At 63.8% G+C, this 54,252-nt stretch carries 58 protein-coding genes, 1 tRNA gene and 1 pseudogene (2 of these 60 running past the window's edge); 26 read left to right on the top strand and 34 right to left on the bottom strand.

Annotated elements, in window-relative coordinates; all coding sequences use genetic code 11:
• The 5 genes from G559_RS0105110 to G559_RS0105130 form a co-directional block, all read left to right on the top strand.
• On the top strand, nt 1–462 hold the end of the coding sequence (locus G559_RS0105110; protein ID WP_028627213.1) for a flavin-containing monooxygenase. It extends 1,008 nt beyond the left edge of the window; the window shows 462 of its 1,470 coding nt (coding positions 1,009–1,470); its start codon lies off the left edge, out of view; its stop codon occupies nt 460–462.
• Nucleotides 446–1,384, top strand: coding sequence for an alpha/beta hydrolase (locus tag G559_RS0105115; RefSeq protein ID WP_028627214.1), 939 nt, complete (start codon nt 446–448; stop codon nt 1,382–1,384). The genes G559_RS0105110 and G559_RS0105115 overlap by 17 nt, the downstream gene beginning before the upstream one ends.
• A gap of 1 nt (nt 1,385) precedes the next feature.
• Entirely contained in the window at nt 1,386–2,147 is a 762-nt protein-coding gene (locus G559_RS0105120; RefSeq protein ID WP_028627215.1) for an SDR family oxidoreductase, read from the top strand.
• A gap of 327 nt (nt 2,148–2,474) precedes the next feature.
• Complete coding sequence (locus G559_RS0105125) at nt 2,475–2,816, top strand: ribonuclease E inhibitor RraB (protein ID WP_028627216.1); 342 nt, start codon at nt 2,475–2,477, stop codon at nt 2,814–2,816.
• A 171-nt stretch (nt 2,817–2,987) separates the two neighbouring features.
• A complete protein-coding gene (locus tag G559_RS0105130) occupies nt 2,988–3,695 on the top strand; it encodes a type 1 glutamine amidotransferase (protein ID WP_028627217.1) in 708 nt (235 codons plus the stop codon).
• 301 nt (nt 3,696–3,996) lie between these two features.
• On the opposite strand, the gene G559_RS0105135 is transcribed toward G559_RS0105130, so the two are convergent.
• The 6 genes from G559_RS0105135 to G559_RS0105160 all read right to left on the bottom strand — a co-directional run bounded on the left by G559_RS0105135 (nt 3,997) and on the right by G559_RS0105160 (nt 10,392).
• On the bottom strand, nt 3,997–5,421 hold the full coding sequence (locus G559_RS0105135; RefSeq protein WP_028627218.1) for a gamma-aminobutyraldehyde dehydrogenase: 1,425 nt from the start codon (nt 5,419–5,421) through the stop codon (nt 3,997–3,999).
• A 148-nt stretch (nt 5,422–5,569) separates the two neighbouring features.
• Complete coding sequence (locus tag G559_RS0105140) at nt 5,570–6,376, bottom strand: ABC transporter permease (protein ID WP_028627219.1); 807 nt, start codon at nt 6,374–6,376, stop codon at nt 5,570–5,572.
• The gene (locus tag G559_RS0105145) at nt 6,366–7,304 is read right to left on the bottom strand and encodes an ABC transporter permease (RefSeq protein ID WP_036996924.1); all 939 of its coding nucleotides are present in this window, start codon (nt 7,302–7,304) and stop codon (nt 6,366–6,368) included. The genes G559_RS0105140 and G559_RS0105145 overlap by 11 nt, the downstream gene beginning before the upstream one ends.
• A gap of 3 nt (nt 7,305–7,307) precedes the next feature.
• Nucleotides 7,308–8,318: an ABC transporter ATP-binding protein gene (locus G559_RS0105150; protein WP_028627221.1), complete on the bottom strand. Its 1,011-nt coding sequence runs from the start codon at nt 8,316–8,318 to the stop codon at nt 7,308–7,310.
• Between the two features lie 50 nt (nt 8,319–8,368).
• A complete protein-coding gene (ydcS, locus tag G559_RS0105155; RefSeq protein WP_028627222.1) occupies nt 8,369–9,520 on the bottom strand; it encodes a putative ABC transporter substrate-binding protein YdcS in 1,152 nt (383 codons plus the stop codon).
• A gap of 320 nt (nt 9,521–9,840) precedes the next feature.
• Complete coding sequence (locus G559_RS0105160) at nt 9,841–10,392, bottom strand: peroxiredoxin (protein ID WP_028627223.1); 552 nt, start codon at nt 10,390–10,392, stop codon at nt 9,841–9,843.
• Between the two features lie 443 nt (nt 10,393–10,835).
• Between G559_RS0105160 and G559_RS0105165 the strand changes: the two genes are divergently transcribed.
• From G559_RS0105165 to G559_RS0105180, 4 genes are all read left to right on the top strand, one after another.
• Nucleotides 10,836–12,245 (top strand): circularly permuted type 2 ATP-grasp protein, encoded by a 1,410-nt coding sequence (locus G559_RS0105165; protein ID WP_028627224.1) that lies wholly within the window; start codon nt 10,836–10,838, stop codon nt 12,243–12,245.
• A gap of 2 nt (nt 12,246–12,247) precedes the next feature.
• The gene (locus tag G559_RS0105170) at nt 12,248–13,198 is read left to right on the top strand and encodes an alpha-E domain-containing protein (protein WP_028627225.1); all 951 of its coding nucleotides are present in this window, start codon (nt 12,248–12,250) and stop codon (nt 13,196–13,198) included.
• Entirely contained in the window at nt 13,195–13,992 is a 798-nt protein-coding gene (locus G559_RS0105175) for a transglutaminase family protein (RefSeq protein WP_028627226.1), read from the top strand. Before G559_RS0105170 ends, G559_RS0105175 begins: the two co-directional genes overlap by 4 nt.
• A 108-nt stretch (nt 13,993–14,100) precedes the next feature.
• Nucleotides 14,101–14,832, top strand: a complete 732-nt coding sequence (locus G559_RS0105180; protein ID WP_028627227.1) for a proteasome-type protease — start codon at nt 14,101–14,103, stop codon at nt 14,830–14,832.
• Between the two features lie 66 nt (nt 14,833–14,898).
• Here G559_RS0105180 and G559_RS0105185 read toward each other — a convergent pair whose 3' ends face one another.
• Both G559_RS0105185 and G559_RS0105190 read right to left on the bottom strand, forming a co-directional pair.
• Nucleotides 14,899–15,696, bottom strand: a complete 798-nt coding sequence (locus G559_RS0105185) for a cytochrome c (protein ID WP_028627228.1) — start codon at nt 15,694–15,696, stop codon at nt 14,899–14,901.
• Between the two features lie 3 nt (nt 15,697–15,699).
• Complete coding sequence (locus tag G559_RS0105190) at nt 15,700–16,071, bottom strand: rhodanese-like domain-containing protein (RefSeq protein WP_028627229.1); 372 nt, start codon at nt 16,069–16,071, stop codon at nt 15,700–15,702.
• Between the two features lie 147 nt (nt 16,072–16,218).
• On the opposite strand from G559_RS0105190, the gene G559_RS0105195 reads away from it, so the two are divergent.
• From G559_RS0105195 to G559_RS0105210, 3 genes are all read left to right on the top strand, one after another.
• Complete coding sequence (locus G559_RS0105195) at nt 16,219–17,106, top strand: AEC family transporter (RefSeq protein WP_028627230.1); 888 nt, start codon at nt 16,219–16,221, stop codon at nt 17,104–17,106.
• Between the two features lie 592 nt (nt 17,107–17,698).
• The gene (locus G559_RS0105205) at nt 17,699–18,904 is read left to right on the top strand and encodes an acetyl-CoA C-acetyltransferase (protein WP_028627231.1); all 1,206 of its coding nucleotides are present in this window, start codon (nt 17,699–17,701) and stop codon (nt 18,902–18,904) included.
• A gap of 100 nt (nt 18,905–19,004) precedes the next feature.
• Nucleotides 19,005–21,149 carry a 3-hydroxyacyl-CoA dehydrogenase NAD-binding domain-containing protein gene (locus G559_RS0105210; RefSeq protein ID WP_028627232.1) on the top strand — a complete coding sequence of 715 codons (2,145 nt, stop codon included), beginning with the start codon at nt 19,005–19,007 and terminating at the stop codon, nt 21,147–21,149.
• A 65-nt stretch (nt 21,150–21,214) separates the two neighbouring features.
• Here the strand turns inward: G559_RS0105210 and G559_RS0105215 are convergent, their stop codons facing one another.
• The 9 genes from G559_RS0105215 to G559_RS0105255 all read right to left on the bottom strand — a co-directional run bounded on the left by G559_RS0105215 (nt 21,215) and on the right by G559_RS0105255 (nt 28,894).
• On the bottom strand, nt 21,215–21,586 hold the full coding sequence (locus G559_RS0105215) for a glutathione S-transferase N-terminal domain-containing protein (protein WP_028627233.1): 372 nt from the start codon (nt 21,584–21,586) through the stop codon (nt 21,215–21,217).
• A gap of 125 nt (nt 21,587–21,711) precedes the next feature.
• Nucleotides 21,712–22,644 (bottom strand): sugar kinase, encoded by a 933-nt coding sequence (locus G559_RS0105220; RefSeq protein ID WP_028627234.1) that lies wholly within the window; start codon nt 22,642–22,644, stop codon nt 21,712–21,714.
• 4 nt (nt 22,645–22,648) lie between these two features.
• The gene (locus G559_RS0105225; RefSeq protein ID WP_028627235.1) at nt 22,649–23,032 is read right to left on the bottom strand and encodes a RidA family protein; all 384 of its coding nucleotides are present in this window, start codon (nt 23,030–23,032) and stop codon (nt 22,649–22,651) included.
• Nucleotides 23,029–24,504, bottom strand: a complete 1,476-nt coding sequence (locus G559_RS0105230; RefSeq protein ID WP_028627236.1) for an N-acyl-D-amino-acid deacylase family protein — start codon at nt 24,502–24,504, stop codon at nt 23,029–23,031. The genes G559_RS0105225 and G559_RS0105230 overlap by 4 nt, the downstream gene beginning before the upstream one ends.
• A 3-nt stretch (nt 24,505–24,507) precedes the next feature.
• Nucleotides 24,508–25,365 (bottom strand): MurR/RpiR family transcriptional regulator, encoded by an 858-nt coding sequence (locus G559_RS0105235; protein WP_028627237.1) that lies wholly within the window; start codon nt 25,363–25,365, stop codon nt 24,508–24,510.
• Between the two features lies 1 nt (nt 25,366).
• Nucleotides 25,367–26,719, bottom strand: coding sequence for a GntT/GntP/DsdX family permease (locus G559_RS0105240; protein WP_028627238.1), 1,353 nt, complete (start codon nt 26,717–26,719; stop codon nt 25,367–25,369).
• 77 nt (nt 26,720–26,796) lie between these two features.
• The gene (locus G559_RS0105245) at nt 26,797–28,038 is read right to left on the bottom strand and encodes an amino acid deaminase (RefSeq protein WP_245586471.1); all 1,242 of its coding nucleotides are present in this window, start codon (nt 28,036–28,038) and stop codon (nt 26,797–26,799) included.
• A 355-nt stretch (nt 28,039–28,393) separates the two neighbouring features.
• Nucleotides 28,394–28,645: a hypothetical protein gene (locus G559_RS0105250; protein ID WP_028627240.1), complete on the bottom strand. Its 252-nt coding sequence runs from the start codon at nt 28,643–28,645 to the stop codon at nt 28,394–28,396.
• A 24-nt stretch (nt 28,646–28,669) separates the two neighbouring features.
• Entirely contained in the window at nt 28,670–28,894 is a 225-nt protein-coding gene (locus G559_RS0105255) for a hypothetical protein (protein WP_028627241.1), read from the bottom strand.
• A 340-nt stretch (nt 28,895–29,234) separates the two neighbouring features.
• Here G559_RS0105255 and G559_RS0105260 point away from each other — a divergent pair, with 340 nt between their 5' ends.
• The gene (locus G559_RS0105260) at nt 29,235–29,954 is read left to right on the top strand and encodes an amidotransferase (protein ID WP_028627242.1); all 720 of its coding nucleotides are present in this window, start codon (nt 29,235–29,237) and stop codon (nt 29,952–29,954) included.
• An 83-nt stretch (nt 29,955–30,037) separates the two neighbouring features.
• Here G559_RS0105260 and G559_RS0105265 read toward each other — a convergent pair whose 3' ends face one another.
• Nucleotides 30,038–31,009 carry a magnesium and cobalt transport protein CorA gene (locus G559_RS0105265; protein ID WP_028627243.1) on the bottom strand — a complete coding sequence of 324 codons (972 nt, stop codon included), beginning with the start codon at nt 31,007–31,009 and terminating at the stop codon, nt 30,038–30,040.
• Nucleotides 31,010–31,169: 160 nt separating this feature from the next.
• On the opposite strand from G559_RS0105265, the gene G559_RS28495 reads away from it, so the two are divergent.
• The gene (locus G559_RS28495; RefSeq protein ID WP_051246424.1) at nt 31,170–32,027 is read left to right on the top strand and encodes an alpha/beta fold hydrolase; all 858 of its coding nucleotides are present in this window, start codon (nt 31,170–31,172) and stop codon (nt 32,025–32,027) included.
• Nucleotides 32,028–32,106: 79 nt separating this feature from the next.
• Here the strand turns inward: G559_RS28495 and G559_RS31140 are convergent, their stop codons facing one another.
• Together G559_RS31140 and G559_RS0105280 are read right to left on the bottom strand one after the other, a co-directional pair.
• The gene (locus tag G559_RS31140) at nt 32,107–32,538 is read right to left on the bottom strand and encodes a hypothetical protein (RefSeq protein WP_211228780.1); all 432 of its coding nucleotides are present in this window, start codon (nt 32,536–32,538) and stop codon (nt 32,107–32,109) included.
• A gap of 96 nt (nt 32,539–32,634) precedes the next feature.
• Nucleotides 32,635–33,324 (bottom strand): crotonase/enoyl-CoA hydratase family protein, encoded by a 690-nt coding sequence (locus tag G559_RS0105280; protein WP_028627245.1) that lies wholly within the window; start codon nt 33,322–33,324, stop codon nt 32,635–32,637.
• A 281-nt stretch (nt 33,325–33,605) separates the two neighbouring features.
• On the opposite strand from G559_RS0105280, the gene G559_RS0105285 reads away from it, so the two are divergent.
• A tRNA-Ser gene (locus G559_RS0105285) sits at nt 33,606–33,695 on the top strand.
• A gap of 529 nt (nt 33,696–34,224) precedes the next feature.
• Nucleotides 34,225–34,530: pseudogene (locus G559_RS0105295) on the top strand (type II toxin-antitoxin system YafO family toxin); the annotation flags it as partial.
• Between the two features lie 430 nt (nt 34,531–34,960).
• Here G559_RS0105295 and G559_RS0105300 read toward each other — a convergent pair.
• The gene (locus G559_RS0105300; RefSeq protein ID WP_028627247.1) at nt 34,961–35,221 is read right to left on the bottom strand and encodes a hypothetical protein; all 261 of its coding nucleotides are present in this window, start codon (nt 35,219–35,221) and stop codon (nt 34,961–34,963) included.
• Nucleotides 35,222–35,331: 110 nt separating this feature from the next.
• On the opposite strand from G559_RS0105300, the gene G559_RS0105305 reads away from it, so the two are divergent.
• Nucleotides 35,332–35,535 (top strand): hypothetical protein, encoded by a 204-nt coding sequence (locus G559_RS0105305; protein WP_028627248.1) that lies wholly within the window; start codon nt 35,332–35,334, stop codon nt 35,533–35,535.
• A gap of 2 nt (nt 35,536–35,537) precedes the next feature.
• Here G559_RS0105305 and G559_RS0105310 read toward each other — a convergent pair whose 3' ends face one another.
• The 4 genes from G559_RS0105310 to G559_RS0105325 all read right to left on the bottom strand — a co-directional run bounded on the left by G559_RS0105310 (nt 35,538) and on the right by G559_RS0105325 (nt 39,244).
• A complete protein-coding gene (locus G559_RS0105310; protein WP_028627249.1) occupies nt 35,538–36,203 on the bottom strand; it encodes a YcbK family protein in 666 nt (221 codons plus the stop codon).
• 103 nt (nt 36,204–36,306) lie between these two features.
• Nucleotides 36,307–36,471: a hypothetical protein gene (locus G559_RS30675; RefSeq protein WP_169338767.1), complete on the bottom strand. Its 165-nt coding sequence runs from the start codon at nt 36,469–36,471 to the stop codon at nt 36,307–36,309.
• Between the two features lie 79 nt (nt 36,472–36,550).
• Nucleotides 36,551–36,925 carry a helix-turn-helix domain-containing protein gene (locus G559_RS0105320; RefSeq protein WP_028627250.1) on the bottom strand — a complete coding sequence of 125 codons (375 nt, stop codon included), beginning with the start codon at nt 36,923–36,925 and terminating at the stop codon, nt 36,551–36,553.
• A 354-nt stretch (nt 36,926–37,279) separates the two neighbouring features.
• The gene (locus G559_RS0105325; protein WP_028627251.1) at nt 37,280–39,244 is read right to left on the bottom strand and encodes a HAMP domain-containing methyl-accepting chemotaxis protein; all 1,965 of its coding nucleotides are present in this window, start codon (nt 39,242–39,244) and stop codon (nt 37,280–37,282) included.
• 276 nt (nt 39,245–39,520) lie between these two features.
• On the opposite strand from G559_RS0105325, the gene G559_RS0105330 reads away from it, so the two are divergent.
• From G559_RS0105330 to efp, 3 genes are all read left to right on the top strand, one after another.
• Nucleotides 39,521–39,730, top strand: a complete 210-nt coding sequence (locus G559_RS0105330) for a hypothetical protein (protein WP_028627252.1) — start codon at nt 39,521–39,523, stop codon at nt 39,728–39,730.
• A gap of 116 nt (nt 39,731–39,846) precedes the next feature.
• The gene (earP, locus tag G559_RS0105335; RefSeq protein ID WP_028627253.1) at nt 39,847–40,974 is read left to right on the top strand and encodes an elongation factor P maturation arginine rhamnosyltransferase EarP; all 1,128 of its coding nucleotides are present in this window, start codon (nt 39,847–39,849) and stop codon (nt 40,972–40,974) included.
• Nucleotides 40,975–41,017: 43 nt separating this feature from the next.
• Nucleotides 41,018–41,584, top strand: a complete 567-nt coding sequence (gene efp / locus G559_RS0105340) for an elongation factor P (RefSeq protein ID WP_028627254.1) — start codon at nt 41,018–41,020, stop codon at nt 41,582–41,584.
• Between the two features lie 62 nt (nt 41,585–41,646).
• Here efp and G559_RS0105345 read toward each other — a convergent pair whose 3' ends face one another.
• Entirely contained in the window at nt 41,647–42,666 is a 1,020-nt protein-coding gene (locus tag G559_RS0105345) for an alpha/beta hydrolase (RefSeq protein WP_028627255.1), read from the bottom strand.
• Nucleotides 42,667–42,819: 153 nt separating this feature from the next.
• A complete protein-coding gene (locus G559_RS0105350) occupies nt 42,820–43,266 on the bottom strand; it encodes a MarR family winged helix-turn-helix transcriptional regulator (RefSeq protein ID WP_028627256.1) in 447 nt (148 codons plus the stop codon).
• Between the two features lie 149 nt (nt 43,267–43,415).
• Here G559_RS0105350 and G559_RS0105355 point away from each other — a divergent pair, with 149 nt between their 5' ends.
• Nucleotides 43,416–43,925 carry an RDD family protein gene (locus G559_RS0105355; RefSeq protein ID WP_028627257.1) on the top strand — a complete coding sequence of 170 codons (510 nt, stop codon included), beginning with the start codon at nt 43,416–43,418 and terminating at the stop codon, nt 43,923–43,925.
• On the opposite strand, the gene G559_RS0105360 is transcribed toward G559_RS0105355, so the two are convergent.
• Nucleotides 43,926–44,879, bottom strand: a complete 954-nt coding sequence (locus G559_RS0105360; RefSeq protein WP_028627258.1) for a LysR family transcriptional regulator — start codon at nt 44,877–44,879, stop codon at nt 43,926–43,928. It abuts the gene before it with no gap.
• Nucleotides 44,880–44,982: 103 nt separating this feature from the next.
• Between G559_RS0105360 and G559_RS0105365 the strand changes: the two genes are divergently transcribed.
• On the top strand, nt 44,983–45,735 hold the full coding sequence (locus G559_RS0105365; protein WP_028627259.1) for a sulfite exporter TauE/SafE family protein: 753 nt from the start codon (nt 44,983–44,985) through the stop codon (nt 45,733–45,735).
• A 59-nt stretch (nt 45,736–45,794) separates the two neighbouring features.
• Here G559_RS0105365 and G559_RS0105370 read toward each other — a convergent pair whose 3' ends face one another.
• Nucleotides 45,795–46,646, bottom strand: a complete 852-nt coding sequence (locus tag G559_RS0105370; protein ID WP_028627260.1) for a LysR substrate-binding domain-containing protein — start codon at nt 46,644–46,646, stop codon at nt 45,795–45,797.
• A gap of 97 nt (nt 46,647–46,743) precedes the next feature.
• Between G559_RS0105370 and G559_RS0105375 the strand changes: the two genes are divergently transcribed.
• From G559_RS0105375 to G559_RS0105385, 3 genes are all read left to right on the top strand, one after another.
• Nucleotides 46,744–46,977: a DUF1127 domain-containing protein gene (locus tag G559_RS0105375; protein ID WP_028627261.1), complete on the top strand. Its 234-nt coding sequence runs from the start codon at nt 46,744–46,746 to the stop codon at nt 46,975–46,977.
• Nucleotides 46,978–47,054: 77 nt separating this feature from the next.
• A complete protein-coding gene (locus G559_RS0105380; RefSeq protein WP_028627262.1) occupies nt 47,055–47,555 on the top strand; it encodes a DUF3291 domain-containing protein in 501 nt (166 codons plus the stop codon).
• Nucleotides 47,556–47,596: 41 nt separating this feature from the next.
• Nucleotides 47,597–48,802 carry a winged helix-turn-helix domain-containing protein gene (locus G559_RS0105385; RefSeq protein ID WP_028627263.1) on the top strand — a complete coding sequence of 402 codons (1,206 nt, stop codon included), beginning with the start codon at nt 47,597–47,599 and terminating at the stop codon, nt 48,800–48,802.
• Nucleotides 48,803–48,855: 53 nt separating this feature from the next.
• On the opposite strand, the gene G559_RS0105390 is transcribed toward G559_RS0105385, so the two are convergent.
• The 4 genes from G559_RS0105390 to G559_RS0105405 form a co-directional block, all read right to left on the bottom strand.
• On the bottom strand, nt 48,856–50,205 hold the full coding sequence (locus G559_RS0105390; protein WP_028627264.1) for a class II 3-deoxy-7-phosphoheptulonate synthase: 1,350 nt from the start codon (nt 50,203–50,205) through the stop codon (nt 48,856–48,858).
• 64 nt (nt 50,206–50,269) lie between these two features.
• Complete coding sequence (locus G559_RS0105395) at nt 50,270–50,992, bottom strand: sulfite exporter TauE/SafE family protein (protein WP_028627265.1); 723 nt, start codon at nt 50,990–50,992, stop codon at nt 50,270–50,272.
• The gene (locus G559_RS0105400) at nt 50,992–51,774 is read right to left on the bottom strand and encodes an SDR family NAD(P)-dependent oxidoreductase (RefSeq protein ID WP_028627266.1); all 783 of its coding nucleotides are present in this window, start codon (nt 51,772–51,774) and stop codon (nt 50,992–50,994) included. Before G559_RS0105400 ends, G559_RS0105395 begins: the two co-directional genes overlap by 1 nt.
• A gap of 14 nt (nt 51,775–51,788) precedes the next feature.
• The gene (locus G559_RS0105405) at nt 51,789–53,123 is read right to left on the bottom strand and encodes a flavin-containing monooxygenase (RefSeq protein WP_028627267.1); all 1,335 of its coding nucleotides are present in this window, start codon (nt 53,121–53,123) and stop codon (nt 51,789–51,791) included.
• A 167-nt stretch (nt 53,124–53,290) separates the two neighbouring features.
• Here G559_RS0105405 and G559_RS0105410 point away from each other — a divergent pair, with 167 nt between their 5' ends.
• The gene (locus tag G559_RS0105410; RefSeq protein WP_028627268.1) at nt 53,291–54,037 is read left to right on the top strand and encodes a spermidine synthase; all 747 of its coding nucleotides are present in this window, start codon (nt 53,291–53,293) and stop codon (nt 54,035–54,037) included.
• 65 nt (nt 54,038–54,102) lie between these two features.
• On the opposite strand, the gene G559_RS0105415 is transcribed toward G559_RS0105410, so the two are convergent.
• Nucleotides 54,103–54,252, bottom strand: the final stretch of a protein-coding gene (locus tag G559_RS0105415) for a crotonase/enoyl-CoA hydratase family protein (RefSeq protein ID WP_028627269.1). It continues 642 nt past the right edge of the window; only the last 150 of its 792 coding nucleotides appear in the window; the start codon falls outside the window, past its right edge; it ends in the stop codon at nt 54,103–54,105.

The raw sequence follows: 54,252 nt of genomic DNA on the forward strand, positions 1-54,252 counted from the left end.
GCCATCATCCTCGGCACCGGCTTCACCGCCACGGATTTCCTCGCCCCCATGAGCATCCGCGGGCTGGGTGGGCGCGACCTGAACCAGGCCTGGCGTGAGGGCGCGGAGGCCTATCTGGGCGTCAGCGTCAGCGGCTTCCCGAATCTCTTCATCCTCTACGGACCCAATACCAACCTGGGGCACAACTCCATCATCTACATGCTGGAAAGCCAGTTCCGCTACGTACTCGACGGAATCCGTGCGCTGAGCGGTTTACGCTACCTCGACCTCAAGCCCGAGGTGCAACGCCATTTCAACCTGCGGCTGCAGCAGGATGTGCGCCACACCATCTGGGAGCAGGGCTGCAACAGTTGGTACAAGACCGCTGACGGCCGCAACACCAACAACTGGCCGGGATTCACCTTCAGCTACCGTCAACAGACTCGTCGCCTGGAACTGAATCACTATGAATGCACCCGTTGAATTCACTGCTCCCGAGCCCGGCCAGCCGCTGCTGCGGGCGACCCTGCGCGGTGCCCTGCGCCTGCTGTTCCGTGGCCTGATGCGGCCACCCATGCCGGTGGCATTGCAGCGCCTGGTGCTGCGCTTTCTCACCGCCAGCACCCTGGCGCCCCGGGGCGTGGTGCGCGAAGGCGGGCAATTGGGCGGTCGCCCCTGCGAGTGGCACCGGCCCCAGGGCGGCAGCCATGTGGTGCTGCTTTATCTGCATGGCGGGGCCTTCATCACCGGCTCGCCTGCCACTCACCGGGCGATCACCGCCAGCCTGGCCAAGCGGGCCGGTGTGGCGGTGTGTGCGCTGGATTACCGGCTGGCACCGGAGCATCCCTTTCCCGCGGGGCGGGAGGATGCCGTGGCGGCCTACCGCGAGCTGCTGGAGGCGGGCTATCCGGCTTCGCGCATTGTCATTGGCGGCGATTCGGCGGGGGGCAACCTGACGCTCCTCTGCGCATTGGAGATACAGCGTCAGAACCTGCCCCAGCCGGCAGGGCTGGTCTGCTTCTCGCCGGCCACGGACCTCAGCGGCACGGCGCAACACACTCCACCGGCCGGCGACCCGCTGATTCACCCGGCGTGGGTGGAGCAGGCGATGGACCTTTATTGCCCGCCCGGAATGGATCGCCGCGACCCGGCCCTGTCGCCAGTGTTCGCCGATCTCTCGGGGCTGCCGCCCACGCTGGTGCAGGTGGCCGAGGACGAAATCCTGCGCGATGACAGCCTGCGTCTGGCCAGACGGGTGCGTGAGGTCGGGGGCTGGGTGCGGTTGGAGCGTTATCCCGGCCTCTGGCATGTGTTCCAGGCTCACACCGGGGTGTTGCGCACGGCCGACCAGGCCCTGGCCAGTGCTGCGGACTTCATCTGCAAGCATGTGGAGGCGGAGGCCTGAGATGGACAACATCCTGATTACCGGCGCTGCGTCCGGCATTGGCGCGGCGACCGCGCGGCTGTTCCATGAACGGGGCTGGCAAGTGGGGCTGATCGACCGGGACGCCGCGGCGCTGGCCACCCAGGCGGCTGCCCTGGGCGGTGTCTGGCACCAGGCCCTGGATGTGACCGACCTGGCGGCCGTCGAAGCCGCGCTGGCGGACTTTTGTGGCCGCCACGCGGGGCAGTTGCGCCTGCTGTTCAATTGCGCAGGTGTGCTGCGCTTCGGCCATTTCGAGGAGATCGACATGGCCGAGCATGCGCGCATCCTCACGATCAACGTGCTGGGGCTCGTGCAGGTCACCCACGCGGCCTTTCCCTACCTCAAGGCCACCCGTGGCGCCCAGGTGATCAACATGGGGTCGGCTTCGGGCGTCTATGGCACGCCGCACATGGCCAGCTATTCGGCCTCCAAGTTCGCGGTGCGCGGCTTCACCGAGGCCCTGGAACTGGAGTGGCGCCGCCACGGCATCCGCGTCGGCGACCTGATGCCACCCTTCGTGCGCACGCCGATGGTCAGCAGCCAGGGTTTCGAGCCGCCGGTGCTGCGGCGCCTGGGGGTGAACCTGGACGCCGAGGACATCGCCCAGGCCGCCTGGCAGCAGGCCCAGGGTGCAGCGGTGCATCGGCCGGTGAGCTGGCTGTTCCGCCTGATGTACGGCGCGGGGCAGGTTTCGCCGGCCTGGGTGAACAGGGGGATCATGAAGCTGTTGAGCGGGGCGTGATGGATACAGGTGGCCGAGCGCAGGGCCAATTTGTTGACAGAGGAAGCCTGGACGCCGCCTGTCGCCACTTTTGTGACAATTTGTCCTGCTTTTCGGCAGACCGGCCGTGGTGGCGCTACCCTGCAAAATGAAAGCTGAAACAATCACTCGACGAGTGAGTCAGTGGCCAGGTCCGCGCGGGGCTTGGCCAGGGTCTGGCGCTGTGTCTGCAGAGTCGGCCCGGGGGCGGCACTGCGTGGTGCCGCGAGGCCGATTCCACCGGCTTCTCGGATTAGCGGAAAAGCGAAAAAGCGGAACTCTCATCCATCGCTAAGAGGAGGTCGTTTCATGAGCACAGCCTTCCACGATGATGTCAGCAGTAGTCTGTTGCGCCGCATGAAAGAAGGCGGTTTCGATTTTGCCCGTGTCCATCCGATCGAGTTTTACGCCATCTTCCCCGACGAGGACCGGGCGCGACTGGCGGCGAAGAATTTTCGTGGTGAGTCCTTGAATGCCCAGGTATCGGTACGCGCCGACGGGGTCTGGCACCTGCAGGTGAGCAAGGTGATGTACGCCACCCACACGGGAATCGGTGATTTCGAGCACGATCTGGAGGCCCTGGTGGTCCCGCTCGGCGGTGTGCTCGATGGCTGGGGCGTGACCCAGGAAGTGGGCGTCACGCGACCTTGAAGCCAGCCCGGTTCGTGGCGGTCAATTCGCTGCGAACCGGGCATTCCGGACAATTCTTCGGCTGGTTTTCCTTCCCCCCTCTGGCTCGCGTATTTCCTGCAAAAACATACACTTCCATTACTCGACCTCGGCATGGCCTTTGCCTCAGACTCCGCCAACGGAGGGGACCCCATGACCGACATCCTGATTCTTACCCACGCGGATTTCTGCCCACCCGGCCACCTGGCCACCGTCCTGGACCGAGAGCAGCGCGACTTCACCGTATTGCGCACGGACCTGGGCGAACTGGATGGCTACGACCTGGACCGGCCCAAGGCCGTGGCCATCATGGGCGGGCCCATGAGCGTCAACGACCCGCTGCCCTGGATCGGGGCGGAGGTCGACGCGTTGCGTCACTTCATCGCGCGCGATGTGCCGATGATCGGCCACTGCCTGGGCGGCCAGTTGCTGGCTCGTGCCCTGGGCGCCTCGGTGCACCGCATGCCCTACACCGAGATTGGCTGGCAGCCGCTGGAGAAGCGCGCGCTGGCGACGGACAACCCCTGGCTGGCGCACCTGCCACGGGAGTTCTCGATCTACCAATGGCACAGCGACACCTTCGACCTGCCTGAAGGCGCCCAGTGGCTGATGGACAGCCCCTGGTGCCCTAACCAGGGTTTTTCCTGGGGCAACAAGGTTCTGGGCCTGCAGGGCCATCCGGAAATGACCGAGGACCTCGTGCGGGGCTGGCTGACCGATTGGGCGCACCTGCTGGATGAGACCCAGCCCAGCCAGCAGGCCAGGGCACGCATGCTCGATGACCTGCCCACCAAGGTGGCGGCGCTGAACCAGGTGGCGGAAGGGTTCTACCGGAGATGGTTGAAGCTGGCATTTGGCTGAATGGCCTGTGGGGGCGATTTCAATCGCCAAGGGCAGCAATGCTGCTCCCTGCGGGCTCGAAGGGCAGACCTTCGGCCTGCTTGGCGAATGAGTTGGCTGTGTCTGCGTTAGCTGTTGCTAGAGGGCAACCGGTGAACCTGGACGCCTGTAGGAGCCAGCTTGCTGGCGAAAATGTCCGCGTTCGCTAGCAAGCTAGCTCCTACAAGGGATTCCAGGACCTTCAACACTTTACGCAGACATAGCCAATGAGTTCGCCCCTACGGAAAGCAGTTCTCCCCGACAGGTACTTCTGCCTCCACCGCTAGTGCTTGATCATCACATGCCGCACCACGGTGTAATCTTCCAGGCCGTACATGGACAGGTCCTTGCCGTAGCCGGACTGTTTGAAGCCGCCGTGGGGCATTTCGTTGGTGAGCATGAAGTGGGTGTTGATCCAGGTGCAGCCGTATTGCAGCCGTGATGCCACGGCCGCGGCGCGGCCCACGTCGCGGGTCCAGAGTGATGACGCCAGGCCGTAGTCGGAGTCGTTGGCCCAGCGTACGGCCTCATCCACGTCGCTGAAGGGCGTAACCGTCACCACCGGGCCGAACACTTCCCGCTGCACGATCTCATCATCCTGTTTCGCATGGGCCACCACTGTCGGCTCGTAGAAGAAGCCGCTGCCGGCCACCGGCTTGCCGCCTGTGGCGATCTGGATGTGGGGCAGGGTGCTGGCGCGTTCGACGAAGCCGGCTACCCGCTCGCGCTGGCTCTGGGTGATCAGCGGGCCGAGCTCGGTGGCTGGGTCGTTCTGCAGGCCGGTCTTGAGACTGGACACCGCGCTGGCCAGGTCGGCCACGAAGTTGTCGTAGATCTTCTTGCCGGCGTAGATGCGGCAGGCGGCGGTGCAGTCCTGCCCGGCGTTGTAGAAGCCGAAGGTGCGGATGCCGGCGACCACGTCGGCGAGGTCCGCATCATCGAAGACGATCACCGGCGCCTTGCCGCCCAGTTCCATGTGGGTGCGCTTCACGCTGTCGGCGGCACTGCGGATGATGGCCTTGCCGGTGCCGACCGAGCCGGTGAGGGACACCATGCGCACCAGCGGGTGCGACACCAGCGGGCTGCCCACGGTCGGGCCACGGCCCAGGACGATGTTCACCACGCCCGCTGGAAGCAGTTCGGCGATGAATTCGGCCAGGCGCAGGGCGGTGAGGGGCGTCTGTTCCGAAGGCTTGAGTACCACGGTGTTGCCGGCCGCCAGTGCCGGTCCCAGCTTCCAGGCGGCCATCATCAACGGGTAGTTCCACGGGGCGATGGAGGCAATCACGCCGACCGGGTCGCGGCGGATCATCGAGGTGAAGCCTGGCAGGTATTCACCTGCCGCAGAACCGCTCATGCAGCGGCTGGCGCCGGCGAAGAAGCGGAACACATCGGCCACCGCCGGGATTTCGTCGTTCAGCGCCGCGGCGTAGGGTTTGCCGCAGTTGTCCGACTCCAGCGTCGCCAGTTCTTCGGCATGGCCTTCGATGGTGTCCGCGAGCTTCAGCAACAAGGTGGCGCGGTCGCGCGGCGAAGTTCGCGCCCAGCCCTCGAAGGCTGCGTCGGCAGCGCGCACGGCCGCGTCGACTTGCGCTTCGCTGGCCTCGGGAATCTTCACCAGCACGGTGCCGGTGGCCGGGTTGAGCACGTCCAGCGCCTCGCCTTCGCCGGAGGCGAACTGGCCGTTGATCAGGAGTTTGGTTTGCATGAGACAGGTCCTCGTGCGGACTAGCCCCTCTCCCCCAGGGAGAAGGGTTGGGGTGAGGGAAGTTCGGTGTGGCTCGGACCACCCTCACCCCCGGCCCCTCTCCCGGAGGGAGAGGGGAGCAAAGCCGGGTGAGGGTATGCATGTGTGTTCACTTCCCACCCCCTGCCACTGCCTCGGTCCCCCGCGTGAGGTAGTAGGCGCCGAGAATGGGTAGCATGGTGGCGAGCATCACCAGCAGGGCGACGACGTTGGTCACCGGGACGTCGCGCGGGCGGCTGAGTTGGCTGAGCAGCCAGAGCGGCAGGGTCTGTTCGTGGCCAGCGGTGAAGGTGGTGACGATGATCTCGTCGAAAGACAGCGCGAAGGCCAGCATGCCGCCTGCCAGCAGGGCGGTGGCGATGTTCGGCAGGATGATGTAGCGAAAGGTCTGCCAGCCATCGGCGCCCAGGTCCATGGAGGCTTCGATCAGGCTCTGGGAGGTGCGGCGGAAGCGCGCGATCACGTTGTTGTAGACGATCACTACGCAGAAGGTGGCGTGGCCGACGACGATGGTGAAGATGCCCGGTTCGATGCCGAGGGTCTTGAACGCGGAGAGCAGGGCGATGCCGGTGATGATGCCGGGCAGGGCGATGGGCAGGATCAGCATCAGGGTGATGCTTTCCTTGCCGAAGAAGTCGCGACGATAGAGCGCGGCGGCGGCCAGGGTGCCGAGTACCATGGCCAGGGCGGTGGCCATGCACGCGACCTTCACCGACAGGACGATGGCTTGCAACACATCCTCGCGGCCGAACACCACGGCAAACCATTCCAGGGTGAAGCCTTGCAACGGGAAGCTGTAGGACGACTCCTCGGTGTTGAAGGCATAGAGCAGGATCACCAGGATCGGGAAGTGCAGGAACACCAGCCCGCCCCAAGCGGCCAGGCGCAGGCCCCAGGATGCTCGTTCAGAGTGCATCGAAAGCTCCCAGCCGTTTGGCGATGGACAGGTAAATGGCGATCAGCACGATCGGTACCAGGGTGAAGGCCGCCGCCAGCGGGATATTGCCCACCGAACCCTGCTGCACGTAGACCATGGTGCCGATGAACAGGCCGCTAGGCCCCACCAGCTGCGGAATGATGAAGTCGCCCAGAGTCAGGCTGAAGGTGAAGATCGAACCGGCCACCACGCCGGGGAAGGCCAGCGGCAGGATCACTTGGGCGAAGGTTTGCCGGGGCCTGGCGCCGAGATCCGCCGAAGCTTGCAGCAGCGACGGCGGCAGGCGCTCAAGGGAGGCCTGGATCGGCAGGATCATGAACGGCAGCCAGATGTAGGTGAACACCAGGAAGCGCCCGAGGTGTGAAGTGGACAGGGTGTTGCCGCCGACGCCGGGCACAGTCAGCAGGGCGCCCAGCAGACCCTCCAGGTGCAGTTGCTGGATCAGCCAGTAGAGGATGCCGCCCTTGGCCAGGATTACCGTCCAGGCGTAGGCCTTGACGATGTAGCTGGCCCACATGGGCAGCATCACGGCGATATAGAAGAAGGCTTTTTCTTTCGGCGTGGCAAAGCGCGCCATGTAGTAAGCGATGGGGAACGCCAACACCGCGCTGGCCAGGCTCACGGCGATGGCCATGGTCAGGGTGCGCAGGATGATGTCGTAGTTGGCCGGGTTGAACAGGGCGGCGTAGTTGGCCAGGGTCAGGTCCGGCGTCACCGCCATGGTGAAGTCATCGAAGGTGTAGAAACTCTGCCAGAGCAGGGCGAACAGCGAGCCTACGTAGACCACGCCGAACCAGAGCAGCGGCGGCGTCAACAGCAGCAGCAGGTAGAGCGTGGATCGGCGGTAGAGCAGGTTGGACAACCCGCGCAGCGGGCCGCTCTGATGGCTGGCGATGACGGTGCTCATGGCCTACTCGCTGAGCGCAACCATCGCGCTGCGCGCCCAGCAGGCGTCTACCTGCTGGCCGGGCTGCGGACGTGCACTGTCGGTCTCTTCGCCATTGGGCAGGCTGACCGCCAGACGCCCGCCACCTTCCAGGTTGAGTTCGTAGCGGCTGCTGGCGCCGAGGTACTGCACGTCGTGCACCGTGCCGCTGACCTGCAGTTCGCCGTTGCTGGCACTGCCGAAGCGCACATGCTCGGGGCGCAACGAGAAAGCGCCCATGTTGCCGGTGAGACGCTGGGCCAGTTCCCCGGAGAGGACATTGGCGGTGCCGACGAATTCGGCGACGAAGCGGGTACGCGGCTGTCGATAGAGGTTCTGCGGGCTGTCCACCTGCTCGATGCGGCCCTTGTTGAAGACCGCCACGCGGTCGGACATGGACAGCGCCTCGCCCTGGTCGTGGGTGACGAAGATGAAGGTGATGCCCAGTTGGCGCTGCAGCTTCTTCAGCTCCACCTGCATCTGTTCGCGCAGTTTCAGGTCCAGCGCGCCGAGCGGTTCGTCCAACAGCAGCACGCGCGGTCGGTTGATCAATGCGCGGGCCAGGGCCACGCGCTGGCGCTGGCCACCGGATAGCTGCGCCGGCTTGCGCTCGCCGTAGCCGGGCAAGGCGACCATGGCGAGCGCTTCCTCGGCACGGGCCAGGCGCTCGGCCTTGGCCACGCCTTTTACCTTCAGGCCGTAGGCGACGTTGTCGCGCACGCTCATGTGGGGGAACAGCGCGTAGTCCTGGAACACGGTATTCACATCGCGCTCATAGGGCGGCAGGCCGGCGGCCTCTTCGCCGTGGATGCGGATGGAGCCTGAAGTGGGTTGCTCGAAGCCGGCGATCAGGCGCAGGCAGGTGGTCTTGCCCGAGCCTGAGGGGCCAAGCATGGAGAAGAACTCGCCGTCGCGAATCTCGATGGACACCCGATCGACCGCCTTCACCTCGCCGTAGTGGCGGCAGACATCGGTGAACTGGACGGCTGTGGTCATGCTCGTGCTCCGGAGGATGGGCTCCCTCTCCCTCCGGGAGAGGGGAGCTATCAGCGCCCGCCCATGATCGCGATGTAGTCCTGGGTCCAGCGACTATAGGGCACGAACTTGCCACCCTCGGCCTGCGGGGTTTTCCAGAAGGCGATCTTGTCGAACTGGTCATAGCCATTGGTGGCGCAACCGCCGGGGCCGAGGAGTTCGCTGCTGGTGCAGCCACCGGCGACCACGGGCAGGGAGCCGAACCAGGCGGCCAGGTCACCCTGGACCTTGGGCTGCAGGGACCAATCCATCCACTTGTAGGCACAGTTCGGGTGCTTGGCGTCCACATGCAGCATGGTGGTGTCGGCCCATCCGGTGACGCCTTCCTTCGGGAACACGGTAGCGACTGGCTGGCCTTCGGCTTTCAGGGTGTTGGCCATGTAGCCCCAGGTGCTGGAGGCGGCCACGCCTTCGTTCTTGAAGTCGCTCATCTGCACGGTCGCGTCGTGCCAATAACGGTGTACCAGGCTGTGCTGCTTGCGCAGCAGGTCGAGCACGGCGGCGTACTGTTCTTCGGTCAGCTGGTAGGGGTCCTGGATGCCCAGTTCCGGTTTGGCGGACCTGAGGTAGAGGGCGGCGTCGGCGATGTAGATCGGGCCGTCGTAGGCCTGTACGCGGCCCTTGTTAGGCTTGCCGTCGGCCAGTTCCTGTGGCTCGAAGACCACGGCCCAGCTATCGGGCGCCTGCTTGTACAGCTTGGTGTTGTACATGAGCAGGTTCGGCCCCCACTGATAGGGCGTGCCGTAGTGCTGGCCGTTGACCGTGTGCCAGGGGGCGTCCTGGAGGCGTTCGTCGAGGGTCTTCCAGTTGGGGATCAGGGCGATGTTGACCGGCTGCACCCGCTTGCCGAATACCAGGCGCAGGGAGGCGTCGCCGGACGCGGTGACCAGGTCATAGCCGCCCTTGGCCATCAGGCTGACCATCTCGTCGGAGGTGGCGGCGGTCTTCACGTTGACCTTGCAGCCGGTGTCTTTCTCGAACTGGGTTACCCAGTCGTAGTTCTTGTCCGACTCGCCACGCTCGATGTAGCCGGGCCAGGCGATGATGTCGAGCTGACCTTCGCCGGCACCGACTTGCTTCAGCGGTTCGGCGGCCTGGGCGGAGGCAACGAGGCAGGCGCAACTGACGGCGAACGAAAGGAGAGCGGGGTTGAGCGAAGGCATTGTCGACTCCTGTTGTACATGACGTGCGGAGCCTGTTCGGCGGAACTGCGTGCCGTTGGCGGTGCGGCGAATGCGAGCCGAAAAAAGCAGTTGCTGCTCGCATTCAGCAGCGTAGTTCGGGGCTTTGGGGCTGACAAGGAAGGAGCGGAGGGAGGTGGCGGCGCGGCGGATCGGGGCGGATATCCGTGGAGGCGAATTCATTGGCTATGTCTGCATTACGTGTTGCAGGCAGCTGCATGCCCGTAGGAGCTGGCTTGCCAGCGAATGGCCCCGTTTCGCTGGCAAGCCAGCTCCTACAAGGAAGTTGACCACTCGCACGCTCAGAAATGAATGGTCGCTTCGCCCTTGTGCCAGTTGCAGGGGCACAGCTCCTCGGTCAGCAGGGCGTCGAGCAGGCGCAGGGTTTCCTGGGGGTTGCGGCCTACCAGCAGGTCATTCACCGAGACATGGCGGATGACGTTGTCCGGATCGATGATGAAGGTCGCGCGCAGGGCTACGCCTTCGCGGCGGTCAAGGATGCCCAGGGCGCTGGACAGCTCGTGTCGGGTGTCGGCCAGCCAGGGGAAGCTCAGGCCTTTCAGGTCCTTGTGGTCGCGGCGCCAGGCGAGGTGGACGAACTCGCTGTCAGTGGATGCACCGATCAGCTGAGTATCTCGGTCGTTGAACTGCTCCAGCAGGTCGCCGAAGGCCCTGATTTCGGTCGGGCAGACGAAGGTGAAGTCGTTCGGCCAGAAGAACAGCACCTTCCACTTGCCACGGTAGCTGTCCTGGTTGACCCGCTTGAAGGCGCTCTCAGGGCTGGGTGCGTGTTCCGAATCATGGTCCACCGCCTGCAGGTCGAATGCCGGCAGTTTGTCTCCGATGGTGAGCATGGCAGGTTTGCTCCAAGGCAGGATGGAGGCACTGGAATGGAGCAAGTATGGAAGGCTCCCGGGAGCTTGGAAAATGTGCTCGGGCTATACCGTCCATAGAAGGCGCTCCGTGACCATAGGTCGACGAGTTATAGGGCAAATTCCAAATCGCAACATATGTATAGAACAATCGGACCCTAGTGGTCACACAAGGCCGGACTAGACTGTCTGTTCCAGGGATGGCGGTGCCCCCAGGCGCAATCAGGGGAACACCTCGCCGTCGCAATCCGTCCAACCCTGTATCGCCGCCAAATAGGGCGGCGCGGTCAGTTCCGCTTCGCGGGCTGCACCAGACTGGGGCGCGACGGCTGTGCGTGTGTTGCAAGTTGTTGAAATGCAAGCGGTTGTTGCGATGGCACGGGGCTTGCGACTGCAAAACGGCCCGTGGCGACAAGGAGTTAGGCATGTCCCGCACTTTTTATGACGAAATGTACGACGCGAGTGGCGAATGCCGTCCGCACTACCGGGAATTCGCACGCTGGCTGGCGGACACGCCCCAGGAGCTGTTGGCCCAGCGACGTCGTGATGCCGACCTGCTATTCCACCGTGCCGGCATCACCTTCACCCTCTATGGCGACGAGCAGGGCACCGAGCGACTGATTCCCTTCGACACCATTCCTCGTTCCATCCCCATGAGCGAGTGGCGGGTGGTGGAGAAGGGCTGCATCCAGCGCGTCAAGGCGCTGAACATGTTCCTCGCCGACCTCTACCACAACCAGCGGATCATCAAGGCCGGGATCATTCCCGCCGAACAGTTGCTGGCCAACGAGGGCTATCAGATCGCAATGCAGGGCCTCGACCTGCACCGCGACATCTACGCCCACATCGCCGGGGTGGATCTGGTCCGCGATGGCGACGGCACCTATTACGTGCTGGAAGACAACCTGCGTACCCCCAGCGGTGTCAGCTACATGCTGGAGGACCGCAAGATGATGATGCGGCTGTTCCCCGAGCTGTTCGCGGCGCAGCGTATCGCCCCCATCGACCACTACCCCAACCTGCTGCTGGATACCCTGAAAAGCTCGAGCCCGCTGGACAACCCCAGCGTGGTGGTACTGACTCCCGGCCGCTTCAACAGCGCCTACTTCGAACACGCCTTCCTGGCCCGCGAGATGGGTGTGGAACTGGTGGAGGGCGCCGATCTCTTCGTGCGCGACGACCGCGTGTACATGCGCACCACCTCCGGCCCGCAACCGGTCGACGTGATCTACCGCCGGCTGGACGACGCCTTCCTCGACCCGCTGGCCTTCAATCCCGAATCCATGCTCGGCGTGCCTGGCCTGCTGGCCGCTTACCGCTCCGGCAACGTGGTGCTGGCTAACGCCATCGGTACCGGGGTGGCGGACGACAAGTCCATCTATCCCTATGTCTGCGACATGATCCGCTTCTACCTGGACGAGGAACCGATCCTGAAGAACGTGCCCACCTGGCAGTGCCGCAAACCCGAAGACCTGTCCCACGTGCTGGCCAACCTGCCCGAGCTGGTGGTCAAGGAAACCCAGGGTTCCGGCGGCTACGGCATGCTGGTGGGGCCCGCCGCCAGCAGCAAGGAGATCGAGACCTTCCGCGAGCGCCTCAAGGCCCGCCCCGAGGCCTACATCGCCCAGCCCACGCTGTGCCTGTCCACGTGCCCGACCTTCGTCGAGCAGGGCATCGCCCCGCGCCATATCGACCTGCGTCCCTTCGTGCTTTCCGGGCGGGAGACTCGCCTGGTACCTGGCGGCCTGACCCGCGTGGCACTGCGTGAGGGTTCTCTGGTGGTGAACTCGTCCCAGGGTGGTGGCACCAAGGACACCTGGATCGTGGAGGACTGACCATGCTGAGCAGAACTGCCTCCGAGCTGTACTGGATGTCGCGCTATCTGGAGCGTGCGGAGAACCTCGCGCGCATGCTCGACGTCAGTTATTCGCTGTCGCTGATGCCCCAGGACGGTCGTGGTGACGGCCTGGAAGAGCTGGCCATGTCCCTGCTCAGCACCGGCACCCTGGAGCTGTACCAGGAGCGTCACGGTGAGCTTAACGCTGGGCGTATGCTGCACTTCTTCGCCCTCGACGCCGACAACCAGGCGAGCATCTTCAGTTGCCTGCGCGCGGCCCGGATCAACGCCCATGCCGTACGTGGGCGGATCACGGCCGACATCTGGGAAAACATCAACGCCACCTGGCTGGAGATGCTGAGCATTTCCAACGAAGGTCTCGGTCGCTATGGCATCAGCCGTTTCTGCGAATGGGTGAAGGAGCGCTCGCACCTGTTTCGTGGCGCCACCTACGGCACCATCATGCGTGGCGAGGCCTACCGTTTCATTCGCTTGGGCACCTTCATCGAGCGGGCGGACAACACCCTGCGCCTGTTGGACTCGCGCTACGAAATGTATGGTGAAGAGTCGGAGGAGGTCAGCGACAACTCCGCCCGTGGCTACTACCAATGGAGTGCCTTGCTCCGCGCACTGTCCTCCTTCGAGGCCTATACCGAGGTGTACCGCGGCTCCCCCAATTCCCGCCAGGTTTCCGAACTGCTGCTGTTGCGCGCCGACGTGCCGCGCTCGCTGCGCGCCTGCATGGAAGAGCTGAACCTCATCCTCGCCAGCCTGCCGGGGGACAACGGCCGGCCGGCCCAGCGCCTGGCCGCCGAACTGGACGCGCGCCTGCGCTACACCGCCATCGACGAGATTCTTGCGGAGGGCCTGCACACCTGGCTCACCGACTTCATCCTGCTGGTCCGCCAACTGGCTCGGGCCATCCACAGCTCGTATCTGGAGGCTGTATGAAACTGTCCATCCGCCACGACACCACTTACCGCTACGACGATCAGGTTCGCGCCAGCATCCAGTACCTGCGCCTGACGCCCCAGGAGAACGAACGTCAGCACGTCTTGAGCTGGCAACTGACCTTGCCGCGTCCGGTACGCGCGCAGATCGACCCGTTCGGCAATACCTTCCATGTGCTGACCCTGGACGAGCCGCACGACGCCATCGTCATCAGCGCTCGCGGCCTCGTGGAGATCGACGAGAAGCGTGAGGCCGAGCATGACAAGCAGTCGGCCTTGCCCTTCCTGCGCTTTACCCGCCTGACCACCGCCGACGACGCCTTGCGCGAGTTTGCCGCGCAACAGTGCGGCAACCGCCGTGACCGCAATGGATTGATTGATCTGATGGCAGGCCTGCACGAGCAGATGCCTTTCAAGAAAGGCGTGACCCGCGTCGACAGCACTGCTGCCGAAGCCTTCGCCGGGCGTGCGGGAGTCTGCCAGGACCACACTCACGCCTTTCTCGCCTGCGCCCGCAGCCTGGGCATCCCGGCGCGCTTCGTGTCCGGCTACCTGTACCAGGGCAATAACCAGAACCTGGCCAGCCATGCCTGGGCCGAAGCCTGGCTGGGCGATGCCTGGTACAGCTTTGATGTGACCAATAAGCTGGCTCGCCCGGAGCGCCATCTGAAGCTGGCGGTCGGGCTGGACTACCTGGACGCCTGCCCGGTTCGCGGCATGCGCCGGGGCGGTGGTGGCGAGCAGATGCACGCCAAAGTGGACGCGCCGCCTCTGCTGTTGGTGCAAGAACAGTAAGTCGGGTTTCCCGACTTCCCACGGCGCCGGCCGCCGCTTACTGCCAGCCCGCAAGGGCCGGCGGCCGGGTACACGACGCGGGAAGCCTCAACAAGGAGAAGTAGCGGCATGACCTACTGCGTCGCCATGCACCTGGCCGACGGCCTGGTGTTCGTATCCGATTCGCGCACCAACGCGGGCATCGACCACATCGCCACCTTCCGCAAGCTCTACACCTTCGGCGTTACCGGCGAACGGCTGATCGTGCTGCAGAGCGCGGGCAACCTGGCCACCTCGCAATCGGTGGTTAACCTGCTCAAGCAGCGCCTGGACGGCTCGATCCCCAACCTGCACAACGTACCGACCCTCTACGACGCCACCGCCCTGGTGGCCGAGACCGTTCGCGAAGTCATCGCCCGCGACGGCGCACCGCTGGCCGGCAATACCGATCTCACCTGCTCCTTCCTGGTGGGTGGGCAGATCGCCGGCAACCCACCGGATCTCTACAGCATCTACCCCCAGGGCAACTTCATTCAGGCCACCCGGGACACACCCTTCCTGCAACTGGGGGAGAGCAAGTACGGCAAGCCGATCCTCGACCGCAACCTGGAGTTCGAAACCAGCCTGGAAGAGGGCCTGCGCTGTGCCCTGGTGTCTTTCGACTCCACCATCCGAAGCAACCTCTCGGTGGGCATGCCGCTGGACCTGCTGGTGTATCACCGCGACAGCCTGATCCTGCCGGTCGGCTACCGGGTGACCGAGGAAGACGAATACTTTGCCGACATCCGCCGCCAATGGGCCGCCGGGTTGCAGAAACTGATCGGCGAGCTGCCGCCGCCGCCGGTGGAATACAACGTGTGATCGGGGAGACCTTCGGCCTCCTTGGCGAATAAATTCGCCCCTACAGGGCTCGGGCTAGGCACTCACCTAAGGGCTGACCTTTCTCCCCGCCATGTGCTTCAGGTAGCCAATCAACTGCCCCAACTCCTCATCGGTTATCGCTTCCTTCGAGAATCCCGGCATCTTGCCCTGGGGCCAGCGGCGCAGGCTTTGCGGGTCGCGGATGTAGCGGGGGAGGAAGTCGCCGGCCAGATACTCAGTCGGGTTGTGGGGGATGTTCAGGTCCGGGCCGAACTGCGCGTCGCCGGCACCGTTGAGGCGATGGCAGGCCAGGCAGTTTTTCTGGAACTGGGCGAAACCGGCCTGAACCTCAGCGCCGGCATTGTCGGCCGGAAGCAGGGCAGGGAAGCGTTCGGCCACGGCGGGCAGATAGCGGATGCGTGCCACCTGGAAAGGCCACTGCTCCGGGCCGATGCGCGCGGCCTTGGGCTCGGTCCAGACCAGGTAGAAGGGGCCGGCGCTGGGTTTGCCGGTGGCCAGTGGCGGCCAGGGCTTGGCCGGATCTTCGATCGCGAGCCAGGCCCGGGCGCCTTTCGTGGCCAGCAGTGGCGCGGCGGTCAGCTCGGCAGCGAAGCCGTCCAGGGCTACGGCCTGCAAGTGCTGGTCAGGCGTGACGCCTTCCAGCAGTGCGGCCAGCGGGACGGCGCGGTAGTGCATGGTCTTCTTGTAGGAAACGTCATCCGGAATGCTCACCTCCTGCGCCTGGGGATGGCTGAGCAGGGCGTCTGAATCCCAAGTACGGGTGCCGCCGGGCAGTTCCAGGGTCAGCTCGGCGGCGTGGAGCGGGGTGAAGCAGAAGAGCAGGGCGAGTAGCGCTTTGCGCATTGATCAGTCCTTGTGCACGGCGGTTTTCAGGTCTTGGTAGCCGCCGCCGTTGATCACCCGGCTATAGCCCAGTTCCTGCAGGCTGTCCTGGGCGATGCCGGCCCGGCGGCCGCTGCGGCAGTAGAGCACTATGGGGGCGTCCTTGTCCGGGGCGACCTCGGCAATGTGTTGGCCGATGTCTTCGTAGCCGATGTTGCGTGCGCCGGGCAAGGTGCCGTCTTCGGCGACTTCTTCGGGTGTACGCACATCGATCAGGATGGCATTGGGTTGGCGCAGGGCTTCGACGGCGGCGGCCTGGTCGGTTTCACCGGCGGTGGCCGGAAGGCTCAGGACCAGGGACTGGGACAGCGCGAGAACAGCGAGCAGGGTACGCATGATGGTGTCTCCCTCGAGGAAGGGTCTTAAGGCAACCTAGCACAATTGCCTGGAGGTGGCGCAGGCCGTTAGGATCGCGGCTTTCCGTCAAACTTGCGCGTGTTTCGGGCCCTGTTTTAGGGTGTCGGCAGCTGTTAAGGAGAGGCCATGCTGGCCGAGTTGTTCGCGGTCATGGCGCCGGTGCTGATAGCCGCCGGTATCGGTTACGGCTGGGCTCGTTCGGGGCAGTCCTATCCCACCGAGTTCATTGCGCGCCTGGTGCTCAACATTGGCACCCCGAGCCTGGTGCTTTCCACCCTCAGCCGCACCGAGATCGATCGCCACGCCTTCGGCCAGGTTGCCATTGCCTGCCTGGTGGTGATGCTGGCGATGGGGCTGATCGGCAGCCTGCTCAGCCGGGTGTTCCGGCAGGACTGGCGCATCCTGGTGCCGGCCTATCTCTTTCCCAACTCTGGCAACATGGGCCTGCCCATTACGCTCTATGCCTTCGGCGAAAAAGGGCTGGCGTTGGCCGTGGCCTTCTTCCTGGTGCTGTCAGTGGGGCATTTCAGCTTGGGCTTGTTGTTGTCCGGCACCGAGCGCTCGCCGAAGAAGCTCCTCGCCAACCCCATCATCATCAGCCTGGCCCTGGCGTTGCCCCTGGTGATCTGGGACCTCCAGTTGCCGCTCTGGCTTGCCAACACCATTGGCCTGCTGGGTGGCATGACCATCCCGCTCATGCTGCTGACCCTCGGCGTCTCCCTCGCCAGTATCCGCGTCCATCACCTGGGCAACGGCATGTTGCTGGGCGCGATGCGAATTCTCTGCGGTGCGGCCGTGGGTTGGCTGGCGGGCTGGATGCTGGACCTGCCGCCGCTCGCCCAAGGTGTGCTGGTGCTGCAATCGGCAATGCCGGTGGCGGTGTTCAACTACCTGTTTGCCGTGCGCGCAGGGCGCTCGCCGGAAGCGGTGGCGAGCCTGGTGATGTGCTCGACGCTGCTGTCCTTCGTGTTGATTCCATTGTTGCTGGCGTGGTGGCTACCCGCGCTGCGTTGACCGCAGGGGCGGTACGCAGCACAGGACGACCAGTGGTTGGGCGGCGATCAGCTGACCAGGCGGGTCAGGTTGGGAAGGATGAGAATTACTGTGGTGGCAAAGACGATCAGGCTCGCTTGCCGCATTTTCGGCTGCTTGAACATGGCCAACTGCCTTTGTTGTTGTTGGAGGTGCGTTGGTCCGGGCTCCCTACGGCCGGCCCGGAACTTCGCTCGCCTCCGTGGCTAGGAAAAACACCGCCCCGGCAAAACCCGGCAACGACGGCTACTTGCATTTCAAACTCTAGGGCCGGCATCACATATCGCTTATATCGGTTGGTAACTAGCGCATGGATGCTAGTAACGCCGGGCTATTGGGAACCCCCTGCCTTCGTTGGGCGGCCCCGAGGCCAGACACATCCCTTTCACCTTGGCCAGCAACTGGCCATCAACTGACCGTTCGTCTGAGCGCAGCGGTCAATGGGGCTGAGCACTTCCGTCATTGAGCCCATGGCCTATAGCGATAAGGTAGCCACAACCTGCCGGAGCACCGGCGGCCGACGGAAAGAACAACAGGTACCTAAGGTGCCGCCAAGCTGCCTCAAGAGGACGCCATGACCGAAGCATTCATTTTCGACGCGGTGCGCACGCCCCGCGGCAAGGGCAAGAAGGACGGCGCTCTGCACAGCGTCAAGCCGGTCAACCTGATCGCCGGGCTGCTGCGCGCCCTGGCCGAGCGCAATGACCTGGATACCAGCCAGGTCGACGATATCGTCCTTGGCTGCGTGACCCCGGTGGGCGACCAGGGTGCCGATATCGCCAAGACCGCCGCGCTGGTCGCCGACTGGGACGAGACGGTTTCCGGCCAGCAGATCAACCGTTTCTGCGCGTCCGGCCTGGAGGCGGTGAACCTGGCCGCGATGAAGGTGCGTTCCGGCTTCGAGGATCTGGTGGTCGCTGGCGGCGTGGAGTCCATGTCCCGCGTGCCAATGGGCTCCGACGGCGGCGCCTGGGCGATGGACCCGGAAACCAATCTTCACACCAGCTTCGTGCCCCAGGGCATCGGTGCCGACCTGATCGCCACCCTGGAAGGCTTTAGCCGCACGGATGTCGACGCCTTCGCCCTGCGTTCCCAGCAGAAGGCCGCGCGCGCCCGTACCACCGGTGCGTTCAAGAAATCCCTGGTGCCGGTCACGGACCAGAACGGCATCGTCCTGCTCGACCATGACGAGTTCATTCGCGCTGATTCCACGCTGGAAGGCCTGGGTGCGCTCAAGCCCAGCTTCGAGATGATGGGGCAGATGGGCTTCGACGCCACCGCCCTGCGCAAGTACAGCCAGGTCGAGCGCATCGAGCACGTGCACACGCCGGGCAACAGCTCCGGCATCGTCGATGGTGCCGCCGCCATGCTCATCGGCTCCGCCGCCAAGGGCAAGGAACTGGGCCTGAAACCCCGCGCACGCATCGTCGCCACGGCGGTCACCAGCACCGACCCGACCATCATGCTCACCGGCCCCGCGCCGGCCACCCGCAAGGCCCTGGCCAAGGCCGGCCTGAACGTGGCCGACATCGATCTGTTCGAAGTCAATGAAGCCTTCGCCTCGGTGGTGATGAAGTTCATGAAGGACATGGGCGTTCCGGAGGAGAAGGTCAACGTCAACGGCGGCTCCATCGCCATGGGCCACCCGCTGGGCGCCACCGGCTGCGCCATCCTCGGCACCCTGCTGGACGAGCTGGAAGCGCGCAACCTGCGCTACGGCCTGGCCACCCTCTGCGTTGGTGGCGGCATGGGTATAGCCACGATCATCGAGCGAATCTGATCCGTCTGTAGGAGCGAGCTCTGCTCGCCAATGGTGCCCCTGTGAGGGGTGTTTGTGAGCGGAGCTTGCTCCTACGGCGACTGCGAATGGGACATAAGAAATGACTGACGCCATCCGTTACGAAAAAGGCCAGGACAATATCGTCGTCCTGACCATGGACATGCCCGGCCAGAGCGCCAACACCATGAACGCGGTGTACCGCGAAGCCATGGGCAAGATGGTCGAGCGCCTGGAGACCGAGAAGGACAGCATCGCCGGGGTGATCATCACCTCGGGCAAGAAGACCTTCTTCGCCGGCGGCGACCTCAATGAGTTGATCAAGGTCACCAAGGCGGACGCCAACGCCTTCTACCAGATGGTGCTGGGCATCAAGGGCCAACTGCGCCGCCTGGAAACCCTCGGCAAGCCGGTGGTGGCCGCCATCAACGGCGCGGCCCTGGGTGGCGGCTGGGAAATCTGCCTGGCCTGCCATCACCGCATAGCCCTCAACGACAACGCTGTGCAGCTCGGCCTGCCGGAAGTGACCCTCGGCCTGCTGCCCGGTGGCGGCGGCGTGGTGCGCATGGTGCGTTTGCTGGGCATCGAAAAAGCGCTGCCGTACCTGGCCGAAGGCCGCAAGGTGCGTCCGGAACAGGCCCTCAAGGCCGGCCTGATCCACGACCTGGCGCAAACCCCGGACGAGATGCTGGCCAAGGCCCGCGCCTGGATCGCCGCCAATCCCAAGTCAGCACAACCCTGGGATACCGCCGGCTACAAGATTCCCGGTGGCACCCCGTCCAGCCCCAACGTGGCGCAGATGCTCGCCATCGCTCCATCGGTGCTGCGCGACAAGACCAAGGGCTGCTTCCCCGCGCCGGAGAAGATCATGTGCGCGGCCGTCGAAGGTGCGCAGGTGGACTTCGACACCGCGCAGCTGATCGAGGCGCGCTACTTCACCGAGCTGACCACCGGCCAGGTGGCGAAGAACATGATCGGTACCTTCTGGTTCCAGCTGAACGAGATCAACGCCGGCAGCTCGCGGCCCAAGGGGCCGGCGCCTTATGTGACGAAGAAGGTGGGCGTGCTTGGCGCCGGCATGATGGGGGCGGGCATTGCCTATGTTTCCGCCGTCGCCGGCATCGAGGTGGTACTGAAGGATGTGTCGGTGGAGGCTGCGGAGAAGGGCAAGGCCTATTCCCAGGGCCTGCTCGACCAACTGGTGAACCGTGGCCATATGGCGGCCGAGAAGCGCGACGCCATCCTCGCCCGCATCAAGCCGACCGACAGCGACGCTGACTTTGACGGCTGCGATCTGATCATCGAAGCCGTGTTCGAGAATCGCGAGCTGAAGGCCAAGGTCACCGCCGCCGCCGAAGCTGCTGCACTGCCGGATGCAGTGATCGCCTCCAATACGTCGACCTTGCCGATCACCGGTCTGGCGCAGGCGGTGGCCAAGCCCGAGAAGTTCATCGGCCTGCATTTCTTCAGCCCGGTGGACCGCATGCCGCTGGTGGAGATCATCCGTGGCGAGAAGACTTCGGACGAAACCCTGGCCCGTGGCTTCGACTACGTCCTGCAGATCAAGAAGACTCCCATCGTGGTCAACGACAGCCGCGGTTTCTTCACCTCCCGCGTGTTCGGCACCTTCACCAATGAAGGCATAGCCATGCTGGGCGAGGGTGTTTCCGCTGCGATGATCGAGAACGAAACCCGCAAGGCCGGCATGCCGGTTGGACCGCTGGCGATTTCCGATGAAGTCTCCATGAGCCTGATGACTCACATCCGCAACCAGACCGCTGAAGACCTCAAGGCCGAAGGGAAGGTGATGCCGACGCATCCGGCCTTCGCTGTGATCGACCTGATGGTCAACGAGTACAAGCGGCCGGGCAAGGCGGCCGGTGGCGGCTTCTACGACTACCCGGCTGGCGGTCGGAAGCATCTGTGGCCAGAACTGAAGACGCGCTTCGAGAAGGCCGACAAGCAGATCCCGCAAGAGGACGTGCGTGATCGCATCCTCTTCATCCAGGCCATCGAAAGCGTGCGGTGCGTGGAGGAGGGCGTGCTGCTCTCGACCGCCGACGCCAACATTGGCTCCATCTTCGGCATCGGCTTCGCGGCCTGGACCGGCGGCGTTCTGCAGTTCATCAACCAGTACGGCCTGCAGGATTTCGTCGCCCGTGCCCGCTACCTGGCCGAGCAGTATGGCGAGCGATTCGAACCGCCAGCGCTGCTGTTGGACAAGGCGGCCAAGGGCGAGCCGTTCTAGCGTCCCGCCGCGCATAAAAAAAACCGGCTCGATATGAGCCGGTTTTTTTGTGCCAGGAACCTCGTTCAGGACTTGGCGAAGCGGCTTTCCAGGTAGCGGATGATGTCGTTGGACTCGTACATCCAGCGGCTTTCACCGTTCTCGTCGATGCGCAGGCAGGGCACCTTGATCTTGCCGCCGCCGGCCAGCAGGGTCGCGCGGTGGGTTTCATCATTCTTCGCGTCGCGCAGGGCGATCGGCAGGTTCAGCCGGTGCATGGCGCGCCGGGTCTTCACGCAGAAGGGGCAGGCGTTGAACTGGTAGAGCGCGAGGTTGGCGGTCTCTTCCGCTACCCGGGCTTGCGCCTCGGGGTTGCGGCGCAGCTTGCGCGGACGGGTGATGAAATCGAGGAAGATGATCAACTGGCCCAGGCCGACTCGTAACGCCTTGATGAACACTGCTGCGTACCCTTGAGTGAAAAACGGGCCGGCAGTCTACCGGAACTTGGCGGACGTGAACGCCTTTCACGCCAGATGGTCGCCGCCCCTATCCATTCCAGGGAGAGGGGCGGATCGATGAGCGGTCAGCGGGGTAGTGAGATGTCCGGCATCGCATGCGCCGGAATGATCGCGCCAGGGTGGCCGATCACAGTGGCCGCCAGGCAATGGCCGTTTGCGGCGGCTTCGTGGGCGGAAAGGCCCTGGATGCGGCTGGCCAGGTAGGCGGCGGCAAAGGCGTCTCCGGCGGCGCAGCTATCGACCACTTTCCCAGGCGCTTGTGCCGGCACGTCTATCTCTCGCTGCGCGGTGGCAATCAGGCAGGGCTGCGCGCCCTGCTTGATTACAACCTCAGTGCAACCCAGGGCCACGGTGCGCCTTGCCGCTTCTTCAGCGGTGTGCTGGCCATACAGCTGGTGTTCATCATCCAGCGTCAGCAGGGCGATTTCGGCCATCGCCAGCACGCGCTCATGGGCGGCACGCGCGTCCTGCGCCGACCAAAGGGCGGGGCGGAAGTTGTTGTCGAACCAGAGCCGACCTCCCTCTGCCACAAAGCCTTCCAGGGCATCGAGCAGCGCCAGGCGGCGGTTGGCGGGTAACAGCGCGAGGCTGATGCCGGACAGGTAGAGGGCATCGGTCCGGCCCCGGTCCAGCCAGGCACTGAAGTCGGTTTCCATGGCGAAGTACTGGCGGGCTGCGCTGGTATCGCGCCAGTAGAGAAAGCTGCGCTCGCCCTGCGGGTCCACGTCCACCAGGTAAAGGCCCGGCAGTGTGCCGGGCAGGCGCGTCACGCGCGCCGTCTCGATGCCTTCGCATTGCCACTGGTGAATCAGCTCGTCGCTCAGGCGGTCGTCGCCCAGTGCGCTGATGTAGTGGACGCGGGCGCGGCTACCGGCGAGCAGGCGTGCCATGTACAGGGCGGTGTTGAGGGTGTCGCCGCCGTATCGGCGCTGCAGCGGCTGGCCGCTCAGTTCGACCATGCATTCACCCAGGCAGGCGATGTGAAGGCAGTCGCGCATGCTGTCAGGACTCCCGGTAGGCGATGCAGTCCACCTCGACCTTGCAGTCGATGACCATGCTCGAAACCACGCAGGCGCGGGCCGGGGGATGGGCGCCGAAGTACTGCTGGAAGACCTGGTTGAAGGCGGCGAAATCGCGCGGGTCGTCGAGCCAGACGCCGCAGCGGACCACGTGTTCCGGCCCGTAGCCGGCTTCTTCAAGGATATCCAGGACGTTACGGATGCACTGGTGGGCCTGGGTGACGATGCCGCCGTCTACTACCGCCCCGTCGCGCATGGGCGTCTGCCCGGAAACGAACAGCCAGCCGTCGGCCTGTACCGCTCGCGCGAAGGGCAGTTGCTGGTTGCCGGTGCCCTGGGCGACGCCGTGGCGTTTGAGTGATTTCATCGTGTGTTCTCCTTGAGAGTTGTTGCAGGGATGGACGTGTTGCGAGGCAGGAAGCGACCGGCACGCCGGGGCAGGGCGAGGCCGTCGCGGTACGACAGCACCCCGTTGACCCACACGGCTCGAATGCCGGCAGCGGGTTGTTCGGGGTCGTCGAAGCGGGCGGTGTCTTCGATGCGTTGCGGGTCGAACAGCACCAGGTCGGCCCAGTAGCCGGGGGCGAGCAGCCCGCGCTGGGCCAGGCCGAAGCGGGCTGCGCTGAGGCCCGTCATCTTGTGTACCGCTGTTTCCAGCGGCAGTAGGCCGAGGTCCCGGCTGTAGTGTCCGAGTACGCGGGGAAAGGCGCCCCACAGGCGTGGATGCGGCCGCGGGTCTTCGGGCAGGCCGTCGGAGCCGACCATGCTCAGCGGGTGGGCGAGGATGCGTTGGACGTCGGCCTCGCTCATGCAGTGGTAGACCGCGCCAGCCGGTTGCAGGCGCTGGGCCGCGTCGAGCAGTGGGACGCCCCAACGTTCCGCAATGACTGCGAGGGTGCGTCCCGCCATGTCCGGATGCGGCTGCGACCAGGTGATGAGGATGTCGAAGTCCCCGGTGACCTGCTTGAGGTCGAGGGTCGAAGAACTCGCTGAATAGGGATAGCAGTCGCAGCCGACCTCCTGGTGTTGGTGGGCGGTTTCCAGGCTGGTGAGTACCTCCTGGCTGCGTCCCCAGTTGCCGGCGCCGGCGCATTTGACGTGGGACACCACCAGTGCGCAGCGCGCGTGGCGGGCAGTCGCAAAGGCCTCGTCGAGTGCACCGAGGATGTAGTCGAATTCGTCGCGCAGGTGGGTGGTGTAGAGCCCACCGTAATCACCCAGCACTTCGGCGAGCTGCATGACTTCAGCGGTGCTTGCGCTCCTTGCCGAGGCGTAGGCCAACCCGCTGCTGAGGCCCAGGGCACCATGGGCGAGGGCATCCGCCAACTGACTGCGCATGGCCGCGATTTCGTTGGGATGGGCACTGCGGTCGAGGCGGTCCATGTGGTTGCTGCGCAGTGCGGTATGGCCGACCAGGGCCGCTACGTTGACCGCCGGCACGGCTGTATCGACCGCTGCGCAGTAGTCCGCGAAGGTCGGGTAGACAAAGGCGGAGGCGGGCCCCAGCAGGTTCATTGGGTCCGGCGGCTCGCCCGCCAGGGACACGGGCGCGGCGCTGATGCCGCAGTTGCCGACGATCACGGTGGTTACGCCCTGGCTGAGCTTGGGCAGCATCTGCGGTTGGCGGATCACCACGGTGTCGTCGTGGGTGTGTACGTCGATGAAGCCCGGCGCCAGCACCAGCCCGTCGGCATCGACGACCTCTGTTGCGGTGGCGTGAGCGGCGTCGCCCAGCAGTGCGATACGACCGCCAGCGATGCCGAGATCGCCGATGAAGCGGGCGTTTCCGCTGCCGTCGATGACGGTCGCCCGGCGAATCAGCGTTTCGAAGTGGCGCATGGTTCAGTCTCCCAGGGGCAGTCGGTCTTCGCCGCGGCGATGGTCATCCAGCGCCAGCTTCACGCGACGCAGTAGTTCCTGGCTGGCGTCGGGGGTGCGCAGGGCGGTTTCGGTTGCCAGCAGGTCGATGGCCAGCAGCATCCCGTAGCGCGCGGCTGTGGGTTTGTAGATGAAGTCGGTTTCGTCGAGGACGATGGGGATCTGGATATCGGCCAGGTCGGCCAGCGCGCTGCCGGCACGGGTGATGGTCAGCAGGCGCGCGCCATAGGATTTGGCGAGACGGGCGGTGGTGAGCAGTTCGGGGGTGATGCCGGTGATCGAGAGAATGACCAGCAGGTCCTTGGGACCCAGGGTGGCGGCCGCGATGCGCATCAGTACGGGATCGTGGTAGGCCGACACTGGGTAGCCCAGCCGTACCAGGCGGTACTGCACTTCGCCGGCAAGCAGTGTCGAACATCCGCCCATGCCGAAGGCGAAGATCTTCTGCGCCGAGCAGATGAGGTCCACGGCGGAGCGAAAGTTCCTTTCGTCGAACGCCGCCAGATGCCGATGCAGGCTCTGTTCTATGTCTTCGACTATCTGGCCGAAGTAGCGTGGCACCCGCACCGGTGCGGCACCAAGGAAGCGGCTGCCGACGGTGCTGGCGCGGGCCAGCTTGAGGCGCAGTTCCCGCAGGTCCGCGCAGTCCATCAGGCGGGCGAATCGCGACAGCGCCGCCTTGCTTACTCCTGCCTTCGCCGCCAGTTCACCGATGGCGGCCGAGGCGGCGAAGCCGACGTCATCCAGGATCGTCTCGGCCACTTTTGCCGAGTTGCCGCGCAACTGGTCACGGCGGCTGCGGATCAGATAGAGGATGTCCATGTCAGAGCATCCGCGCGAGGCCGAGGGTCAGGATGAAGGCCACCACTGAAACCAGCGTCTCCAGCACCGTCCAGGTCTTCAGCGTCTGCACGACGGTCATGTTGAAGTACTCCTTGATCAGCCAGAAACCGCCGTCGTTGACGTGGGAGAGGATCAGCGAGCCGGCTCCTGTCGCCAGAACCAGCAGCTCCGGATGCGGATAACCGCTGGCCAGGGCAATCGGCGCGACGATGCCTGCCGCGGTGGTCATGGCGACGGTCGCCGAGCCGGTGGCGACGCGCATCAGTGCTGCCACCAGCCAACCGAGCAGCAGCGGCGAAAGGTCGAAGCGCGCGGAGAGTTCGACGATCTCCCGAGTCACGCCGGTTTCGATGAGGATGCGGTTGAGCCCGCCGCCGGCGCCGACCAGCAGGGTGATGGCCGCGGTGGGCGCCAGGCATTCGTTGCTGAAGCGCAGGATGGCGTCACGGTTGAAGCCACGCGCCAGGCCCAGGGTCCAGAAGCTCACCAGGGTCGCGATCAACAGGGCGATCACCGAGTTGCCGATGAAGTGCAGAACGGCATTGAGGGTCGAGCCCGCTGCGCTGAGCTGGTCAGCCCAGCCACCGAGCAGCATCAGCAGCACCGGCAGCAGGATGGTGCCCAGGGTGATGCCGAAGCCCGGCAAGTTGGCGGGCCGGGATTGGGATTCGGTGAACTGCTCGGCAATCGGGTTATGCGCCGGCAGGTTGATGCGGGGCGCCACCAGGCGGGCGAAGATCGGTCCGGCGATGGCCGCAGTGGGCACGCCGACGAGGATGGCAAAGAGCACGGTGCGACCGACCTGGGCCGAGTATTCGCCCACTGCCAGCATGGCTGCGGGGTGCGGCGGAACCAGACCGTGCACCACCGAGAGCCCGGCAACCATGGGTAGTCCGGTCATCAGCACCGACGAGCCAATGCGCTTGGCGATGGTGAAGGCGATGGGCACCAGCAGCACGAAGCCCACCTCGAAGAACAGCGGCAGGCCGCAGAGGAAGGCAATGCAGGCCATGGCCCAGTGGGCGTTGCGCTCGCCGAAGCGGGCAATCAATGTCTGCGCGATACGCTCGGCGCCACCCGATTCGGCCATCATCTTGCCGAGCATGGTGCCGAGCGCCACGACCAGGGCGATGTGGCCGAGGGTTTTGCCGACGCCCGCCTCGTAGGCGATGACGATGTCTTTGGCCGGCATCTGGGCTGCCAGCGCCAGTCCCACCGAGACCAGGGTGATGACGATGAAGGGGTTGAGGCGGTAGCGCGCGATCAGCACCACCAGGGCGATGATGGCGAGCGCGGCATAGACCAACAGCGGGCTTCCAGTCGCTGCTTGCATGGGGTGTTCCTTGTTTTTCAGGCAAAAGGGGGCCATCCCGCCCGTGGGCGGGGGCTTGGTTGGGTAATGGGGGGCGGCTAGAAGAAGGTTTCCACAGCTCCGACCACGCGGTAGTCGTCATCCACCAACAGCAGTTGCCGCCACTTGTCGAAGGTCAGGCAGGGGTGGGATATCTCGAAGGCCAGCAGGTCGCCGACCTGCAAGTCGGCATCCTGCGGGAGGGTCATGAAGGCGTGTTGGTCCATCATGCGGGTGATGCGCCAGTCCGCCGGCGCCGCCGTCGGTGCGTGATCCGAGCCGGGGCGGTGGTGCAACGACGTGATGGGCATACCGGCATCGAACGCGGCATCGCGCTTGCCCAGGGCGATGATTGCCAGGCCTGGCTCCGGCATCGACTGTACGTTGGCCCAGAGTTGCAGCGCCGGCAACAGGCTGCGGCCCATTTCCCGCGCCACTCTGTTGTTGGCCTGGATGCGTTGCTCGGCGTCGCGGTAGATGCCGGCGTCGTGGGTCAGGTAGCAGCCGGGGCGCAGGATCACCTGCAGCGGGTGGCCGATATCCTGGCCGGCGAACTCTTCGGCAACGACGTCGAACCAGGCCGAACCCGCACCGGAAAGCAGAATCTCCGGCTCGGCGAAGCAGTTTCCATCGGCCAGGGCGCGGGCGCGCTGCAGGACATGGCGGAGCAGCGCGCGAATGGCGTCCTCTTCCTGCAGCACACCTTCGTAGAGCTCGATGCCCACCAGATCGATGGACTGCGGCCAGCGTCTGATGGCCTCGAGCAGCTCGGCTTCCTGATCCGCATTGCGGATGCCGGTGCGACCGCCCGGAACGCCGTACTCGATCAGCACGCGCAGGCGCTGGCCGGTCTCGTCGAAGTAGCGTCCGAGGGCGTCCACGTTGGCGGGGGAGTCCACCAGGCAGCAGAAGCTGAAGTCCAGGTCCTGCAGGAGCCGCGAGACGATTGCCATGTTGCCCTTGCCCACCAGTTGATTGGCCAGCAGGACGCGGCGGACGCCAGCGGCATAGGCGGCCTGTACCTGGGGCGCGGTTGCCAGCGTAATGCCCCAGGCGCCGTGCGCCAGCTGCAGGTGGAAGAGGGTGGGGCTCATCGTCGTCTTGCCATGGGGGGCCAGTTGCACGCCGTAGCGCTGGATGAACTGGCGCATCCACTCCAGGTTGTGGTGGATGCGGCTTTGGCGCAGGACCGCCACCGGCAAGCTGACGTCTTCGTCGAGTATGTTCCAGCCCAGCGTTTCTATCGCTTCCAGTGGGCAATCCGGAGGGGTGGCGCCAAGGCCTTTGGTGAGCGGATTCAATGACCGTTCTTGAAACTTGTTTTCAGTCATGCGGGCTATCTCCCTAAGTTCCTGAAAACAAGTATCACTGAACTCCACCGCAAGCCAGGTACCCCCACAGAACCGAAAGTAAGCTGATCTGATGCGGGTGCTGACCGTCTGAAGGATTGACCAAATAGCTCTACCCCAGCCGTTCGCGCGCTGTTCCGTCAGTTTGGCTGGTTGCCGCAGAGAACGAGTCCAATCGTTCGGCGTCAGTTGCCTACGTGTAGATGGGTTGGTGTCTGCATTCGTCGACGAATGCTTCTGACGCCGTAGCGGATAAGTCCTAGGGGTTATGCCATTTCGATGGCTAGGCCTGGCGCCATTGCAGCGGTTAGCTGGTGCAGCAGGCCAGCGAACTCATGTCGAAGACAGCGGGAAGCGAGATCTCGCGGCCGGTCGGCGGGTTACCCGACAGAACCTGTATGGCGCGCTCGTTGGTGATTCCGCGGCTGATGTTGTGGTTGGCTTCGATGGTCTTTGCCACCGAGCCCACCGAGCCGTGGGCGCAGCCTATCAACGAAAAGCCGTTGGTCATGACTGCCAGGGCGGTGAGGAAATAGAGTCGATTCCTGTGCTGTTTCATTTTCAGTCGTGCCTGTGCCTGGTGTCAGCCTTGGTGTCTGCCGCTGGGTTTCTTCTGGCTCGCCAGCAGCACCGGGATGCTCTGACTGAGTTGCTGGTAGAAACTCATGGATGCGTCTGTGGGACTCACCCCGATGCGACCGCGCTCGTAACCGAAGCTGATGGCAAGCACCACCATCACCACGACGAAATACAAGCCGAGGCTGGCAAGGGCGCCATTGCGTGCGTACTGAATGGTGGGGTTGCTCATGTCTGGACTCCGCGACCGGGGGACTTGGGGTGGGCGTAGAGTCGCGAAAATCCTTTCGATGAAAAAACGACGTTCAGGCATGGTAAGTATCGACGGCACCAATAGTTCCGTCGGGCTCCGTCAATTTTACTTGACGTGGCGTGTAAAGCGCCGAGCTAGAGCGGCACAGCCTTGCGGCTTCGGCAGGGGAGGCACGGCACCTGATGCAGCCTATCGCCCTGTTAGACGTTGGCTATGGGGGAGGGGATCAAGCGGTATTTCAATCACACCGTCACTGTGTTAAATAAATCGCACATTTTCCCTACATAGAGCCTCTCTGCATTTCAGGAACCATGAGCTAATGCCACTTCGCATCTGCATTCTCGAAACTGACATTCTCCGCCCCGAACTGGTCGATCAATACAAAGGCTACGGCCTGATGTTCGAGCAGCTGTTCGCCAAACAGCCGATTGCTGCGGAGTTCAGTGTCTACAACGTGGTGCAGGGGCATTACCCGCCGGAGGGTGAGACGTTCGACGCCTACCTGGTGACCGGCAGCAAGGCCGACTCTTTCGGCACCGATCCCTGGATCCTGAAGCTCAAGGAGTTCCTGCTGGCGCGCTACGAGGCCGGCGACAAACTGCTAGGCGTCTGCTTCGGCCACCAACTACTCGCCCTGTTGCTGGGTGGGCGTACCGAGCGCGCTACGCAGGGCTGGGGCGTGGGCACCCATAGCTACCAGCTGAAACAGAAGCCGGAGTGGATGACCCCCGAGCTGGAGGACCTGACCCTGCTGATCAGCCATCAGGACCAGGTCACCCAACTGCCCGAAAACGCCACGCTGCTGGCCTCCAGCGACTTTTGCCCGAACGCCGCTTACGCCGTAGGCGACCAGGTGCTGTGCTTCCAGGGCCACCCGGAGTTCGTTCACGATTACTCCCGCGCACTGCTCGATCTGCGCCAGGATTTCCTCGGCGATGAGGTCTACAAGCAAGGCGTAAGCAGCTTGAACCGCGACCACCAGGGGGCTGCCGTGGCTGAGTGGATGATGCGCTTCATCGCTCGCGACCGCGCGGCCTGATCGGAGTTGTACGGAAAAACCCGCCTTCAGGCGGGTTTTTTGTCGCACGGGGCGTTGCCCGTTCGCGCACTGTCCGCTGCCCTTCACAGCCAGCCGTAGTGCTTGAAGCTGGCATAGAGCGCGGTACACCCGGTTGCCACCAGCCCCAGCACGCCGAAGTAACCGTATTGCCACGTCAGCTCCGGCATGTATTGGAAGTTCATGCCGTAGATGCCCGCAACTGCCGTCGGGAAGGCAAGGATGGCGGCCCAGGCGGCGAATTTGCGTTGCACCACGCTCTGCCTGGACGACTCCAGCAACAAGCCGATTTCAATGGCGTGATCGGCCATTTCGCGCAGGCCCGTCAGGTCTTCAAGCAGGCGTTTGACATGGATGGCGATGTCGCGGAAGTAAGGCCGCATGTGCTTGTCGATGAAAGGGAAGTCCAGACGCTGCAGCTCCTCGCAGATTTCCCCCATGGGGCCGATGTAACGTCGCAGGCGCAGCAGGTCGCGGCGCAAGCAGTGGATGCGCTCGACATCGGACTTGCCCAGCGGGCGCTCCAGCACGTTCTGTTCGATCGCCTCCAGCTCCACATGGAAGCTGTCCATCAGCGGCCGATAGTTTTCCAGCACGAAGCTGAGCAGCGCGTAGAGGACGAAGTCTTCGCCGTGGTCGAGCAACAGCGGGCGTGCCTCGCAGCGCTGGCGAACGCGGGAGTAGGGCGCGGATTCGCCGTAGCGGGCACTGATGATGTAGCCCTTGCCGGCGAACAGTTGCGTCTCGATGAACTGCAGTTCACCTTCGACTTCGATCGGCGAATAGACCACCAGGAACAGGGCGTCACCGAAGGTCTCCAGCTTGGGACGGGTATGGCGGGTGAGGGCGTCTTCGAGGGCCAGTTCGTGCAGGTCGAACTGTCGCTGCAGGTTGCTCAGTTCTTCCGCACCGGGGTCATGCAGGCCTATCCAGACGAAGTGCCCCGGCTTGCTGGCCCACTGCAAGCCTTCATCGAGGGTTATGTCGGTGACTTTCCGGCCTTTGGTATATACAGCGGCGGCAACGACTCGACCCATGGTTCAGCTGTTCCTTCATCCGTTGGTGGGAAGTTTGGCGCGCAGGTTATCGCGCCTGATCTTCTGAGTCTTGCCGAAGGCCGAGGTTCTGCAATGGCAAGACTAGAGCAATGGCTCTAAATTGATCGCTCCCCTCACCGATCGAAACAAGGAGAACACATTGATCGAGGCCTTCCGATTTTCTGCAGGTCGGTTCCATTGCCCCTATCGGGTCTACCGTTCGGCCGTTGCCGGTCCGATACTGATCCTGTTGCCGGCCCTTGGCGTAGCTGCGCGCAAGTACGAAAACTTTGCCCTGGGCCTAGTGGCTGCAGGCAACCAGGTGCTGGTAGTGGATTGGCCCGGCCAGGGAGAAAGTGCCCCACGACCGAGCCGCCAGTTGGACTATGGCTACCGTGACCTGATCGATGAGTTCGTACCGAGCTTGCTGACGGCTGCTCGCCAGCATTTTCCCCAAGGTCGCCTGGTTCTGCTGGGTCATAGCCTGGGCGGGCATATCGCGACGTTGTTCGCTGCTGCCAATCCCCAGGCCGAGGTGGCGGTGGTGGGCGTGGCCTGCGGGAATATTCATTTCCGCAACTGGCAGGGCAGGCAGCGCTTGCTGACGCCCAGCGTGGCCATGATCTTCAACCTGTTGACGGCCGTGTTCGGATACCTGCCGGGCAAGACCATCGGTTTCGGTGGCCACGAAGCGCGCAGCCTGATGCGCGATTGGGGGCGAGTGGCCTGGACGGGTAACTTCGATCACCTCGGGTTGGATCTGACCCATCCTCGACACAACCGGACGCCTTCTCTGTTCATTGGCATTCACGGCGACTCTTTCGCCCCGGAAGCCTCCACCTGCGGCCTGGCCGCGTTGATCCAGGAACAACCCCAAGTCCGCATGCTGCGCTCTCCAAGGCCGGCATCAGAGAATCCCCATAGCGCCTGGTTACGTTCCCCGGTGACCGTAATCGAGGAGGTCGTGAGTGGGTTGGCGCTGCTTCGTTGTGAGGTCACCACCGGTCAGGCGGTATGAAATATTCTGTTACAGCCGCTAGTGTTCACTAGGTAACTCACTAGAGAACGCGGGGCCTGTCATGACGCTAAAGAAGTGTTTACTGGCGATGGCGATCTGCTCGGTTTTGAGTCTGTCCTTCACCGTCTTGCCGGGTGATCTCTCCAGCGCATCGAGTGCCTATGCCAAGGATGGTGGGGGTGGCGGTGGAGGAAGTGGCGGCGGCGGTGGAGGAGGTGGCAGCGGCGGTGGAGGAGGTGGCCACGGCGGTAGTGGCGGTGGCCACGGCGGTAGCGGAGGTGGCCACGGCGGTAGCGGAGGTGGCCATGGCGGTAGCGGAAGCGGCCACGGTGGCGATGGCAGTGGTCACAGCGGTGACGGTGGCCACTCTGGAAATAGCGGCCCCGGCAGCGCCCACAGCGACCGCGGGGCAGGCGATGGCCCCGGTCATGACGACGGCGGGCCCCATGGCGTCGGACACGGCGCGGACGACGGGCCGGGCCATGATGTCGGCGACGATCACGGCCAGCATGCGGGTGCCGAACCGGGCGATGACAACGGCGGAGCCATGTAACTCCACCCCAAAAGAGAAAGCCCCGCATCGCGGGGCTTCTTCGTGTCCGGGAGCTTAGACCAGGTGCTGTTTATCCAGCTCGATGGCCGCATCCAGGGTTTCCAGCAGCGCCTTGCGGACCTTGAGCTTGGTGTTGCGGTGGGCGGTCATGTTGATCTTCTTCAGTTGCAAGGCGGCGGCGCGGGTGGCCTCCTGCAGATGCTCGATCGGTACGACCTTGTCGAGGAATCCGGCATCCAGCGCGCCCTGCGGATCGAACATCTCGCCATTGATCACCGAACGGTGGAAGGCGGACTTGCGCAGACGATCACGTGCCAGTTCGATGCCCACGTGGTGCATGGTCATGCCGATCTGCACTTCGTTGAGGCCAATGCTGAACGGACCTTCGACGCCGATGCGGTAATCCGCGGACAGCAGGATGAAGGCTCCTTTCGCGACGGCATGACCCGGGCAGGCGACGATGACGGGGTAGGGGTGTGCCAGCATGCGGCGAGCCAGCGTGGAACCGGCAGCGACCAGGGCGACGGCGTTCTGCGGACCGGACGTCATCACTTTCAGGTCGTAGCCACCGGAAAGGATGCCCGGCTGGCCGGTGATGACGACAATGGCCCGGTCCTGTTCGGCGCGATCCAGCGCGGTGTTGAAGGCAGCGATCACATCCGGGGAGATGGCATTCACCTTGCCGTTGCTGAGGGTCAGGGTGGCAACGCCGTCTTCGAGTTGGTAGGAGATCAGCTCACTCATGGCAGGTTCCTTGTTAAGAAGTGGATCGACGTTACTCAGCGCCACCGTGGAGGTAAAGGGCTGAGACTGACTGCTCGGTCAGCTCCAATTCCTGGCTCCTCGCCCCTGGTTCAAAAAGCCTCCGCTATGCTGCGACCGGCCACTTGACAGCAGAAGTGGAAATTGGCATGCGGAAGAAATTTTCATAAACGCATGAAATTTATGAAAAAAGTGTTTGCATTCCGGAAAACACTCCACTAAATTAGCGCACCTCGACGGGGCCAACGCCTCGAAGAGATTCCGGTGAGGTGTCCGAGCGGTTGAAGGAGCACGCCTGGAAAGTGTGTATACGGGAAACCGTATCGTGGGTTCGAATCCCACCCTCACCGCCACTTTCCGTACAGATAAGCCCCTGATTTCTAACGAGATCAGGGGCTTTTTCTTTGCCTGCAAAAAAAAGCGGGTGTCGAAAAAGTGTCAAGGGCACTTTCGTCCGTTGCCGGACGATCCCCTAGGGGACGTGTATAGTGAGCCCATTGCAGCCAAGGCTGCGCTTTGCTGGAAAGGGTTACTGCTATGGCGGGTCGCGCAGAAGATCGCAACGGTGGAAGGGGTTTCGTCTCTCGGGACAAGCAGACCGGCCGCTTTGTGCGCGTTGTTGCCAAGAAGAAGGCAGTGAAATCCCAATCCGCACCGGTTCAGCACCTTTCCGACAGCGAATCACGCGAACTGTCAGACGTCTTCGTCGAGCTACTGACCTCGCGATAAGGCTTCCGGTCAAGGATGACGAAGCCAAGGATCGACAGATCTCCCGTATTCGACGCAGCCTGGACAAGATAAGACCAGCGACTTCGCTCCTTCCTAGATTCCCTCGTCGATGCGTTCGCCACCTATGTTCAGCAGGGCGACCATGATCATTTTGGCCGCGACGAACCTCTGGAGTGGCCTTCCAGTGCTCGTGCAGCAGCGCTCAAACACATCCATATCATTCCTGTCGACCCTGACCTGAATCCCCGATTCTTCAAGAGTTGGAAGTTGAAGCAGCCGTTTCGGCGTACCTCTGACCGGATGCTGATCTATGTTAAGGACGACAGGGGTAATTACTGCTTGCTCGCCTATCTACATGACGATGCACATACTCTGCTGAACAAGGCATCCCTTGTGGGGCAACTGGCCGATCTGGCAGAAGAGTGGTTTTGGCAGAACGAATCTTTCCCAATGAGCTGATTGACCCTCGTTCAGAGAATGCTTGTCCTGGGCAGGAATGGCCAATTACCGTGAAAGACAGAGCCCGTCCAGGATGCGCACGAACTACGTTCTAAGCGACTACGAAAACGTCCAGGTCAAGTCCGTGGAGTTGCTGCGCGCCGGAGCGTCTCCATGCAATGTGTAAAGCGCCCGTGACGAGCCAAGTGGGCCTTCCGCGTCTTCTCCAGCTCGGCACTGATGGGAATGGTACGGGTGCGCTTTGACCCTGATTTCTAACGAGATCAGGGGCTTTTTGTTTGTCTGCGAGAAAACCAGGGAGGCACCCTGGTGCGGACCTTCTTGGGCTGTCCCCTAGGCGTTGCGGCCTCCTGAATACAGCCCGGTGATTCCTGGTGCCACGGCGGTAAAAGGGCCGCGTGGGCCGAAGCCAGCGGCGCGGTGGCATCGATCAGTTGTGGTAGCCCGCCTTGAACAGGCCATCGAGAAATGTGTAACCCACGACGTAGATGGTTTTGCCGGTGTCCATGGCAAGTGCTTCGGGGGTTCGTTGGAGCTTGATGGCGACGTTCTTGGCGATCTCCATGGGCGCCACTTTCGCGTAGCAGACCTTGTCCGTATCACGGTCAATCCTGTAGCGCTGCGCGCAGTGGTACTCGCGGCCAGACGATTTCAGCCCGACCTCAACATCCTCGACCGGGGTGGAGGGCACGATCCGGACGTACTCGGCTTGAGGTTCCCTCCAGACTTCGGTGGTCTGGCGGCTCCACTGTCTCGGCGCTATAGTCCGCGACCTTTCGATTCCCCTTACGGCACAGTGCTATGGACGACGATCTCGACCTCCACGAACCCGAGCATGATCACCTGCTGGACAACGACGATGACCTGGATGACGAGTTCTTCGACGACGAGGAAATCGATCCGCTCGGTGCGTCGGATGGCGAGTGCGATTACTGCGGCGAGTTGACCGGCAGGACGGACCGGCGCGGCCAGTTCGTGTGCGGCGATTGCGCTGATTTCGACTGAGATCAGGCGAAGTTTTCGCCCTGGTCCAGCACGGCCAGGGCCCATTCCTCTTGCCCTGGCTCTACCAGTTCGGCGACGCGCCAGCTTCTGACGCGACCAACGTCGACGTGGATGAAGCCTTTCGAGGGATAGAAGCCCACGCCACCGGCACCGATGCCGCGAACCAGTTTGCCCAGTCGTTCGATACTGACGCCGGGGATGCAGATGTCGGCGGCCATGCCGCGGATGTGCAGGGAGTGGCGGGCAGCGCCTTCCAGAGTGGCGTTGTGCTGCGGGGTGCGATATCCGCTGTTGACCAGGATACGGGTGGGCAACTGGTTGATGCGCAGCCAGGCCTGGATGAGGAAGAGTAGGTCCAGCAATTTGACGTTGACCTTCACCGTACTCCGGTATTTCACGTCCCGCAGGATGCGGCAGCCCTGGCGATAGCCTTCCAGATCCCAGCCCTTGCCCTTGCGGAAGTAGCAGAAGGTGACGACTTCGCCGGAGGCTGGGCGTTCCAGGCGCAGGTGGCGATCGCGGTTGAGCAGGCGGGCATGGAGGTGTCGGGGCCGCAGTGTCACGTCGATCCGCGTGGCCAGGGCATCGCCCATGGCCAGGGCGGCGCCGAGGGCGGCGAAGGCCGTGAGCACGTGGCGTCTGGACATTCCGGGAGAGGAAGCAGCCATGGGCGACCGCTCGCTGGGAGGCCGGGGTTTTCGACTATACACCTGGCCGCTGACGATGCAGAAGATTCATCAAGAGCCCTGCGACCGCATGGCTCCCTGCAGTTCAGCGGTGGCCTTTCCTGTGACCGTCCCGGTCTTTGTCATCGTGTCCGTGGCGGCCGTCCCAGCCTCCACGGTGATGGTCGTCATCGAAGTGATGGATGATGCAGCCGCTGCTGCTGGCGAGTATGACGGCCAGCAAGGCGATCTTCATTACGTTGGCAAGCATGGGCGGTACCTCACGATGCACGGGGATCGGACACCCCATGTCCATGAGACAGGTAGCCGGTGCAAAGGGTCGACTCGAATCAGTCGTCGGACTTTTCCAGGCGACGGGCGATCTGTTCCAACAGGATCAGATCCTGCTCGACCAGGCGACCTTCGTTGGCGGCAAGCGTGAGCCGCTCCAGCACCTGGCGTGAGCGTGGGCTGAGGGGCTGTGTGGGGCCGTAGCGGCCATCTTTGGATTCGGCAATCTGCATGACGGAATTGAGCAGGTCGTTGAGCGATACCTCCAGCGCCTTGGCGATTCGCCTGAGGTCTTCGAACGAGGGCTCGCGGGTATCCCGCTCGTAATTGCCGATACGGGACTGTGATTCCCACCCGCACTCGTTGGCCAGGGCCTGCTGTGAGAGTCCTTTCAGCTTTCTGTAGTGCGCAATGCGCGATCCAAGCGTGTTCATGCCGCGAATCTTAATGACGGAATGAATCGTCCTTGGCTCACTTATCGTGTTTGCATGGTGTGCGAAACGTGTTTATGGTAGGCCGCAATCCACGAATTGCCAAGGTCACTCAAGGATGATGAGGAAAGCTCGCAGGGTCGCGAGGCGGTCACCACCAGGGACCTTGCCGCTCGGCAGCACAGCGTGCCGAGGATGCGATAGGCCCGCAGCCGCATGTCGCGATGCGGCGCGGCCGGCCTCGCCAACGGGCTGCCGGTGGTGGTTGGGGCCCTGGGCAACCGGACCCCCTGTTGAAGCCGCTGTACTGTCTCTGGTTGCCCCCTGTCCGCGCGAGCGGACAGGGGGCTTTTGCATTCAGGCCAGACGAAAGCGGCCGACTTCGGTTTGCAGCTCTGTGCCGAGTCGGGCGAGGTCCACGCTGGCGACCGAGGTCTCTTCAGTCGCAGCAGCGGATTGCTCGGCTACGTCCCGGATGCTGGTGACGCTGCGATTGATCTCTTCCGCCACGGCGCTCTGCTGCTCGGCAGCAGTCGCGATCTGCTGGTTGAGCTGCTGGATGTTGGACACCGAAGTGTTGATCGCCAGCAGGGCGTTGCCGGCTTCCTTGGCGGCTTCTACGGTCTGGCCGGCCTGGGTGCGGCTGCGGCCCATCATGTCCACTGCGCCCTGGGCGCCGTCCTGCAGTGTGCTGACCAGTTGCTCGATCTGGGTGGTCGATTCCTGGGTGCGGCGGGCGAGGGCGCGTACTTCGTCGGCCACCACGGCGAAGCCGCGTCCGGCGTCTCCGGCCCGGGCCGCTTCGATAGCGGCATTGAGTGCGAGCAGGTTGGTCTGTTCGGCGATGCTCTTGATCACATCGAGCACCGTACCGATGTTGGTGCTGTCGTGCTTGAGCCGCTCGATGGCACCTGCGGATTGCTCGATGGCATGTGCCAGGTTCTCGATGCGTTCGATGGCCTGCTGGACGACGAGGGTGCCATGCTGCGCCTGGCGATCGGCGTGGCCGGCAGAATCGGCTGCGGATTCGGCGTTGCGGGCGACGTCCTGGACGGTGGTGACCATCTGGTGCATGGCAGTGGCCACTTGCTCGGTTTCCATCTTTTGCTGGGTGACGCCAGCGCTGGTCTGCTCGGTCACGGCGGACATCTCTTCGGCGGCGGTGGCCAGTTGTTCGATGCCGCTGCTGAGGCGCTTGAGCAGGCTGCGCAGGCTCTCGGTCATGTCCTGCATGGCTTGCATCAACTGACCCAGCTCATCCTTGCGGTCGCTGCGGATATCCGAGGTCAGATCACCGGCCGCGACCTTGCGTGCCTGGCTAACCGCCTGGCGCAGGGGCACCACGATCAGTTGGGCGATCAGCAGGGCCGATAGCAGCCCCACCACAAAGCCGATGGCGGCCGCGGTGGCCAGGATGGTCTTGGCTTGGTGGGCGTCGGCTTCCAGCAACTGCATCTGCATGTTCAATGCATCGGTGGAGGAGTCGGAAATGCCCGAAGCACGGGTATTGAGTTCGATTTCAGAGTCGGCATGGAGCTGGATGCTCTGGCGCAGGTTGGCGAATTCGCTGCGGTAGCGCTCGATCTGCTTGCGTGCCGCATCAAGGTCCTCGCGGGCGCTCGGCTCGATGATCCTGCCGGCCAGTTCATTGGCCCGGCTGTCGAGGGCATCGAACAGGGCATTGAGCTTGCCGGCGTACTGGTCGTCGCCGCGCATGACGAAGTCCTTTTCATGGCGCCGCGCGGTGAGCACATCCTTGGCCATGCCGGAGGCGTGGGTCGCGCTTTCCAGGGCGCGAATGCCATTCTCGTCGCCGCTCTGGCGGATCTGTTGCAAGGCCGCTTCAGTGAGGCGCTGTTCCAGCTCATCGAACTGCTTGAGCGCCTCACGGGCGGCCTGCTCCATGTTCTGTTGGGCGCTGCGCTTGTTTTTCTCCATATCCGCAAGGCCGGTCAGCTTCTGCTGGTACTGGCCGAGATCCGCCTGGATCTGCTTCATCAGGTCGATGGTCCTGGGGATGGTCATCACCTTCAGGGTGCTGTCGGCGATGCCCTGAATCTCCCCGATAAGCTGCAGTGCACTGCTGATGGCCTGCTCGTCACTGCGAATGATGAAGTCCTTCTCGTGCTGGCGCACCTGATAGAGCTTGGTATCGATGTCGTTGACCCGTAGCAGGATGTCGAAGCGGTGCAGGGCGCCTTCCAGTGCGCGCCAGCTGGTCCAGGCCACGAGCAGGGTGATGGCGAGTACCAGGCCGAATCCGGTCAGCAGCTTCTGGCGAACGCTGAGGTCATTGAAGAAACGCTTGATCGAGCTGTTCATGGCAAGCGCCTTGCGCTGAGCTGGCAAGGGGCGGCGCACAGGGCGGACAAAGAGGTGGGGCAGGCGAGGGCGAGCATGGATTGACGTCCTGTCGAAGGGAATGATTCATGACCAATGGCCATGAGCCATCAATCTAGACGCACCAATTCGGTGCTGTCCAGTCTGCGCACAGGCGCCCAATTGCTGATATGGATAGCCACTATTGAGGCAACTGATTTCTATTGGTCCGGCCCGCCCCATAGTCTTTGCAGCATGTGAAGCGAAGGAGGTGAGGCCATGTCCCACGTCGATGTCATGTCCCTGGTCGGTACAGCGGTTCCGGAAACGCTCCGGGCTGATGGTCATATAGCCTGCTGGTTCGTGGTGGTGGACGGCGTGATGCGTTCCGGCCCCTTCACCTCCCGCGAGGCCGCTGGCGCCAGCAAGGCAATCTGGCACCTGGAACTGGCCCGCCGCCAGCACAGCCCGCACGCGCTGCTGGCCTGAGGCTCCACGCAATCCTTTTTCGGCACCATGCTCCCTTGGCCCGCCTTTATGGCGGGCATTTTGTTTGTGCGCCCGGTGTCTTGGTTAAACTGCGGTTTTCTGCTGGAAGCCGCATCGTGAAGTGGGACATTTTCTGCAACGTCGTCGACAACTTTGGCGATATCGGCGTGACCTGGCGCCTGGCGCGCCAATTGGTGGCCGAGCATGGCCAAGTGGTGCGCCTCTGGGTGGATGAGCCGGCGGTTTTCGCGCCGCTCTGTCCCCAGGCCGATCCCGAGGCGGAAAGCCAGTGGCAGCAGGGCGTGGAAATTCGCCACTGGCAGCGCGACTGGCAACCGGCGGAGCCAGCGGATGTGGTGATCGAAGCCTTCGCGTGCCAGCTGCCTGAGCCCTACCTGGAAGCAATGGCCGCCAGGGCGAATGCGCCCCGTTGGCTGAATCTGGAGTACCTCAGCGCCGAAGACTGGGTGGCCGGTTGCCACGGGCTGCCGTCTTTCCAGCCCAACGGATTGCAGAAGGTCTTCTATTTCCCTGGATTTTTCGATGGCACCGGGGGCTTGCTGCGGGAGGCTGCCCTGATGGAGCACCGCCAGGCCTTCCAGGCTGACCCGCAGGCGCGCCGGGCTTTCCTCGAAACGCTGGGCGTGGAACTGGAAGAGGACGCACTGCTGATTTCACTCTTTGCCTACGAGAACGCCAGTCTGGCCGGGTGGATGGACGCGTTGGCGGCAAGCCCTCGACCGGTGCAATTGCTGGTGCCCGTTGGTCGGGTGCTGGCGGACCTGGCTCGTTGGCTGGGGGAGGATAGGGTGAGCGCGGGCAGCCGTTTCCGTCGGGGCCAACTGGTGATCCAGGTCCTGCCTTTCGTCAGCCAGGACGATTACGACCGGATTCTCTGGTGCTGCGATCTCAATGCGGTGCGCGGCGAGGATTCCTTTGTCCGTGCCCAATGGGCCGCGCGTCCGCTGATCTGGCATATCTACAAGCAGGACGAGAATGCCCATTGGGACAAACTGGAGGCGTTTCTCGGCCTCTATTGCCAGGGCTTGTCGCCGGCCGCGGCTACCGCGCTGACCGAAGCCTGGCGCGCCTGGAACCGAGGCGAAGGCATGGGCGAGGCCTGGAACACGCTGTCGACGCACTGGCCGGAGATCGCGCAGCATGCCGAGCGCTGGTGCGTCCAACAGGCCGCGCGCACTGATCTCGCGACGGGTCTGGTGCAGTTTTGTACAAATTCGCTATGATACGCGGCCTGTTTTTTGTCACTCATCCACATCGGATATTCGTATGAAAACCGCTCAAGAGTTCCGCGCCGGCCAAGTCGCCAACATCAATGGCGCTCCCTGGGTCATCCAAAAGGCCGAGTTCAACAAATCCGGCCGTAACAGCGCAGTCGTCAAGATGAAGCTGAAGAACCTGCTGACCGGCGCTGGCACCGAGACCGTATTCAAGGCCGACGACAAGCTGGAGCCGGTCATCCTCGAACGCAAGGAAGTGACCTACTCCTACTTCGCGGACCCGCTGTACGTGTTCATGGACCCCGAGTTCAACCAGTACGAGATCGAAAAGGCCGACCTGGAAGGCGTGCTGACCTTCATCGAAGACGGTATGACCGACGTCTGCGAAGCCGTGTTCTACAACGATCGCGTGATCTCCGTCGAACTGCCGACCACCATCGTTCGCCAGATCGCCTACACCGAGCCGTCCGTCCGTGGCGACACTTCCGGCAAGGTCATGAAGACCGCTCGCCTGAACAACGGTGCCGAGCTGCAAGTATCCGCCTTCTGCGAAATCGGTGATTCCATCGAAATCGATACCCGCACTGGCGAGTACAAGTCCCGCGTCAAGGCCTGAGCCTTTTAGCGAGACAGGAAAAAGCCCGCGAAAGCGGGCTTTTTCGTTTCTGCTGCCAGTTCTTACTTCAGGTGTTCCTTGATCGCCTCGCCGGCTTGCTGCATCGCGGCGCGGGTGCCTGGGACCTTGGCCAGCACGTTGAGCAGGCCGAAGTCGTGGATCATGCCGTTGTAGCGCACGGAAGTGACTTCCACGCCAGCGGCGTCCAGCTTGCGGGCGTAGGCTTCGCCTTCATCACGCAGTACATCGAACTCCGCGGTCTGTACCAGGGCCGGCGGCAGGCCTTTCAGTTGCTCGGTCGAGGCCTGCAGCGGCGAGGCGTAGATCTCGGCGCGCTGGCGCGGGTCGGTGGTGTAGCTGTCCCAGAACCACTTCATCATGTTGCGGGTGAGGAAGTGGCCGTTCTCGAACTGGTTGTAGGATGCGTTGTTGAAGCTTGCGTCCGTGACTGGCCACAGCAGGGCCTGGAAGCGGATCTTCGGCGTGCCCTTATCCTTGGCCATCAGGCTGACGACTGCGGCCATGTTGCCGCCCACGCTGTTGCCGGCCACCGCCAGACGGTTGCCATCCACACCGATTTCCTTGCCGTGCTCTGCCACCCACTTGGTGGCGGCGTAAGCCTGGTTGATCGCGGTCGGGTACTTGGCTTCGGGGGAGGGCGTGTAGTTCACATAAACCGCCACGGCGCCGGAGTTGGCCACCAGGTCACGGATCAGGCGTTCGTGGGTCGGGTAATCCCCCAGCACCCAGCCACCGCCGTGGAAGAACATGAACACCGGCAGGGTGCCTTTAGCGCCGGCTGGGCGGACGATGGTGAGGTCGATCTTCTGGCCATCGGCTTCGATGGTCTTCTGGCTGACATCGACCTTCGGCAGTTCCAGTTTCACGCTGGCCTGCGCGCCCACCAGTACCGCACGCGCATCCTTGGGTGCCAAGGTTTCCAGGGGCTGGCCGCCACCTGCCGCCAGGGCTTCGAGGAAGGCCTGGGTGTTGCGTTCCACGCCCGGGCTGCCGGCAGCGAAGGCATGGCTGACGGAGAGGGCGAGCAGGCTGCCGGCAACGAGGGTGCTTATCGATTTCATGGTGGGTTCCTCTATCTGTCGTTTGCTTTGATGTCTAAAAGTTTGCGCGCTAAGTAAGTGCGTGAGGTGGAAATTAAACGCGATTTAGTTAGCGCGCAAGATATTTGTTGGAGAATTTTGGAATAGTGACCTGAAGATTCAGGAATAAGGCCGTTAGACGGCCTTTCCCAGACTGCTGCGCAGCGACACCAGTTCGTCCTTGAGGCTACCCAACTGCTCGGTGGAGCGTTCGGAAGCGGCGATGATACAGGCGGGTACAGTCTTGGCTTTCTCTTGCAGGGCTCGACCCTGTTCGGTGAGGCGCAACTCGACTACGCGTTCATCCTTGCTGCTGCGCGTGCGGGTGATCAGCCCTTCGGCTTCCAGGCGCTTGAGCAGCGGGGTCAGGGAGCCGGGATCGGTGAGCAGGCGATTGCTGATTTCTCCCACGGTGATGCCGTCGCCTTCCCAGAGCACCATCATGGCGAGGTACTGTGGATAGGTCAGGCCCAGCTCCTGGAGCAGGGGTTTGTACACCTTGGTCATCATCAGGGAGGTGGAATAGAGGGCGAAGCAGAGCTGGTTGTCGAGCAGCAGTTCCTTGCAGGGAGGCGTAGACATGGCGGGTCTCCAGAGACGGTGATGGCGACCAATTTAGCGCGCAAGCCTTTCGTGGGCAAAATTCATTCTTTCCATCGCTGACCGTGCGTCCTTGCAATGCCTTCATCAGGCGCCACAATTTCCCGGTCAATCTCTGCAAGGACTGCATCATGGACAACCTGCAAAATCCCTATCAGGTGCCTCAGGCGGAACTCACGGTCAGCAGTGTCGCCGAGCCCTTGCTCGCCTCGCGCTGGACGCGCTTGGGTGCCGCGTTGATCGATGGTCTGATCATGAGCGTGGTGACCGTACCTGTGGCGTACTTCTCCGGGACCTTCGCGGCCGCCCAGCAAGGCATCGAGCCGAGTCTGGGCCAACAACTGCTGAGCCTGGTGGTTGGCGTGGCAGTCTTCCTGTTGGTCAACGGCCACTTTCTCAAGACCTACGGCCAGACCCTCGGCAAGCGGCTGCTGAAGATTGCCATCGTCGACCTCAATGGCCAGGTGCCGGAACTGGGCAGCCTGTTGCTCAAGCGTTACCTGGTCTGGTGGTTGCTCGCGTATGTCCCGATCGTCGGCATGTTTCTGGTGCTGGTGGATTACCTGTTCATTTTCCGCGCAGACCGTCGCTGCCTGCATGATCGGCTGGCAGCCACCCGCGTGGTGCAATTGCCACGCTGATCAGGCCCAGCCCAGGCCGCCCAGGGCGAGGTCCCAGGGCGGTACCGGGCCGAAGCGATTCTTCAGGAATTCCAGCATCAATCGGCTTCTCGAGCTGGCTTCTCCTTCCAGGCGCAAGGCGTAGATGCCGCTGGGCTCCGGCGCCGGCAGGCCGTTTTCGCAGAACAGCGGTACCAGTTCTCCGCGCACCAGATGTTCGCTGATCAGCCAGGTCGGCAAGTGGGCGATACCGAGCCCCGCCGCGGCGCTGAAGAGCAGCGCTTCGGCGTTGTTCGCGGCCAAGCGCATGCGTCCCGGACGGATATGCTGCAACTTGCCATCTACCTCGAAGCGCCAGGCATAGGGCGGTGCCAGGGCATCCCAGTCGAGGTCGTCATGCTCAGGTAGTTCGCGCGGGTCACGGGGAATGCCGTGCCGCCGCAGGTATTCCGGGCTGGCGCAGAGTATCCGCACCAAGGGCGCCAGCGGTGTGGCCACCCGGCGGCTATCGGCAAGGGGGCCGATGCGCAGCACCAGGTCCACCTGGCCGAGGTTTTCGCCCTGCATGTCGATGAAGCTGTCGATCAGCCGCAACTGCACGTCGAGCCCGGGATAGGCGGTGAGAAATTCGGCAATGGCTGGCGCCAGGTGGCGGCGGCCGAACGGGGCGGGCGCATCGATGCGAATCAAGCCCTCGGGTACGCTGCTCAGGGACACCGCCTCGGCGCGAGCCAGGCGTAGTTCTGCCAACACCCGCTTTGCTCGTTCGGCAAAGGCCAGGCCGGCCGGAGTGGCCTTCACCGCATGGGTGCTACGCACGAAAAGACTGCTGCCCAAGGCACGCTCCAGGGCGTCGATGCGCCGTGCCACGGCCGAGGGCGTGAGCGGGTGGCGCCGGGCTGCGGCGGAAAAGCTGCCGGTCTCCAGCACGTCCAGGAAAAGGGCCAGCTGTTCGGTGAGGGCGTCGGGGTTCATTCGGATTGCCTATGCGAATTACGCAAAGCCATTGTGCGTCGCTGTGCGTTTCCGTGGCAACGACGCGGGCGTAGCATCCGCTTCCATCTGATAGGGAGGCGCCATGGATCTCTGGGCTTTTGCTTTGAATATCGTGCTGGGCGCGCTGCTCGGTACCCTGGGTGGGCTTTTCGGCATCGGCGGCGGGCTGATCGCCATTCCCGCCCTGGGCGTACTCTTCGGCCTCGACCAGCAACTCGCCCAGGGCACGGCCCTGGTGATGGTGGTGCCCAACGTGTTGCTGGCGTTATGGCGCTATCACCAGCGCAACCGCATCGATCCTCGCTACGCCATGCTGCTGGCGGCGACCAGCGTTGGTTTCGCCTGGTTGGCTTCGCTGTTCGCAGTGGGGGTAGACGCCGAGCGCATGCGCTTGGCCTTCGTTGGTTTCCTGCTGGCCTTGGCGGCCTACAACTTTGCGCGGATGTTCATGGCCAAGACTCAGGCGAGCGCAGAGTTGCGCCAGCCTTGGCCCTGGCTGGGGTTGCTGGGCGGCGTAGCGGGTGCGGCCGGTGGCCTGTTCGGGGTGGGGGGCGCGGTGATCGCCACGCCGGTTCTGACCAGTGTATTTGGCACCAGCCAGGTAGTGGCCCAAGGGCTTTCCCTGGCGCTGGCTGCGCCCAGCACTGCGGTGACCCTGGTCACCTACGGCCTGCACGATCACGTGAACTGGGCCATGGGTTTGCCGCTGGCGATGGGCGGCCTGCTCAGCATCAGTTGGGGCGTGCGCCTGGCCCATGCTTTGCCGGAGCGGGTACTGCGTTCGCTGTTCTGCGCTTTCCTGCTGTTGTGTGCAGGGATGCTTGCGTTGAGCTGAGTCTTGACCGATGGAAATCCGCTTCGGGGATTCCATCGGCACTGACGGCACCTTTGGCGTCAGATTCGGAAGCCTTCGATGATGTGTTCGGCCAGGGTCTCGGTCACCGGCGACTGATGGCGCTCGTTGCGCAGCAGCATGATGTTGCACAGGGGTAGTTGGGGCAGGCCTTCCGCTTCGCCGAGAATGCGCATCTCGGGGGGAATCAGGCTTTGCAGTTGCGCGGTCACGGCCAGGCCGGCACTGACTACCGCCATGAGGGCCGACAGGCTCGGGCTGGTGTAGGCGACACGGTATTCACGGCCCATGGCGTCGAGGGCGTTGCAGGCCCAGGCGCGGCAAAAGCAGTCGCTGTTGAACATGGCCAGGGGCAGGGGCGTCTGCTCATGAGGGCTGAAGCCGATGGCCTCGGCCCAGACGAAACGTTCCTGGCGCAGGAATTCACCGATATCGTCCCCGGGCTTGCGGGTGACGATGGAAAGGTCAAGGTCCTGGCGCTGTAGCAACTGGGAGGTGGACTCGCAATGCACTTCCACCTGCACCAGCGGATAGGCCTGGGCGAAGCGCGAAAGGATGCCCGGCAGGAAGCGCATCACGTAGTCATCCGGTGTGCCGATGCGCACCGAACCCACCATATGCGGCTGACGCAGGGTGTTCATCACCTCGCCGTGGAGCTTGAGGATGCGCCGCGCGTAACCCAGCAGGATCTGCCCTTCGGCAGTGAGCCTGACCTGGCGGCCATCGCGCTCGAACACCGTGCGTTGCAGTACATCTTCTTCCAGCCGCTTCATCTGCATGCTCACGGCCGACTGGGTACGGTTGACCATTTCCGCTGCGCGGGTGAAGCCGCCGTAATCGGCGATGGCGACGAAGGTACGCAGCAATTCGGTATCGATGGCAGGGTAGTTCATTCATCAAATCCTGAGATGCAAGGCATAAGAAACATTCGTTGGATTGATCATAGGCCCGAGTGGAAACTGGCGCCATCCCCACTGGGAGGGCACCAAGATGAAAGGTCAACACGGCTTTATCGGTACGTCGCAACATGCTCGTTTCGAGCCTCATCGGGAAAGCTGGCTCGCCGCTGCCTGGCATAAGGTCAGACGCTGGGAGCAACTGGCATATGAGCGTGAACAGCTATCACGGATGAGCGACGACATGCTCAAGGACATCGGGCTGTCCCGCGCCGATGTGATGGAAGAAAGCGAGCGTCACTTCTGGGAAGACCCACTGAAGAAGTGAAACACAGAGGCGGCCCGCCACCGGTGAAGCGCAGGGCGGGCCGCAATCTATACGGATGGACTCAACGGAACAAACCCATGTCGAATACCCACGAACTCGCCCAATTGAACATCGCCACGATGAAGGCGCCTCTGGATTCTCCGGTCATGGCTGATTTCGTCGCCAACCTGGAACCGGTAAACGCCCTGGCCGACCGTGCGCCGGGCTTCGTCTGGCGGATGCAGGACGAGGAGGGCGATGCCACTGCAATCCGGCCCTTCGGTCCTGAGGTGCTGGTCAATCTCTCGGTTTGGCGCGATGTGGCCAGCCTTACTGATTTCGTCTACCGCTCCGCTCATGTCGAGATGCTGCGCCGGCGCAAGGAGTGGTTCGAGCGGGTTTCCAGCGCGCATCAGGTGCTCTGGTGGGTGCCAAAGGGGCATAGACCCGATGTCCACGAGGCCGCTCAACGCCTGGCGCAGTTGCGTGACGCTGGCCCCACGCCGGAAGCCTTCACCTTCCGTCAGACCTTCCTCGCCCCGGATCAGTCCGTACCCTTTGCTCCCTTCGAGTTGGAGCGCGAAAGCCAGGCAGGCTGATGCTACTGTGAAGCGTTGTTCCCCTACCGGCACGGAGCCCTATGACCCTGAGCCTTTCCCTTCCCGAAGCCCGTCGCCTGGCCCTGGCGGCACAGGGGTTCGCTCGTGCGCCACGCGGCGCCATTCGTCATGGGCAACTGCGGGCACAACTGGACGCGCTTGGGGTGGTGCAGATCGACTCGGTGAACGCCTTGGTGCGCTCTCATTACCTGCCAGCCTTTTCCCGCCTGGGACACTATGACCGTGAGCTGCTGGACGACCTGGCCTGGGGCAAGCCCCGGCGTCGGGCGTTGTTCGAGTACTGGGGCCATGAGGCCTCGCTGTTGCCGCTGGAGCTCTATCCGCTGATGCGTTGGCGCATGCGCCGGGCGGCCAGGGGGCAGGGCATCTATCAGCAACTGGCGCGCTTTGGCTTCGAGCAACAGGAGGTGATCCAGCGAGTGCTGCAGGCGGTGCGTGAGCAAGGTGCGTTGGGCGCCGGTGCGCTGAGTACCCGTGAGGAGCGCGCCGGGCCCTGGTGGGACTGGAGCGCGGAAAAGCACGCAATGGAATGGCTGTTCGCTGCCGGAGAAGTGACAGTTGCCGGGCGTCGAGGTTTCGAGCGCCTCTACGACTTGCCGGAGCGAGTGATTCCCGCCGACATCCTGAACCGGCCGGAAATGCCTGAAGCCGATGCCCAGCGCCAGTTACTGCTGCGTGCCGCCCAGGCGCTCGGCGTGGCCACCGAGCGTGACCTGCGCGACTACTACCGTCTGGAGACCAGCGACAGCCAGGCTCGGCTGGCCGAACTGGTGGAGGAGGGCGAGCTGCATCAGGCCCGGGTCGATGGCTGGAAGCAGCCCGCCTACTGCCTGGGTGAACCCAAGGTGCCTCGCAAGGTCAGGGCCAGCACGCTGCTGTCGCCCTTCGATTCGCTGATCTGGGAGCGGGCGCGTACCGAGCGCCTGTTCGACTTCCGCTACCGCCTGGAAATCTACACACCGCAGCACAAGCGCCAATATGGCTATTACGTGTTGCCGTTCCTGCATGACGAGCGCCTGGCCGCGCGTGTCGACCTGCGCGCCGAGCGCGCCCAGGACCGCCTGGCGGTGCATGCCCTGCACGAGGAAGAACACGGCCTCAGTGAGGCCGGCATGCAGGCATTGGCAGACAATCTGCAGGAAATGGCGAGGTGGCTGGGGCTCGGCGAGGTGGCAGTGACTTGCCGCCGGCCGGGAACGATGCGGCTGCAGGCGCGCCTGGCGTGATCTCTTTCCTGTTGGGGGCGAATGAATTGGCCCCCAACAGGAAAAGCGCAGTCCTAGCGGCGTATCTGCTTCAGCGTCTCGGCGATCAGGAAGGCCAGTTCCAGGGACTGGTCGGCGTTCAGGCGCGGGTCGCAGTGGGTGTGGTAGCGGTCGGAGAGGCCGTCTTCGGTGATGGGGCGGGCACCGCCGATGCATTCGGTGACGTTCTGCCCGGTCATTTCGATGTGGATGCCGCCGGCGTGGCTGCCTTCGGCCTGGTGCACATCGAAGAACTGCTTCACCTCGCCGAGGATGCTGGCGAAGTCGCGGGTCTTGTAGCCGCTGGAGGCCTTGATGGTGTTGCCGTGCATCGGGTCGGAGCTCCACAGCACTTTGCGGCCTTCACGTTCGACGGTGCGGATCAGGCGCGGCAGGTGCTCGCCGACCTTTTCTGCGCCCATGCGCACGATCAGGTTGAGGCGGCCGGGGTCGTTGTCCGGGTTGAGGATGTCGATCAGGCGGATCAGCTCCTCGCTGTCCATGCTCGGTCCGACCTTGACCCCGATGGGGTTGCCGACGCCACGCAGGAACTCCACATGGGCCCCATCCAACTGGCGGGTGCGGTCGCCGATCCAGAGCATGTGCGCGGAGCAGTCGTACCAGCTGCCGGTGAGGCTGTCGCGGCGCACAAAGGCTTGTTCGTAGTTCAGCAGCAGGGCTTCGTGGGCGGTAAAGAAGCTGGCTTCGCGCAGTTGCGGCGCGCTGTCCAGGCCGCAGGCACGCATGAACGCCAGGGACTCGTCGATGCGACCCGCCAGTTGGCTGTACTTTTCGGTCAGTGCCGAGTTGGCGATGAAGTCGAGGTTCCACTGATGCACCTGGTGCACGTCGGCGAAACCGCCCTGGGCGAAGGCGCGCAGCAGGTTGAGGGTGGCGGTGGCCTGGTGGTAGGCCTGCAGCAGGCGTTCCGGGTCCGGTATGCGGCTGGCGGCGTCGAAGCCGATGCCGTTGACGATGTCGCCCCGGTAGGCGGGTAGGGTGATGTCGCCCTGGGTTTCGTTGCCGGAGGAGCGCGGCTTGGCGAACTGGCCAGCCATGCGGCCCACCTTCACCACCGGGCAACCGGCGGCGAAGGTCATGACGATGGCCATTTGCAGCAGCACCTTGAAGGTGTCGCGGATCTTCGCGGCGGAGAACTCGGCGAAACTTTCCGCACAATCGCCGCCCTGGAGCAGGAAGGCGCGGCCTTCGGTGACCTCGGCGAACTGCCGGCGCAGCTCGCGCGCTTCGCCAGCGAACACCAGCGGCGGGTAGCTTGCCAGCGTCTGCTCGACATGCGCCAGCTTGGCGGCGTCCGGGTACTCGGGCTGTTGCTGGATGGGTTTGTCCCTCCAGCTTTCAGGGCTCCATTCTTGGCTGCTCATCAGGGTCTCGATACGGCTGCTTGCGGTAGATGAGCCATGGTAACCGAAAGGCCCGAAAGCAGCGCTAGGCGCGGTAGCAGAGCAACGCGCCGCAGAGGCAGAGCAGCAGGTGGATGGCGGTGCGGAAATGCCTTTCGGCCAGGCGTTTGTGCAGATACTCCCCGGCCACCACGCCGAGGATGAGCAACGGCGCATAGGTTGCGACTCGGGGCAGCGCCGGGGCCAGGCTGCCGTCCAGCAGGAACGCCAGGGTGAGCAGGCTGTTCAGGCCGAACCAGACGCACAGCAGCGTGGCGCGCAGCCGCGTCTTGTCCAGCTCGGTGCCGGCCAGGGCATGCACCAGTAGCGGCCCGCCCGAGGCGAACAGGCCATGGCTGATGCCCGCTGCGCCGGTTTGCAGCCGGGTCATCCAGCCAGGCGTATGGCCCCGTGGCCGGCTGCGCAGCAGTTCGCGCAAGGCGAACCAGAGGATCAGCACGCCAAAACCCAGTTTCATCGCGCCGTCTTCCAGCCAGGGCCGCAGGCCATAGCCGACCAGCGTGCCGATGAGCATGCCGGGCAGGACGGTCCCCAGCAGCAGGCGCCACTGCACCAGATGTCGATGGCGCCAGGCGAGAAAGCCGCTCATGAGGATGTTCAGCGGTACCAGCACCGGCAGCAGATCATGGATCGGCAGCAGCAGGGCGCCCAGCGACAGGGCGACGATGGTGCTGCCGAAGCCGGTGACGGCTTCCAGTGTGTAGGCCAGGAGAATGAACCCACCCAATGCCAGCCAGGCGGTTTCCATCACCCCAGGTCCCCGGCGAAGCGTCGGCTCATCTGCCGGTGGTAGAAGGCCGGTGCCAACCGCCACAACAGGCTGGCGAGCCAACTGCCGCGATCAGGGAACAGCCTCTGGCCGCGGCGGTCGACGGCCTTGAGGATTTCGCCAGCCATCCAGTCGGCGCGGCGTACCTTGCCGATGGTCGAGCGCGCGTGCTGTGCCGGGCGTCCGTCGCCGCCGAGGGCGTTGCGCTCGATGGGGGTATCGAGAAAGCTCGGATAGACCATCAGCAGGCCCACGCCGTCACGGGCGATTTCCGCGCGCAGCACTTCGAAGGCCTGGGTCAGGGCGCTCTTGGCGGCGCAGTAACCCGCGCGTCCGAGCACCGGCATCCAGCCCGCCATCGAGCCGATGGCAACCACCTGGCCACCGCTTTCGCGCAGCAGTGGCAGGGTGGCCAGGGTCAGTTCCAGCGGCGCGTGGTAGTCCACCGCCATCACCCGGCGCAGCACCTGCGGCTCGGTGCGTAGGGTGGGTGAGCGGTGGGTGATGCCAGCGTTGTTGATCAACAGGTCGAGGCGGCCGAAGCGCAGGTGGCACGCTTCGACGAGTTGCCTATGGACGCCACCGTCCGTGATGTCGCCCGCTATGCCGAGGACTCGCTCGTCGCCCAGTTCGGCGACCCGTACGGCCAGGCCGCTGGCGTCCAGGTCAGTCAGCAGCAGGGTGTCGCCGCGTGCGTGGCTGGCGCGCGCCAGCTCCCAGCCGAGGCCGCTGGCGGCGCCGGTGATCAGGACCACTGCCATCATTTGTCTCCGCGTCAGGCCATACCGTGGGCAGTCATGACTTCGCCACCGGAGGCCAGCTCCTTGCGCAGCTCGGCGCTGTGTCGGGCAACGCTCGCGCGGTAGCTGTCCTTGTGTACGTAGTAGGCCATGCGTTCGAGTTCCAGGTACTGGTAGCCGCCGTCCAGGCGCAGGGCGGCGCGTTCGCGCTTGAGTTGCTGGAAGGATCGGGCCGCCGGGCTGCCGGCCTGGTGCTGGCGAATGTACAGGGCGACCAGTTCGGCCTGTTCGGCGCGGCCCTGCCAACCCAGGCCCGAGGCTTCGACCATGCCCATCATGAAGAGGTCGTCGTACTCGGGATGGAAGATGTTCAGGTAAAGCTGCGGGGCGCCAGCGCGCTCAGGCCAGTTCAGCTCGCTGCGTTCGATGAAGGGGTAGTCCAGCTTGTAGCCGGTGGCCTGCAGGATCAGGTCGTACTCGGCCTGACGCCCGTCGCTGAAGGTCACGCGGCGACCGTCTACGCCGGTGATGTCCGGGCGCGGCTTGATATCGCCATGGCCGAGGTGATGCAGGACCAGGGAGTTCACCACCGGATGGGATTCGTACAGCTTGTAATCCGGGTCCGGCAGGCCGTAGTCGGAGGGTTTGCCGATCAGTGCGCGCACCAGTGCGGCATCCAGGCGCTGTTTGAGCGGTCGCGGCAGGCGGATGGCACCGCCGAAGGTGTCGATGGGGCGGCCCAGCAGGAACTTGGGCAGGAAGTAATAGCCGCGGCGTACCGAGAGGTCCACCGAGCGGGCGCGGTGCACGGCGTCTACGGCGATGTCGCATGCCGAGTTGCCGCAACCCACCAGCAGGACGCGCTTGCCTTCGAAGATCGCGGGGGAACGGTAGTCCGCCGAATGCAGCAGTTCACCCTCGAACTGGCCGGGCAGGTTAGGACGATTGGGTTTGTGCAAGGTGCCGTTGGCGATGAGTACGCCGTCGAACTGCCATTCGCGGGTCTGGCCGTTCTGCTCGCTGGTCAGCTTCCAGCCCTTGGCCTGGCGCTCCAGGCTGACTACGCGGGTATTGAACTGGTAATGCGAGTCGAGACCGAAATGCCGGGCGTAGTCGCGGAAGTAGCGGCACATCTCGCTGTGGTGCGGATAGGGCGCCACCTCGCTGGCCATGGGGAACTCGCTGAACTCGGTGGTGTGCTTGGAGGAGATCAGGTGTGCGGAGTCGTACATGGTGCTGTGGGGATTGTCGATGTCCCAGAGTCCGCCCACATTGTCGTGCAGCTCGAAGCCGACGAAGGGAATACCGTACTTCTGCAACTGGCGGGCGCTGCACAGGCCCATGGGGCCGGCGCCGATGATGGCGTACATGCTGGGTTCGACCTCTGCGCTGTTATTCTTGTGCGGTTTTCGCCCCCTGGGGCGCGCGGTCTGGATTATGCCGGGAGCATGGGCTCCGGCTTCAATGGCAATAGGCGCCGGTGTAGCGCCGGGTTGGTGCGAATTGTCAGCGCCGGCCTTGAAGGAGTGATGACTTGATGTCCGAGGAGCGCCTGCTCGCGGAAGTGCATGATGATTTCGGCGTGATCCGCGTCTACGAGGTCGGTCCCTACCGCATCCTCGAGTTTGGTGAGGCGGTCGAGCAGAGCTGCGTCTTCACCGCCGATCCCGCCTGGCTGGAGTACGACTACACCCGTGCCATGCTGCTTGGGGCGCTGTGCCATCCGGCGCCGGAGAACGCACTGTTCCTCGGCCTGGGTGCCGGCACCCTGACCCAGGCCTGCCTGAAATTCCTGCCGCTGGAAGATGTGGAAGTGATCGAGCTGCGTCCGGACGTACCGCGCCTGGCGATGGAGTACCTGGGGCTGACCGATGACCCGCGCCTCTACGTACGCATCGGCGATGCACTGGAGCTGCTGGGTAGTACTGAGCCTGCCGACCTGATCTTCGTCGACCTCTACACCGACCAGGGGCCAGGCGTTGGTCACCTGGCCTGGAATTTCCTGGGGGCCTGCCAGAAACGCCTCAGTCCCGGAGGCTGGCTGGTAATCAACCAGTGGGCCGCGGAAGACGGCAAGCCGCTTGGCGCAGCCCTGCTGCGCGGACTCTTCCATCGTCATTACTGGGAGTGCCCGGTGAAGGAGGGCAACGTGGTGCTCTTCGTGCCCGCCGACCTGGACCAGGTGCTGGATCGTGAGGCCCTCAAGGCCAAGGCTGATGCCCTGGCGCCAAGCCTGGGCTATTCGCTGCAGTCGCTGCTGGACGTGGTGCGGCCGGCGAGTTGAGCGCTTGCGTGGGCGGGGTGACAACGCCGTAGGGGCGAAAGAGCGCGCCCCTGCGGCGGAACCGGCTATTTCCCCTTGAAGTGCCCATCCCGCCTTTCCAGCATCGCCCGCAGACCTTCCTTTGCATCCTCGGTATTCAGTAGTTGCTGCGCCATGGCAGGAAGGGCTGCGGCGGCGGCCTTTTCCCCCTCATCCAGCGTCTGGTGGGCGGAAGC

Origin of the sequence: Metapseudomonas resinovorans DSM 21078 (genome assembly GCF_000423545.1) — a bacterium.
In the GTDB taxonomy this organism is placed as follows: domain Bacteria; phylum Pseudomonadota; class Gammaproteobacteria; order Pseudomonadales; family Pseudomonadaceae; genus Metapseudomonas; species Metapseudomonas resinovorans.

Coding starts and splice junctions, on each gene's coding strand:
- G559_RS0105115 (WP_028627214.1), top strand. CDS start 446: ATGAATGCACCCGTTGAATTCACTGCTCCCGAGCCCGGCCAGCCGCTG.
- G559_RS0105120 (WP_028627215.1), top strand. CDS start 1,386: ATGGACAACATCCTGATTACCGGCGCTGCGTCCGGCATTGGCGCGGCG.
- G559_RS0105125 (WP_028627216.1), top strand. CDS start 2,475: ATGAGCACAGCCTTCCACGATGATGTCAGCAGTAGTCTGTTGCGCCGC.
- G559_RS0105130 (WP_028627217.1), top strand. CDS start 2,988: ATGACCGACATCCTGATTCTTACCCACGCGGATTTCTGCCCACCCGGC.
- G559_RS0105135 (WP_028627218.1), bottom strand. CDS start 5,421: ATGCAAACCAAACTCCTGATCAACGGCCAGTTCGCCTCCGGCGAAGGC.
- G559_RS0105140 (WP_028627219.1), bottom strand. CDS start 6,376: ATGCACTCTGAACGAGCATCCTGGGGCCTGCGCCTGGCCGCTTGGGGC.
- G559_RS0105145 (WP_036996924.1), bottom strand. CDS start 7,304: ATGAGCACCGTCATCGCCAGCCATCAGAGCGGCCCGCTGCGCGGGTTG.
- G559_RS0105150 (WP_028627221.1), bottom strand. CDS start 8,318: ATGACCACAGCCGTCCAGTTCACCGATGTCTGCCGCCACTACGGCGAG.
- ydcS (WP_028627222.1), bottom strand. CDS start 9,520: ATGCCTTCGCTCAACCCCGCTCTCCTTTCGTTCGCCGTCAGTTGCGCC.
- G559_RS0105160 (WP_028627223.1), bottom strand. CDS start 10,392: ATGCTCACCATCGGAGACAAACTGCCGGCATTCGACCTGCAGGCGGTG.
- G559_RS0105165 (WP_028627224.1), top strand. CDS start 10,836: ATGTCCCGCACTTTTTATGACGAAATGTACGACGCGAGTGGCGAATGC.
- G559_RS0105170 (WP_028627225.1), top strand. CDS start 12,248: ATGCTGAGCAGAACTGCCTCCGAGCTGTACTGGATGTCGCGCTATCTG.
- G559_RS0105175 (WP_028627226.1), top strand. CDS start 13,195: ATGAAACTGTCCATCCGCCACGACACCACTTACCGCTACGACGATCAG.
- G559_RS0105180 (WP_028627227.1), top strand. CDS start 14,101: ATGACCTACTGCGTCGCCATGCACCTGGCCGACGGCCTGGTGTTCGTA.
- G559_RS0105185 (WP_028627228.1), bottom strand. CDS start 15,696: ATGCGCAAAGCGCTACTCGCCCTGCTCTTCTGCTTCACCCCGCTCCAC.
- G559_RS0105190 (WP_028627229.1), bottom strand. CDS start 16,071: ATGCGTACCCTGCTCGCTGTTCTCGCGCTGTCCCAGTCCCTGGTCCTG.
- G559_RS0105195 (WP_028627230.1), top strand. CDS start 16,219: ATGCTGGCCGAGTTGTTCGCGGTCATGGCGCCGGTGCTGATAGCCGCC.
- G559_RS0105205 (WP_028627231.1), top strand. CDS start 17,699: ATGACCGAAGCATTCATTTTCGACGCGGTGCGCACGCCCCGCGGCAAG.
- G559_RS0105210 (WP_028627232.1), top strand. CDS start 19,005: ATGACTGACGCCATCCGTTACGAAAAAGGCCAGGACAATATCGTCGTC.
- G559_RS0105220 (WP_028627234.1), bottom strand. CDS start 22,644: ATGCGCGACTGCCTTCACATCGCCTGCCTGGGTGAATGCATGGTCGAA.
- G559_RS0105225 (WP_028627235.1), bottom strand. CDS start 23,032: ATGAAATCACTCAAACGCCACGGCGTCGCCCAGGGCACCGGCAACCAG.
- G559_RS0105230 (WP_028627236.1), bottom strand. CDS start 24,504: ATGCGCCACTTCGAAACGCTGATTCGCCGGGCGACCGTCATCGACGGC.
- G559_RS0105235 (WP_028627237.1), bottom strand. CDS start 25,365: ATGGACATCCTCTATCTGATCCGCAGCCGCCGTGACCAGTTGCGCGGC.
- G559_RS0105240 (WP_028627238.1), bottom strand. CDS start 26,719: ATGCAAGCAGCGACTGGAAGCCCGCTGTTGGTCTATGCCGCGCTCGCC.
- G559_RS0105250 (WP_028627240.1), bottom strand. CDS start 28,645: ATGAAACAGCACAGGAATCGACTCTATTTCCTCACCGCCCTGGCAGTC.
- G559_RS0105255 (WP_028627241.1), bottom strand. CDS start 28,894: ATGAGCAACCCCACCATTCAGTACGCACGCAATGGCGCCCTTGCCAGC.
- G559_RS0105260 (WP_028627242.1), top strand. CDS start 29,235: ATGCCACTTCGCATCTGCATTCTCGAAACTGACATTCTCCGCCCCGAA.
- G559_RS0105265 (WP_028627243.1), bottom strand. CDS start 31,009: ATGGGTCGAGTCGTTGCCGCCGCTGTATATACCAAAGGCCGGAAAGTC.
- G559_RS31140 (WP_211228780.1), bottom strand. CDS start 32,538: ATGCTGGCCGTGATCGTCGCCGACATCATGGCCCGGCCCGTCGTCCGC.
- G559_RS0105280 (WP_028627245.1), bottom strand. CDS start 33,324: ATGAGTGAGCTGATCTCCTACCAACTCGAAGACGGCGTTGCCACCCTG.
- G559_RS0105305 (WP_028627248.1), top strand. CDS start 35,332: ATGGACGACGATCTCGACCTCCACGAACCCGAGCATGATCACCTGCTG.
- G559_RS0105310 (WP_028627249.1), bottom strand. CDS start 36,203: ATGGCTGCTTCCTCTCCCGGAATGTCCAGACGCCACGTGCTCACGGCC.
- G559_RS30675 (WP_169338767.1), bottom strand. CDS start 36,471: ATGCTTGCCAACGTAATGAAGATCGCCTTGCTGGCCGTCATACTCGCC.
- G559_RS0105320 (WP_028627250.1), bottom strand. CDS start 36,925: ATGAACACGCTTGGATCGCGCATTGCGCACTACAGAAAGCTGAAAGGA.
- G559_RS0105325 (WP_028627251.1), bottom strand. CDS start 39,244: ATGAACAGCTCGATCAAGCGTTTCTTCAATGACCTCAGCGTTCGCCAG.
- G559_RS0105330 (WP_028627252.1), top strand. CDS start 39,521: ATGTCCCACGTCGATGTCATGTCCCTGGTCGGTACAGCGGTTCCGGAA.
- efp (WP_028627254.1), top strand. CDS start 41,018: ATGAAAACCGCTCAAGAGTTCCGCGCCGGCCAAGTCGCCAACATCAAT.
- G559_RS0105345 (WP_028627255.1), bottom strand. CDS start 42,666: ATGAAATCGATAAGCACCCTCGTTGCCGGCAGCCTGCTCGCCCTCTCC.
- G559_RS0105350 (WP_028627256.1), bottom strand. CDS start 43,266: ATGTCTACGCCTCCCTGCAAGGAACTGCTGCTCGACAACCAGCTCTGC.
- G559_RS0105355 (WP_028627257.1), top strand. CDS start 43,416: ATGGACAACCTGCAAAATCCCTATCAGGTGCCTCAGGCGGAACTCACG.
- G559_RS0105360 (WP_028627258.1), bottom strand. CDS start 44,879: ATGAACCCCGACGCCCTCACCGAACAGCTGGCCCTTTTCCTGGACGTG.
- G559_RS0105365 (WP_028627259.1), top strand. CDS start 44,983: ATGGATCTCTGGGCTTTTGCTTTGAATATCGTGCTGGGCGCGCTGCTC.
- G559_RS0105370 (WP_028627260.1), bottom strand. CDS start 46,646: ATGAACTACCCTGCCATCGATACCGAATTGCTGCGTACCTTCGTCGCC.
- G559_RS0105375 (WP_028627261.1), top strand. CDS start 46,744: ATGAAAGGTCAACACGGCTTTATCGGTACGTCGCAACATGCTCGTTTC.
- G559_RS0105380 (WP_028627262.1), top strand. CDS start 47,055: ATGTCGAATACCCACGAACTCGCCCAATTGAACATCGCCACGATGAAG.
- G559_RS0105385 (WP_028627263.1), top strand. CDS start 47,597: ATGACCCTGAGCCTTTCCCTTCCCGAAGCCCGTCGCCTGGCCCTGGCG.
- G559_RS0105390 (WP_028627264.1), bottom strand. CDS start 50,205: ATGAGCAGCCAAGAATGGAGCCCTGAAAGCTGGAGGGACAAACCCATC.
- G559_RS0105395 (WP_028627265.1), bottom strand. CDS start 50,992: ATGGAAACCGCCTGGCTGGCATTGGGTGGGTTCATTCTCCTGGCCTAC.
- G559_RS0105400 (WP_028627266.1), bottom strand. CDS start 51,774: ATGGCAGTGGTCCTGATCACCGGCGCCGCCAGCGGCCTCGGCTGGGAG.
- G559_RS0105405 (WP_028627267.1), bottom strand. CDS start 53,123: ATGTACGCCATCATCGGCGCCGGCCCCATGGGCCTGTGCAGCGCCCGC.
- G559_RS0105410 (WP_028627268.1), top strand. CDS start 53,291: ATGTCCGAGGAGCGCCTGCTCGCGGAAGTGCATGATGATTTCGGCGTG.